Annotated in this window: 51 protein-coding genes and 2 pseudogenes (2 of these 53 running past the window's edge); 31 read left to right on the top strand and 22 right to left on the bottom strand. The window is 68.2% G+C overall.

All coding sequences use genetic code 11. The features are described 5' to 3' along the window. The 7 genes and pseudogenes from PL79_RS15015 to PL79_RS36625 all read left to right on the top strand — a co-directional run. A protein-coding gene (locus PL79_RS15015) for a DUF2889 domain-containing protein (protein WP_044844521.1) crosses the window boundary here: on the top strand, positions 1-511 show its 3' portion. 98 nt of this gene lie to the left of the window's left edge; the window shows 511 of its 609 coding nt (coding positions 99-609); the start codon falls outside the window, past its left edge; its stop codon occupies positions 509-511. Between the two features lie 68 nt (positions 512-579). Further along, a complete protein-coding gene (gene sucC, locus PL79_RS15020) occupies positions 580-1,746 on the top strand; it encodes an ADP-forming succinate--CoA ligase subunit beta (RefSeq protein WP_006755512.1) in 1,167 nt (388 codons plus the stop codon). Between the two features lie 68 nt (positions 1,747-1,814). After that, a complete protein-coding gene (gene sucD, locus PL79_RS15025) occupies positions 1,815-2,696 on the top strand; it encodes a succinate--CoA ligase subunit alpha (protein WP_006477916.1) in 882 nt (293 codons plus the stop codon). Positions 2,697-2,864: 168 nt separating this feature from the next. Next, on the top strand, positions 2,865-3,569 hold the full coding sequence (locus PL79_RS15030; protein WP_044844520.1) for a TerC family protein: 705 nt from the start codon (positions 2,865-2,867) through the stop codon (positions 3,567-3,569). A gap of 97 nt (positions 3,570-3,666) precedes the next feature. Beyond that, positions 3,667-4,259: pseudogene (locus tag PL79_RS15035) on the top strand (pilin). A gap of 167 nt (positions 4,260-4,426) precedes the next feature. Beyond that, positions 4,427-6,205 (top strand): PglL family O-oligosaccharyltransferase, encoded by a 1,779-nt coding sequence (locus PL79_RS15040; RefSeq protein ID WP_044844518.1) that lies wholly within the window; start codon positions 4,427-4,429, stop codon positions 6,203-6,205. A 62-nt stretch (positions 6,206-6,267) separates the two neighbouring features. Then, on the top strand, positions 6,268-6,975 hold the full coding sequence (locus tag PL79_RS36625) for a TonB family protein (RefSeq protein WP_235879273.1): 708 nt from the start codon (positions 6,268-6,270) through the stop codon (positions 6,973-6,975). A gap of 122 nt (positions 6,976-7,097) precedes the next feature. Here the strand turns inward: PL79_RS36625 and PL79_RS15050 are convergent, their stop codons facing one another. From PL79_RS15050 to moaC, 4 genes are all read right to left on the bottom strand, one after another. Then, the gene (locus tag PL79_RS15050; RefSeq protein ID WP_044844516.1) at positions 7,098-8,282 is read right to left on the bottom strand and encodes a WD40/YVTN/BNR-like repeat-containing protein; all 1,185 of its coding nucleotides are present in this window, start codon (positions 8,280-8,282) and stop codon (positions 7,098-7,100) included. 79 nt (positions 8,283-8,361) lie between these two features. Then, positions 8,362-9,342, bottom strand: a complete 981-nt coding sequence (locus PL79_RS15055; RefSeq protein WP_044844515.1) for a hypothetical protein — start codon at positions 9,340-9,342, stop codon at positions 8,362-8,364. Beyond that, on the bottom strand, positions 9,335-12,022 hold the full coding sequence (locus PL79_RS15060; RefSeq protein WP_044844514.1) for a type VI secretion system Vgr family protein: 2,688 nt from the start codon (positions 12,020-12,022) through the stop codon (positions 9,335-9,337). The genes PL79_RS15055 and PL79_RS15060 overlap by 8 nt, the downstream gene beginning before the upstream one ends. Before the next feature lie 215 nt (positions 12,023-12,237). After that, entirely contained in the window at positions 12,238-12,726 is a 489-nt protein-coding gene (gene moaC / locus PL79_RS15065) for a cyclic pyranopterin monophosphate synthase MoaC (protein WP_044844513.1), read from the bottom strand. Between the two features lie 273 nt (positions 12,727-12,999). On the opposite strand from moaC, the pseudogene PL79_RS15070 reads away from it, so the two are divergent. Next, positions 13,000-14,691: pseudogene (locus PL79_RS15070) on the top strand (M48 family metalloprotease). A 30-nt stretch (positions 14,692-14,721) separates the two neighbouring features. On the opposite strand, the gene PL79_RS15075 reads toward PL79_RS15070, so the two are convergent. The 6 genes from PL79_RS15075 to PL79_RS15100 all read right to left on the bottom strand — a co-directional run bounded on the left by PL79_RS15075 (position 14,722) and on the right by PL79_RS15100 (position 19,300). After that, positions 14,722-15,327: a DUF2946 family protein gene (locus tag PL79_RS15075; RefSeq protein WP_044844511.1), complete on the bottom strand. Its 606-nt coding sequence runs from the start codon at positions 15,325-15,327 to the stop codon at positions 14,722-14,724. Next, on the bottom strand, positions 15,320-16,357 hold the full coding sequence (locus PL79_RS15080) for a hydrolase (RefSeq protein WP_044844510.1): 1,038 nt from the start codon (positions 16,355-16,357) through the stop codon (positions 15,320-15,322). The genes PL79_RS15075 and PL79_RS15080 overlap by 8 nt, the downstream gene beginning before the upstream one ends. Positions 16,358-16,390: 33 nt before the next feature. Further along, positions 16,391-16,837, bottom strand: a complete 447-nt coding sequence (locus PL79_RS15085; protein WP_006749968.1) for a nuclear transport factor 2 family protein — start codon at positions 16,835-16,837, stop codon at positions 16,391-16,393. A 115-nt stretch (positions 16,838-16,952) separates the two neighbouring features. Beyond that, a complete protein-coding gene (waaF, locus tag PL79_RS15090; RefSeq protein ID WP_044844509.1) occupies positions 16,953-17,990 on the bottom strand; it encodes a lipopolysaccharide heptosyltransferase II in 1,038 nt (345 codons plus the stop codon). 141 nt (positions 17,991-18,131) lie between these two features. Continuing rightward, on the bottom strand, positions 18,132-18,326 hold the full coding sequence (locus PL79_RS15095; RefSeq protein ID WP_006749970.1) for a zinc-finger domain-containing protein: 195 nt from the start codon (positions 18,324-18,326) through the stop codon (positions 18,132-18,134). Positions 18,327-18,376: 50 nt separating this feature from the next. Beyond that, positions 18,377-19,300, bottom strand: coding sequence for a branched-chain amino acid transaminase (locus tag PL79_RS15100; RefSeq protein ID WP_044844508.1), 924 nt, complete (start codon positions 19,298-19,300; stop codon positions 18,377-18,379). Positions 19,301-19,507: 207 nt separating this feature from the next. Between PL79_RS15100 and PL79_RS15105 the strand changes: the two genes are divergently transcribed. The 3 genes from PL79_RS15105 to PL79_RS15115 all read left to right on the top strand — a co-directional run bounded on the left by PL79_RS15105 (position 19,508) and on the right by PL79_RS15115 (position 22,059). Next, complete coding sequence (locus tag PL79_RS15105) at positions 19,508-20,263, top strand: AzlC family ABC transporter permease (RefSeq protein ID WP_044844507.1); 756 nt, start codon at positions 19,508-19,510, stop codon at positions 20,261-20,263. Then, a complete protein-coding gene (locus PL79_RS15110; RefSeq protein WP_044844506.1) occupies positions 20,260-20,583 on the top strand; it encodes an AzlD domain-containing protein in 324 nt (107 codons plus the stop codon). The genes PL79_RS15105 and PL79_RS15110 overlap by 4 nt, the downstream gene beginning before the upstream one ends. A 279-nt stretch (positions 20,584-20,862) precedes the next feature. Then, a complete protein-coding gene (locus tag PL79_RS15115) occupies positions 20,863-22,059 on the top strand; it encodes a phosphoglycerate kinase (RefSeq protein ID WP_044844505.1) in 1,197 nt (398 codons plus the stop codon). Positions 22,060-22,216: 157 nt separating this feature from the next. Here the strand turns inward: PL79_RS15115 and PL79_RS36895 are convergent, their stop codons facing one another. Further along, positions 22,217-22,345 (bottom strand): hypothetical protein, encoded by a 129-nt coding sequence (locus PL79_RS36895; protein WP_257773798.1) that lies wholly within the window; start codon positions 22,343-22,345, stop codon positions 22,217-22,219. Here PL79_RS36895 and pyk point away from each other — a divergent pair. The 6 genes from pyk (at position 22,344) to PL79_RS15145 (ending at position 29,140) form a co-directional block, all read left to right on the top strand. Next, positions 22,344-23,780, top strand: coding sequence for a pyruvate kinase (gene pyk / locus PL79_RS15120; RefSeq protein ID WP_044844504.1), 1,437 nt, complete (start codon positions 22,344-22,346; stop codon positions 23,778-23,780). The two genes, PL79_RS36895 and pyk, sit on opposite strands and share 2 nt — an antisense overlap. 312 nt (positions 23,781-24,092) lie before the next feature. Continuing rightward, a complete protein-coding gene (fba, locus tag PL79_RS15125; RefSeq protein ID WP_044844503.1) occupies positions 24,093-25,157 on the top strand; it encodes a class II fructose-bisphosphate aldolase in 1,065 nt (354 codons plus the stop codon). A gap of 231 nt (positions 25,158-25,388) precedes the next feature. Then, positions 25,389-26,279, top strand: coding sequence for a phosphoribosylaminoimidazolesuccinocarboxamide synthase (locus tag PL79_RS15130; RefSeq protein WP_044844502.1), 891 nt, complete (start codon positions 25,389-25,391; stop codon positions 26,277-26,279). 17 nt (positions 26,280-26,296) lie between these two features. Next, on the top strand, positions 26,297-26,818 hold the full coding sequence (gene purE / locus PL79_RS15135) for a 5-(carboxyamino)imidazole ribonucleotide mutase (RefSeq protein ID WP_044844501.1): 522 nt from the start codon (positions 26,297-26,299) through the stop codon (positions 26,816-26,818). An 88-nt stretch (positions 26,819-26,906) separates the two neighbouring features. Continuing rightward, positions 26,907-28,100, top strand: a complete 1,194-nt coding sequence (locus PL79_RS15140; protein WP_044844500.1) for a 5-(carboxyamino)imidazole ribonucleotide synthase — start codon at positions 26,907-26,909, stop codon at positions 28,098-28,100. A gap of 11 nt (positions 28,101-28,111) precedes the next feature. Beyond that, positions 28,112-29,140 carry an L-threonylcarbamoyladenylate synthase gene (locus PL79_RS15145; RefSeq protein WP_044844499.1) on the top strand — a complete coding sequence of 343 codons (1,029 nt, stop codon included), beginning with the start codon at positions 28,112-28,114 and terminating at the stop codon, positions 29,138-29,140. A gap of 91 nt (positions 29,141-29,231) precedes the next feature. Here the strand turns inward: PL79_RS15145 and PL79_RS15150 are convergent, their stop codons facing one another. The 3 genes from PL79_RS15150 to dacB all read right to left on the bottom strand — a co-directional run bounded on the left by PL79_RS15150 (position 29,232) and on the right by dacB (position 33,364). Next, the gene (locus PL79_RS15150) at positions 29,232-30,377 is read right to left on the bottom strand and encodes an SGNH/GDSL hydrolase family protein (protein ID WP_044844498.1); all 1,146 of its coding nucleotides are present in this window, start codon (positions 30,375-30,377) and stop codon (positions 29,232-29,234) included. A gap of 95 nt (positions 30,378-30,472) precedes the next feature. Continuing rightward, entirely contained in the window at positions 30,473-31,387 is a 915-nt protein-coding gene (locus PL79_RS15155) for a sterol desaturase family protein (protein WP_044844497.1), read from the bottom strand. 441 nt (positions 31,388-31,828) lie between these two features. Beyond that, positions 31,829-33,364 (bottom strand): D-alanyl-D-alanine carboxypeptidase/D-alanyl-D-alanine endopeptidase, encoded by a 1,536-nt coding sequence (gene dacB, locus PL79_RS15160; RefSeq protein WP_044844496.1) that lies wholly within the window; start codon positions 33,362-33,364, stop codon positions 31,829-31,831. A gap of 183 nt (positions 33,365-33,547) precedes the next feature. On the opposite strand from dacB, the gene PL79_RS15165 reads away from it, so the two are divergent. The 6 genes from PL79_RS15165 to PL79_RS15190 all read left to right on the top strand — a co-directional run bounded on the left by PL79_RS15165 (position 33,548) and on the right by PL79_RS15190 (position 38,930). Further along, positions 33,548-34,210 (top strand): response regulator, encoded by a 663-nt coding sequence (locus tag PL79_RS15165; RefSeq protein ID WP_044844495.1) that lies wholly within the window; start codon positions 33,548-33,550, stop codon positions 34,208-34,210. Positions 34,211-34,213: 3 nt separating this feature from the next. Then, positions 34,214-35,560: an ATP-binding protein gene (locus PL79_RS15170; protein ID WP_044844494.1), complete on the top strand. Its 1,347-nt coding sequence runs from the start codon at positions 34,214-34,216 to the stop codon at positions 35,558-35,560. 120 nt (positions 35,561-35,680) lie between these two features. Then, positions 35,681-37,165, top strand: coding sequence for a DegQ family serine endoprotease (locus PL79_RS15175; protein ID WP_044844493.1), 1,485 nt, complete (start codon positions 35,681-35,683; stop codon positions 37,163-37,165). A gap of 93 nt (positions 37,166-37,258) precedes the next feature. After that, positions 37,259-37,696: a carboxypeptidase-like regulatory domain-containing protein gene (locus PL79_RS15180; protein WP_044844492.1), complete on the top strand. Its 438-nt coding sequence runs from the start codon at positions 37,259-37,261 to the stop codon at positions 37,694-37,696. A gap of 138 nt (positions 37,697-37,834) precedes the next feature. Then, complete coding sequence (locus PL79_RS15185; RefSeq protein ID WP_044844491.1) at positions 37,835-38,194, top strand: DUF427 domain-containing protein; 360 nt, start codon at positions 37,835-37,837, stop codon at positions 38,192-38,194. Between the two features lie 28 nt (positions 38,195-38,222). Continuing rightward, positions 38,223-38,930, top strand: coding sequence for a CoxG family protein (locus tag PL79_RS15190; RefSeq protein WP_044844490.1), 708 nt, complete (start codon positions 38,223-38,225; stop codon positions 38,928-38,930). A gap of 73 nt (positions 38,931-39,003) precedes the next feature. Here the strand turns inward: PL79_RS15190 and PL79_RS15195 are convergent, their stop codons facing one another. After that, on the bottom strand, positions 39,004-40,005 hold the full coding sequence (locus tag PL79_RS15195) for a helix-turn-helix domain-containing protein (RefSeq protein WP_044844489.1): 1,002 nt from the start codon (positions 40,003-40,005) through the stop codon (positions 39,004-39,006). 152 nt (positions 40,006-40,157) lie between these two features. Here PL79_RS15195 and PL79_RS15200 point away from each other — a divergent pair, with 152 nt between their 5' ends. After that, positions 40,158-40,811, top strand: a complete 654-nt coding sequence (locus PL79_RS15200) for a cysteine hydrolase family protein (RefSeq protein ID WP_044844546.1) — start codon at positions 40,158-40,160, stop codon at positions 40,809-40,811. Between the two features lie 5 nt (positions 40,812-40,816). Here the strand turns inward: PL79_RS15200 and PL79_RS15205 are convergent, their stop codons facing one another. Then, entirely contained in the window at positions 40,817-41,458 is a 642-nt protein-coding gene (locus tag PL79_RS15205) for a TetR family transcriptional regulator (protein WP_044844488.1), read from the bottom strand. A 398-nt stretch (positions 41,459-41,856) separates the two neighbouring features. On the opposite strand from PL79_RS15205, the gene PL79_RS15210 reads away from it, so the two are divergent. From PL79_RS15210 to PL79_RS15220, 3 genes are read left to right on the top strand one after another with little or no spacing between them, the layout of a single operon-like run. Then, entirely contained in the window at positions 41,857-43,089 is a 1,233-nt protein-coding gene (locus tag PL79_RS15210; protein WP_044844487.1) for an efflux RND transporter periplasmic adaptor subunit, read from the top strand. 15 nt (positions 43,090-43,104) lie between these two features. Next, complete coding sequence (gene bpeB, locus PL79_RS15215; protein ID WP_044844486.1) at positions 43,105-46,305, top strand: efflux RND transporter permease BpeB; 3,201 nt, start codon at positions 43,105-43,107, stop codon at positions 46,303-46,305. Beyond that, positions 46,305-47,828, top strand: a complete 1,524-nt coding sequence (locus PL79_RS15220; protein WP_044844485.1) for an efflux transporter outer membrane subunit — start codon at positions 46,305-46,307, stop codon at positions 47,826-47,828. The genes bpeB and PL79_RS15220 overlap by 1 nt, the downstream gene beginning before the upstream one ends. 259 nt (positions 47,829-48,087) lie before the next feature. Here the strand turns inward: PL79_RS15220 and PL79_RS15225 are convergent, their stop codons facing one another. Continuing rightward, complete coding sequence (locus tag PL79_RS15225; RefSeq protein WP_044844484.1) at positions 48,088-49,464, bottom strand: nucleobase:cation symporter-2 family protein; 1,377 nt, start codon at positions 49,462-49,464, stop codon at positions 48,088-48,090. Between the two features lie 449 nt (positions 49,465-49,913). Between PL79_RS15225 and PL79_RS15230 the strand changes: the two genes are divergently transcribed. From PL79_RS15230 to fghA, 3 genes are read left to right on the top strand one after another with little or no spacing between them, the layout of a single operon-like run. Beyond that, positions 49,914-51,365: a xylulokinase gene (locus PL79_RS15230; RefSeq protein WP_044844483.1), complete on the top strand. Its 1,452-nt coding sequence runs from the start codon at positions 49,914-49,916 to the stop codon at positions 51,363-51,365. 20 nt (positions 51,366-51,385) lie between these two features. Further along, positions 51,386-51,607: a hypothetical protein gene (locus PL79_RS37170; protein ID WP_044844482.1), complete on the top strand. Its 222-nt coding sequence runs from the start codon at positions 51,386-51,388 to the stop codon at positions 51,605-51,607. A gap of 15 nt (positions 51,608-51,622) precedes the next feature. Then, positions 51,623-52,471, top strand: a complete 849-nt coding sequence (gene fghA, locus PL79_RS15240) for an S-formylglutathione hydrolase (protein ID WP_044844481.1) — start codon at positions 51,623-51,625, stop codon at positions 52,469-52,471. 303 nt (positions 52,472-52,774) lie between these two features. Here the strand turns inward: fghA and PL79_RS15250 are convergent, their stop codons facing one another. From PL79_RS15250 to PL79_RS15270, 5 genes are read right to left on the bottom strand one after another with little or no spacing between them, the layout of a single operon-like run. Beyond that, complete coding sequence (locus PL79_RS15250) at positions 52,775-52,972, bottom strand: hypothetical protein (RefSeq protein WP_082088484.1); 198 nt, start codon at positions 52,970-52,972, stop codon at positions 52,775-52,777. Next, positions 52,969-53,754, bottom strand: coding sequence for a metal ABC transporter permease (locus PL79_RS15255; RefSeq protein WP_044844479.1), 786 nt, complete (start codon positions 53,752-53,754; stop codon positions 52,969-52,971). The genes PL79_RS15250 and PL79_RS15255 overlap by 4 nt, the downstream gene beginning before the upstream one ends. Continuing rightward, positions 53,747-54,640 (bottom strand): ABC transporter ATP-binding protein, encoded by an 894-nt coding sequence (locus PL79_RS15260; protein WP_044844478.1) that lies wholly within the window; start codon positions 54,638-54,640, stop codon positions 53,747-53,749. Before PL79_RS15260 ends, PL79_RS15255 begins: the two co-directional genes overlap by 8 nt. 13 nt (positions 54,641-54,653) lie before the next feature. Further along, positions 54,654-55,568, bottom strand: a complete 915-nt coding sequence (locus tag PL79_RS15265; protein WP_044844477.1) for a metal ABC transporter solute-binding protein, Zn/Mn family — start codon at positions 55,566-55,568, stop codon at positions 54,654-54,656. A 47-nt stretch (positions 55,569-55,615) separates the two neighbouring features. After that, entirely contained in the window at positions 55,616-56,077 is a 462-nt protein-coding gene (locus PL79_RS15270; RefSeq protein WP_014896195.1) for a Fur family transcriptional regulator, read from the bottom strand. Between the two features lie 328 nt (positions 56,078-56,405). Between PL79_RS15270 and PL79_RS15275 the strand changes: the two genes are divergently transcribed. Beyond that, a protein-coding gene (locus PL79_RS15275) for an L-iditol 2-dehydrogenase (protein WP_044844476.1) crosses the window boundary here: on the top strand, positions 56,406-56,650 show its start. 532 nt of this gene lie beyond the right edge of the window; only the first 245 of its 777 coding nucleotides appear in the window; its start codon is at positions 56,406-56,408; its stop codon lies beyond the right edge, outside the window.

Below are 56,650 nucleotides of genomic sequence, written 5' to 3' on the forward strand. Positions count from 1 at the left end.
CTGCCTGACCGACCACAAGCCGCGCGATGTCGCGCTTGCGTCGGGCATCCGGCCCCAGGGCCTGCCGATCCACGAACTCTGGCTGCGCGTGACCATCGATCGTGACCTCAATGTCGTCGACGCCGAAGCGTCTTCGGAGTGGGTTCCCTATCCCGGTCACTGTCAATCCGCCCCTCCCGCCTATCGGGCCCTCATCGGGCTCAACCTCTTCCGCAATTTCCGCCGCAACGCGAACCGGCTGCTCGCCGGCGTCGCGGGCTGTTCCCATCTGACCGAACTGTGCGCCGTGCTGCCGACGGCAGCGATCCAGGCGTTCGCCGGTGACGTGTGGAACGTGCGCGAAGAGGGCGGCGAAGGGCCGGACCATGACGGCGAGCACGTCGAGCCGCCTTTCCAGCTCGGCCGCTGCCGGGCATTGCGGTTCGACGGCGAGGTCGTGCGGCAGTACTACCCGCGGTGGTACGGCCCGCTTCGGCCGGATCTGCCCGGTGAGGGCAGCACGAAGGAATGAACGGAAATCATTCGAAGAAGCGTCTTAAGCGACATTTCATCCAACTCTCAGACTGAAGGGAATCACGCATGAAGATTCACGAGTACCAGGGTAAGGAAATCCTGCGGAAATTCGGAGTCGCGGTACCGCGCGGCAAGCCGGCGTTCTCGGTTGACGAGGCCGTCAAGGTGGCAGAAGAGCTCGGCGGCCCGGTTTGGGTCGTGAAGGCTCAGATTCACGCGGGTGGCCGTGGCAAGGGCGGCGGCGTGAAGGTGGCGAAGTCGATCGAGCAGGTCCGCGAATACGCGAACCAGATCCTCGGCATGCAGCTCGTCACGCACCAGACCGGTCCGGAAGGCCAGAAGGTCAACCGCCTGATGATCGAAGAAGGCGCCGACATCAAGCAGGAACTGTATGTCAGCCTCGTCGTCGACCGCATCTCGCAGAAGATCGTGCTGATGGGTTCGAGCGAAGGCGGCATGGACATCGAGGAAGTCGCCGAAAAGCACCCGGAACTGATCCACAAGGTCATCGTCGAGCCGTCGACGGGCCTGCTCGACGCGCAAGCCGACGACCTCGCCGCGAAGATCGGCGTGCCGGCTGCTTCGATCCCGCAAGCACGCGCGATCCTGCAAGGCCTGTACAAGGCATTCTGGGAAACCGACGCATCGCTGGCTGAAATCAACCCGCTGAACGTCTCCGGCGACGGCAAGGTCATCGCACTCGACGCGAAGTTCAACTTCGACTCGAACGCGCTGTTCCGTCACCCGGAAATCGTCGCGTACCGCGACCTGGACGAAGAAGATCCGGCTGAAATCGAAGCGTCGAAGTTCGACCTCGCGTACATCTCGCTCGACGGCAACATCGGCTGTCTCGTGAACGGCGCAGGCCTCGCGATGGCGACGATGGACACGATCAAGCTGTTCGGCGGCGAGCCGGCGAACTTCCTGGACGTCGGCGGCGGTGCGACGACCGAGAAGGTCACGGAAGCGTTCAAGCTGATGCTGAAGAACCCGGACCTGAAGGCGATCCTCGTGAACATCTTCGGCGGCATCATGCGCTGCGACGTGATCGCGGAAGGCGTGATCGCCGGTTCGAAGGCCGTGAACCTGAACGTGCCGCTCGTCGTGCGCATGAAGGGCACGAACGAAGACCTCGGCAAGAAGATGCTGGCCGATTCGGGCCTGCCGATCATCTCGGCGGACAGCATGGAAGAGGCTGCGCAGAAGGTTGTCGCGGCTGCCGCAGGCAAGTAAGCGCGCTCAATGAATAGGTATGGCGGCGCGGTTTGCACGCGACGCCAATCGAACAGAGGTCAAAATACATGTCGATTCTGATCAACAAGGACACGAAGGTCATCACGCAGGGCATTACCGGCAAGACCGGTCAATTCCACACGCGCGCCTGCCGTGAATACGCAAACGGCCGCGAAGCATTCGTCGCGGGCGTGAACCCGAAGAAGGCCGGCGAAGACTTCGAAGGCATTCCGATCTACGCGAGCGTCAAGGAAGCGAAGGCCGAAACCGGCGCGACCGTGTCGGTCATCTACGTTCCGCCGGCAGGTGCTGCTGCTGCGATCTGGGAAGCGGTCGAAGCCGACCTCGATCTCGCGATCTGCATCACGGAAGGCATCCCCGTGCGCGACATGATCGAAGTGAAGGACCGCATGCGTCGCGAAGGCCGCAAGACGCTGCTGCTCGGGCCGAACTGCCCGGGCACGATCACGCCGGACGAGCTGAAGATCGGCATCATGCCGGGTCACATCCACCGCAAGGGCCGCATCGGCGTCGTGTCGCGTTCGGGCACGCTGACGTATGAAGCGGTTGCGCAGCTGACGGCGCTGGGCCTCGGCCAGTCGTCGGCAGTCGGTATCGGCGGCGACCCGATCAACGGTCTGAAGCACATCGACGTGATGAAGATGTTCAACGACGATCCGGATACGGATGCGGTCGTGATGATCGGCGAAATCGGCGGTCCGGACGAAGCCAATGCCGCCGAGTGGATCAAGGACAACATGAAGAAGCCGGTCGTCGGCTTCATCGCGGGCGTCACGGCGCCTCCGGGCAAGCGCATGGGCCACGCCGGCGCGCTGATCTCGGGCGGTGCGGATACGGCCGAAGCGAAGCTGGAAATCATGGAAGCGTGCGGCATCACCGTCACGCGCAACCCGTCGGAGATGGGCCGTCTGCTGAAGAAGGCGCTGTAATATTTCCCCTGGGTTCGTCCTGCAGAAAACGCCGGCTTCGCCGGCGTTTTTTGTTATGCTCGCGCAATGAATTTGTAAGCCCCGGGGCTGCGCGATGCATGTCCCGGCATTGACCCGGGCCGCCTGTTCGACAGCCGTTGCCCCGCACCCGATCACCCGATACTGCTCATGCTTGAATTCCTGACGTCGCTCCACTGGGGCGCGGTGTTTCAGATCGTCATCATCGACATTCTCCTCGGCGGCGACAACGCGGTCGTGATCGCGCTCGCATGCCGCAACCTGCCCGCCAACCAGCGGCTGCGCGGCGTCGTGTGGGGCACGGCCGGCGCGATCCTGCTGCGGGTCGCGCTGATCGCATTCGCGGTCGTGCTGCTCGACGTGCCGTTCCTGAAGTTCGGCGGCGGCCTGCTGCTGCTGTGGATCGGCGTCAAGCTGATGGCGCCGGACGCCGATGCGCACGACAACGTGAAGCCGGCCGACCGGCTGTGGGACGCGGTGAAGACGATCGTGATCGCCGACGCCGTGATGAGCCTCGACAACGTGATCGCGATCGCCGGCGCGGCCGAGCAGGCCGATCCGTCGCACCGGCTGGCGCTGGTGATCTTCGGGCTCGTCGTCAGCGTGCCGATCATCGTGTGGGGCAGCACGCTCGTGCTGAAGCTGCTCGACCGCTTTCCGGTCGTCGTCGCGCTGGGCGCCGGGCTGCTGGGCTGGATCGCCGGCGGGCTGATGGTGCACGACCCGGTCGGCGACCGCTGGCCGGTACTCGATACGCAGGCCGCGATCTACGGCGCGAGCATCGCCGGCGCGCTGTTCGTCGTCACCGCGGGTTACGCGCTCCGGCGCCGCCGCGGCGTCCCGCGCGCGCATTGACGTTGGCCGTCCGGCCGACTGCCGGGGCCGCGGCCCGCTGGCTACGATCGAAACGCCTGCCTGATCCGGCAGGCGTTTTTCGTTTCCGGAGCCAGTCATGTTCGAAGCCTTTTCCGTTTCCCTGTTCCGTCGCATCGCCGCCGATCTGCGGCGCGCGCGCCGGCCGGCGCCGCGCTGGCGGCCGGCCGGCTTCACGCTGATCGAGCTGATGATCGTGCTCGCGATCGTTGGCGTGATCGCGGCCTATGCGATTCCCGCGTACCAGGATTACCTCGCGCGCTCGCGTGTCGGCGAGGGGCTCGCGCTCGCGTCGTCCGCGCGGCTCGCGGTCGCCGACAATGCCGCGAGCGGCGCGGGCCTCGACGGCGGCTACAGCCCGCCGGCCGCCACCCGCAACGTCGAATCCGTCGTCATCGACGGCGACACGGGCCAGATCACGGTGGCGTTTACCGCCCGCGTCGCCGCGGCCGGCGCGAATACGCTCGTCCTCGTGCCGTCCGCGCCGGACAAGGCCGATACGCCGACCGCGCGCGTACCGCTGAAAAAGGGCACGATGCAGGCCGGGGCGATCGCATGGGAGTGCTTTGCCGCCGGCAAGGCTGCGTCGTCGCTCCCGGCGCCGGGAGCGGGCCCGCTGCCGGAGCCGCGACGTTGCCCGCGAAATATGCGCCGGCGGAATGCCGCGCGTAGGGGCGGGGCATGCCGGCGCGTGCCGGGCCGCCCGCACGGCACGGCGCCCGCCGTGCCGGCGGGTTCCGCCGGTCGCACCGGTCGCGGCCGCGTCGGGTGACGTGCGACGGGCCGCACAGAGCGGGGAAAGTTTTGTATAGTGCCGGTTGCTGACATCCGGTTCGCTCATGCCTTCTACTTTTTCCCGTTCGTTGCCGCTCGTTGCGCTGGCTGTCGCCCTGATCGTGCCGTACTCGATCACGAATCACACGTATCCGATTCCAACCTTCTATTCAGAATTTGCCGCGCTGGTGCTGTATCTGCTGGTGGGGCTCTCCGTCGTCCTGCTCGCGCGCACGGGCCGCCCGGCCGAGCCGTTCGCCGCGCCGGCCGCGTTCGTCGCGCCGCTCGGGTTCGCGGCGGTGCTGATCGCGCAGGTCGCGCTGATGCCGCTGAAGGTGCCGTCGATGAACTGGCTGGCGGTCGGCTATCTGGCCGCCGCGCTGGTCGCGATGCAGGCCGGCTACACGCTCGCGCGCGAGGGGCTCGCCGAAGCCGTCGCGCGAATGATGTCCGGCGCGCTGCTCGTCGGCGGGGTGTTCGCGGTCGCGAGCCAGATCGTTCAGCTGTTCCATCTCGAGTCCGCGGTGTCGCCGTTCGTCGTCGTGTACAACATCACGGTCGATCGCCGCCCGTACGGCAACATGGCGCAGGCGAACCACCTGGCGACCTACATCGCGTTCGCGCTCGCGGGCGCGCTGTATCTGGCGCAGACGCGCCGGCTCGCGGCATGGGCGTGGCTCGCGCTGTCGATCGCGCTGTCGGTCGGGCTCGCGCTGACGGTGTCGCGCGGCCCGTGGCTGCAGGTCGCGGTGCTGGTCGTCGCGGGTTTCTGGATGGCATGGATCGAGTCGCGCCGCGCGCCGGGCAACCGCCGCGCATGGCTGATGCCGGTCGCGCTCGCGGTGATCTTCGTCGCGGTGAACGTCGCGGTTCGCTGGGCCAACGTGCACTTCCACCTGGGGCTCGCCGAGTCGGCGGCCGACCGGATGCGCGACGCGGGGCAGATCGCGCCGCGCCTCGCGCTGTGGAAGTACGGGCTTGCGATGTTCCGCGAGCATCCGTTGCTCGGCGTCGGCTGGGGCGAATTCCCGTCGCATCAGTTCGCGCTCGTGCGTACGCTCGGCGGTGTCGAGATCGCGAACAACTCGCACGACATCTTCATCGACCTGCTCGCGAAGTCCGGCCTCGTCGGCCTCGGCGTGCTCGTCGTCGCGCTCGTTACATGGTTCGTGCGCGCGGTGCGCGCGCCGCAGTCGAGCACGCGCGTGTTTGGCCTCGCGCTGATCGGCATCCTGCTGATGCATGCGCTCGTCGAATATCCGCAGCAATACATGTTCTTCCTGCTGCCGGCGATGTTCGTGATCGGCCTGCTCGACGTGAAGCCGCTGCGTATCCTGCCGGGCCGCGCGGCGTTCGGGCTGTTCGCGGTGCTGTCGGTCGGCGGCGTGCTGGCGGCAGTGCCCGTGCTGCGCGACTACCAGCGCGCGGAAGTGCTGTACTACGGCAGCGATCCGGCCGCGCAGTACCGCGACGCGCCGTCGCTGCTGTTCGGCGCGTGGGGCGATTACGGCGCGGCCACGCTGCTGACGATTTCGCCGGACAACCTGCCGCTCAAGCTCGTCGCGCACGAGCGCGCGATCGCGCTGCTGCCCGGCGAGACGGTGCTGCGCCGCTATGCGGCGCTGCAGGCGCTGGCCGGCCGCGACGCCGACGCGCTCGATACGGTTGCGCGCCTGCATGTGTTCGCGAAGGAGTTGAAGGATTGGCCGCAGCAGCTTGCGTTGCTGTACAAGCTGTGCGACCAGCAGCCGGCGCTGAAGGCGTTCAAGGCGGCGGTGGTCGCGAAGTACGGAGAAGTCCCGGCCGACGCGGACGACGACGACTCGGACGACGATTCGGAGTGACGCCGCGCGGCGCCGGGCGGGGAATCCCGGCGTCGGTCGGATTGCGGTGGAGCAGGGGAGCGATGGCGGCCCGGGACGGTGCGGCGATTGCTTCCCGCGAAGAATGGATGCCCGCCGGATATGGCGCGATTCGCGTCAACCATTGTCAAATCGCCGCCACGCGCGAGGCGGCGCGTGCACAATGCGCGAAAGCGTTCGCGAGCATGGCCGCCCGGAGCGGGCTGCCGGCACGAACGCTGCCCCCGGATTTCCGGGAACCCGCGCAGCAGGATCGCGACCGGGCAACCATCGGTCGTGCGGCCGCAACGGGGCGCCGGTCCGATGGCCGCGGCGCGGGGCGATGCACGCGATGCTGCCGGACGATGTCGGCCGGCGCGGCAATCGTCCGCAACAACAGTACTCAAGAACGATATTCGACCATGGCTCTTCGCTCGACCATCCTGATCCTGCCTGCCGTCGCCATGCTGCTTTCCGGCTGCGCGATGCTGTCGTCGTCGCAGGAAAGCAAGCTGACCTGCCGCATTCCGCGCGCCGTCTACCCGGATGGCGCGAAGCCGCTCACGCGTCCCGTCACCGTGCTCGTGCGCGCGCTGATGACGACCTCGGGCGAAGCCCAGAACGTCACCGTGACGACGAGCAGCCGCAATGCCGCGGCAGACCGCGCGGCCGTCGACGCGATGACACATGCGAGCTGCGCGCAGACCGGCGCCACCGCGAATCCGTTCCTGCTCACGCAACCGTTCGTGTTCGAGCCGCGTCGCGGCGAGTGACGCGAGGCACCTTGGCCCCTGATGCATGTGCGGCCAGGGCCGTCGTACGCGAGGCAGTTCGCTGCGGCTCGCGATCGCGCAGCCGCAGCGAGGGCCGGCCACCGAGGCTTCCGGTGCGCGCTTCAGAAGGTCCGTTTCTTCAGCGTATAGGCATGCAGCCAGTACAGCGTGTTGGTCTGCGCGTCGAAGTAGCCGCCCTGTGCGGTCTTGTCGGTCGTTTTATTCCACGACTTGCCGGCGTCGGTGCTGCTGAACGTCAGGTCGACCGGTGCGCCGCCGCCGGTGCCGCCGCTTCCGGAGTTCGGATCGGTCGCATAGACGAGCAGGAGGCCGTTGCGACCGATGCTCATGCTGTCGAGCGTGAGCTTCTCGTCGAACGTGCGCAGTTGCTGCACGGCCTCGGGATGGTCGTTCGTCCACGTGGAAATGGCGCCCGTCCGGCGGCCGTTGTCGGGACCCTCGCCGTTTTGCGGCTTGTCGAGATGCGACAGCGTGTACAGCGAATAACGTGATCCTGATCCCGGCGTGGGCGGCGTGGTGTCGAGCGCAGTGACGACCTGGCCTGGCAGCACGGTATCCGTCACGAATGCGTGCTGCCCCCAGTCGAGCCGATCGACCACGCTGTGACCCGGCGCTTCGGCAGTCTGTGCGACGTAGTAGGCGATCCGCAGGACCCCGTCCGGGCCGAGGCTGATTGCATTGAAATCCTGGCGCGTGTCGCTGCCGGTGTGGGCATCGGCCGGCACGTCGATCGCCTGCCACGTGTTTCCGCCGTCCGCGGTCCGCCATATGCGGGGGCCCCAGCCCGCCGCGTAGCCACGCTGCGGATCGAGAAAGAGCAGGCGGCCGATGTTCCGGTTTTCGGGCCATTGAAGTTGCGACCATGTCTGGCCGCCATTGCTCGATTTCCACAGCCTGGTAGTTTGCGGCGCGTCGCCGCCGTGCGCCTCGGGAGCTTTGTAGTTCATCCATGACGTGCTGATGAACTGAACGGTCCAGTCCGGCGAGTACCACCAGGCGGCCTCCTGGCCGACCTGCTGGAAATGGCGCTTCATCCCGCCGTCGATCGTGCCGCGGAAGAAGCTGATCGTCATGCGGTTCAGCAACTCGCCGGTGTCGTTCATCCATGCTTCGGTCGGCTCGGGCCGCTGCGGCTCGTTCGATTCGGCCTGCGGCTTGAACGTCACCTCGGGATTGGCGAGCTTGACGCTCATCACGTCGTTGCCCTTGATGCGGAAGTTGCCGCCGCCATACGGCGCGTCGTCCCGCATGAAGCTTGTCGAAATCGTCTCCCAGCCCGTCGTCATATTCACGTACCCGTATGTTGCAATGGCCAGGGCAACGAGGCCACCGGCGATCCATTTCCAGCGCTTGTGTTTTCGCATGTCACTTTTTCAGCAAACGTTCGAGCGCGCGGTTAACTTCGTCGGCCGCATCCGAACCCCACTCGCGTGCCTTGTCGGCGGCGTCCGAGCCCCACTCGCGCGCCTTGTCGGTGGCGTCCGAGCCCCACTCGCGGGCTTTGTCGACCGCGTCCTTGCTCCATTCGCGCGCTTTTGCCTTGGCGACGGGAATGCCCGCGTCGATTGCCTGTTTGCGCGTGCGCCCGTCGGCCCATTCCTCGATGTTCGGCCGCCTGCCGATCTTGATGAGATCCGAGACCGGCAGGCCGGCCAGCCCTCCGTCCAGATACGCCAATGGGTGAGTGACAAAGGCGAAGGTCTTGAACGTATCTCCGCCCTTGTCCAGTTCCAGTTCGTATCGCTTCACCTGCATCGAGAGCTTGCCGTTTCCCGGTTTCGCGCTATTGAATGCGATCTGGTTTCCCTGCATGTTCTGATACAGCCCGATCTCGATGTATTTCTGAAGCCACCAGCGCGCGTTATCCAGCCATTTCTTTCCTTTTATCGTGAGGGCGGGATACAGATTGGCGCCGTAATCCGAGCAATAGTAGTAGCCGTAACTCACATAGTAATCGGGCGGCTTATGCCCGCACCCGATATGACGCATCATGAAATTGCCGTGGCGGGACCAGTCCGAATCGGTGCTTTTCGGTTTGATCAGTTCCTCTCGCCGATGCAGCAGTTCATGGACGACTTTCTTGTCTTTCCACGGATCCCATGACGTTGCGAATTTCTTCACGGTCTCCCATGCGCTCGACACGCTGACCTTCTCTACCGTTTCCCAGTATTCGCCGTGAAGCGGCAGGTAGTAGAACGGGCAAGTACCAACGATGGAATCCGCCGCCGGCGTCACATGCTTGTCGCAGATATTGATCGCCACCTTCGGCCGATCCTTGTACCCCGTCGGCGTCAGCATCCCCGCGCCGGTACCCAGCACGTTGTCCTTCTGTTGCACGTCAGCCATTCGATTTCCCCAAGAACTTGACGACGACGTCGTGCGGCACGTGGCTCTGCGTGAGCCCGGTCTCGCCTGCCGCGTTGGTGACGCCTTCCGAGATCAGCGTGCCGTTCGAGAACATCTGGTATCGCGTATTCGCGACCGGAATGTCGGTGCCGGCCCAGTGCGCGATGAACGCCTGGTCGTAGTTGCCGCTCGAGTTCGGCAGCGTCGGCATGGTTTGCGACAGGTGCGTGGGGCCGTTGAACAGGTGCTGCGCACCCTTGATGTCGATCTTGCCGGGCGCGTGCACCTCGATGTTGCCGTCCGCGATGCGGATGTAGGCGCCGCCGGAAGTCAGCAGGATTTCCTTCGCTGCCGCGCCTTCGATCGACTGCGTGGCCGCCACCAGTTTCAGCGCCTTCTGCGCGGTCAGTTCGATGTTGTCCGCCTGCGCCTGGATTTCCACCTTGCCCTTGCCGGCGAACAGCTTCATGCCTGCGTTCTGCGCGAACAGGCTGATCCGGTCGAGGACGCTCGCGATCAGCGACTTGCCGGCCGCGACGTGCGTGCTTTGTCCGCTGACGAGGTTGACGTGCCGGTCCGCGGCGAACTGCACGGACTGCTGCGTCGACAGCGCGATGCCGGCCGGGCTGCCGAACAGCATCACGGGCTCCGTGAACGCGTTGGCCGTGCCGGTGCCGCCGCCGGCGGTCCTGCCGCCCGCGGTGCTGCCGCTCACGCTGTTTTGCGTCGCATCGCTGAACTGCTTCAGCGCCGTGTGGCCGGGGTCGAGCGACTCCCCCTGATGCTGCGCGCTGACCTCCGACATCGTTTCCATCAGGCCTTCCGCGCGGACGAGCTGCTGTTGCGTTTCCTTCACGTCGAGCGGCTGGCTTGCCGGCTGCTTCGGGTGCGTCGTGACGTACAGCCCGCGGCTCGCGCGCACCGCGCCGTATGCATCCGAGCGCAGGTCGAAGCCGCTGCCGAGATAGCCGCCGCGATCGTTGCCCGTGTGGTCGATCAGGTAGCCCAGGTGCAGGTGCGTGTTGGCCTGGCTGCTGTACAGGTGTACGCGGTTCTGCGACGTCGCGTCGTCGAGCACCAGCTGGTTGTAGCCGGCACCCGCATATTCCTTCGACCGGTAACCGGACAGGATGCCGTTGCTGTGCCATTGCGGGCTCGTCGCACCGTTGTAGACCTTGCCGACGATGATCGGACGATCGCAGTCGCCGCCGAGGAAGTCGACCAGCACTTCCTCGCCGCTGCGATGCGGATGAACGGCACCATAGCCGTTTCCGGAATCCGACGCCGTGGCACGCAGCCAGCACGACGCCTTCTCGTCGCCGTCGTTCAGGCGGTCCCAATGGAATCGAACCTTGACCCGGTTGAGCGCGTCGGTGTGGACTTCTTCGCCCTGCGGTGCGACGACGATCGCGGATTGCAGGTGCATCGGTGGTTTCGCGTGCTCGAACGGGCTGCGGAACGGCACCGTCGTGCGCTGCGCCTCGATGTTGACCTGGAAAATACCCTCGCTGCCGTCCGGATGCCGGACGTACGACAGGTCCGCGACGTCGGCCCGCACGAGCGCGCCGATGTCGGCCTGCAGGCTGTGCGGGAACGCGGCCTGTCGGTCGGCGACGGGCAGGTTGTTGGCGATCAGCCAGGCCGTCTCGATCACCGCGAAGCGGCACTGGCCCGCGTCGTCCTTGTCGTGTTCGGGGTGATCGGCGAGCTCGAACGTGCGTCCCGCATCCATGCGCCGGACGCCGCCGATGCCGTGAAAACGCTTCGCAAGCGACTCCTGCTGCTCCATCCAGAGCTTCGACAGATGGTCGCCGCGAGACTGTTCGGGGTACGTGTAGGCGCCGGTGTATTCGTAGACTTCGAGCTGCTGCGGCAGGTCGCCCTGGTTCGCGATCGTCGGCAGATGAGTCGCCTTCGGATTCGATGCGGTAGGCGGCTGCTTGTAGTCGAACGTGCGCGTCGTACGCTCGACGCTGCGCAGCGTGCGCGTGCCGGAGAACTGGACGAGCGTGTCGGCCTCGTCGCGTGCGCCGGCGTGATGAAAGCGCACGGTCGGCGGCGACAGCGCGGGCAGCGCGTCGATCCGGTCGACGACGACGAGCGTGTGCGACTTGCCGTCTTGCGCCTGCTCCCAGAAACCGTACAGGCCTTCCGATTCCAGCAGGCGGTGCACGAAGTTCCAGTCGTCCTCGTATTGCATGCAGAACGAGCGGGACGGCAGCGGCTGGTAGAGCCTGAAGTCGAAGCAGCCCCTGGCTTGCGGGTGCTGGTTCAGGACGTCGGCGATGATCTCGTCGGCGGCTTTGTCCTGCCAGATGCGCTGGTCGCGGCGGAACTTCAGGAAGTGCAGGAACGACGCGAAGACGATCTGGTAGTGCGTGAGGCCGCTGTCCGACCCGAGCCGGCGGGCAGCGTGCACGTACCCGTGGTGTGGCGCGTACGACTTGTCGGCCTGCTGGATCCGCAGCGTGACGGGCTGCGCGATCAGCTTCTTGAGCTCGATGTCGTCGGACACCGACACGGCGTCGACGGTGAACTCGAAATGACGCCCGAGCCGGGAGCGTCCCTTGACGCGATGGGGCAGCAGGACGTCAGGGCCGAGCGGCGTCTCTAGCTGGACGAGTCGTTCGTCCTGGATCGGCCCGGCCAGCCGCGCGTTTCTCAATGCTTGCGAATTCATCACCCGTGCTCGCTTTTTTTGTGCTGGGTCGCACGCTCTCCCGTGCGGAATCCGCCAATTGTATGAGATAAACGCCAGCTATCTCGAATTTGCCTTTCAACGACATTTCAAATGCGGTCGGCGCGTCGGCCTGACGGGGCAGGGTGCGCACGTCATCCGGTCGGGCAATGATCGGGCGTGGGTGGTTCAGGCCGGATCGACCAGGCCCGGGCCGCTCAGCCCGCGACATCCTCCGCCTTCCAGTCCCCCGACTTCCCGCCGCGCTTTTCCCGCACGCTCACCTCGGTGATCACCATCCCGCGATCCACCGCCTTGCACATGTCGTACACGGTGAGCAACCCGACCTGCACGGCCGTCAGCGCTTCCATCTCGACGCCGGTCCGCCCGAACGTCTCGACCTGCGCGACGCAGTGCACGCCCGGCAGCGCATCGTCGAGTTCGAAGTCGACGGCCACGCGCGTCAGCGCGAGCGGGTGACACAGCGGAATGAGGTCGGCGGTGCGCTTCGCGCCCTGGATCGCGGCGATGCGCGCAACGCCGAGCACGTCGCCTTTCTTCGCCTTGCCGTCGCGGATCAGCGCGAAGGTCGCCGGCAGCATCCGGATCGTGCCGCGCGCGATCGCGATGCGTTGCGTTTCCTGCTTGCCGCCGACGTCGACCATGTGTGCGTGGCCGGCAGCGTCGAAATGGGTCAGTCCTGACATGTCTTGCTCCAGTGGAACGGCGTGCGTGCGCGAGCACGTCACCCGATCCTGCTTCGTGACCGGCCGGGGCGCCGAATCCCACTCTGCACCCCGATCCGATCCAACGTTTCAACGGGCGCCTATCATAGCAGTGGCATACGCAGCACCGGGCGCGCAGATGGCGCGCTTGCCGCACGGGACAGTTGCGATGTCGCCGGTACAATGACCCGAATATTCAGACCACACGCCGCAATGCGCGCCCGGCGCGCGAGGCGGCGTCGCTTTCATCCTGCCATGCGTGTCAAACAGTTGCTTGCCGTGTTGCTGTCGGCGGCGCTCGTGCTGCCGCCGAGCGGCCATGCACAGCGCACCTCCGCGCAGCCGCTCGAGCCGGCGACCGGCGCCTCGCCGTCGATCTCCACGGTGCCGTCGGGCATCGCGACCGGCGTGTTCGGCACCTACGGCGGCGCGGAAAGCCGGTTTGCCGGCGCCGACGGCGCGTCCGCGCCCGGCGCGAGCCTGCGCGCGCCGCTGCGCACGCTGGAGCTGCCCGACCTCGGCGACGGCTCCGGCGGTTCGCTCACGCCGCAGGCCGAACGCCGTCTCGGCGAGCGCGTGATGCGCGAGGTGCGGCGCGATCCGGACTATCTCGACGACTGGCTCGCACGCGATTACCTGAACGCGATCGCGAAGCGGCTCGCGGCGGCTGCGGCGGCGCGCTACATCGGCGGCTACATGCCGGACTTCGAACTGTTCCCGGTGCGCGATCCGCAGATCAACGCGTTCTCGATGCCGGGCGGCTTCATCGGCATCAACAGCGGGCTGGTCGTCACGACGCAGACGGAATCCGAACTCGCATCGGTGGTCGGCCACGAGATGGGCCACGTGCTGCAGCGGCACATCGCGCGGATGATCGGCGCGAACGAGAAGACCGGCTACACCGCGCTCGCGACGATGCTGCTCGGCGTGCTGGCAGGCGTGCTCGCGCGCAGCGGCGATCTCGGCAGCGCGATCGCGATGGGCGGGCAGGCCTATGCGGTCGACAACCAGCTGCGCTTCTCGCGGTCGGCCGAGCGCGAAGCCGACCGCGTCGGATTCCAGCTGCTCGCCGGTGCCGGCTACGACCCGTACGGGATGCCGGGCTTCTTCGAACGGCTCGAGCGCACGTCGATGGGCGACGCGGGCGTGCCGGCCTATGCGCGCACGCACCCGCTGACGGGCGAGCGGATCGCCGACATGGAGGATCGCGCACGCCGCGCGCCGTATCGGCAGCCGCGCCAGTCGGCCGAATATGGCTTCGTGCGCGCGCGGTTGCGCATTCTGCAGAACCGCGCGCCGAACGACATCGCGGCCGAGGCGCGCCGGATGCAGCTCGAGCTCGACGATCGGACGGCACCGAACGTCGCGGCGAACGCGTACGGGATCGCGCTCGCGAACACGCTGCTCGGCCAGTACGATGCGGCCGACAAGGCGCTCGCGTCGGCGCGCGCCGCGTTCGACGCGCGCGAGCGGCGCGCGGACGATCCGGCGACGAGTTCGCCGAGCCTCGACGTGCTTGCGGCCGACATCGCCCGCCGCGCGGGACGGACCGACGACGCGGTGCGGCTCGCGCGCTCGCGCAGCGGCGCTGGCCGGCGTCGCATGCGGCGATCTCGCGCACCTGCAGGCGCTGATCGCCGCGCGCCGCTTCGCCGACGCGCAGGCGCTCGCGCGCACCCAGACGCGGGCGGACCCCGAGCAGCCGGACTGGTGGGATTACCTCGCGAAGGCGAGCGACGGCCGTGGCGACGTGCTCGCGCGCGCCGCGCGCTCGCGGAGAAGCTGGCGCTCGACGGCGCGTGGCCGTCGGCGATTCGCCAGCTGAAGGAGGCGCGCGACGCGAAGGACGTGTCGTTCTACGACCAGTCGATCATCGGCGCGCGGCTGCTGGAATTCGAGGCGCGCTACAAGGAAGAGCGCGAGGACGAGAAGAACGGCCGCGGATGACGGCCGTCAGGCGGGCAGGGCGGTTGCGCTTCAGCTTCCGGTGCTGCCGCCGTTCGGCGCGCCCGACGTATCGTGCGCCCGCTGCGCGGGACTCGCGACGAAGCCGAACGTCGCCGGCACGTCGGCACGGGCGAGACTGCCGAGCGGCAGCGTGCGCCCGTCGCGCCAGCGCAGCACGGGCGGCGTCGCGTCGAAGTCCGCGTGATCGGCGAACAGGCCGAGGTCGTGGTCGTGCAACGCCGCGATGCGCGGCGGCGTGCCGGGCGCGCGCAACAGCACGCCGCCCGCATCGTCGAGCCATGCGGCGTCCGGCTCGAACGGCGCGCCGGTCTGGTCGGCCAGCGTGAGCTGCCCGTCGCGCTCGGCCAGGCGCACGACCCACGGCGTATAGGCGAGCTCGACGTACACGCGTTGCGGCCCGTTCTGGAAGAACCACTGGCCGTGCGCATCGCATTCGTAGTTGCGCCCGATGAACGCGTTCAGCGCCGCATGCCGGACCGGCGAGCCGAGCTCGCCGGCGGCCTGCGCGGCGTCGTCGCGCAGCCGCCATTCGCCGCGCCGGTCGAGCAGCAGCCAGCCGGTGCAGTGCGGCACGTTCGGCCACTTGGCGAGGGCCTGCCTGACGATGTCATCCATGGTCGACGAATTTCGAGCAATAGCCGAACACCCGCGCCGACAGCCAGTCGAGGCGGCCGGGGAACGGCCCGGTCATGAATCCCGCATGGCCGCCGTCCGCCGGCTGGTCGAGCTCGACGGCCGGCGACACGTCGGCGGCGCTCGGCAGCGCGGATTCGGGCAGGAACGGATCGTTGCGGGCGTTGAGGATCAAGGTGGGCACGTCGATCGCGGGCAGCAGCGGGCGCGTCGTGGCCTGGGTCCAGTAGTCGTCGGCGTCGGCGAAGCCGTGCAGCGGTGCGGTCACGACTTCGTCGAAGTCGCGCATCGTCACGGCCCGCAGCATCGCGTCGCGGTCGAACAGCCCCGGATACTGGTCGAGCTTCGCGAGCGCCTTGCGTTTCAGCGTCTTCAGGAAGCTGCGCGTATAGACCATCGCGAAGCCCTGCGACAGCGCGCGGCCGCCCGCGTGCACGTCGATCGGCGTCGAGATCGCGGCGGCCGCGTGCACGATCGACGTGTCGCTGCGGTGCTCGCCGAGCCAGCGCAGCAGCACGTTGCCGCCGAGCGACACGCCGGCCGCGACGATCGGCCCGCGATGCCGCGCGGCGAGCCGGCGCAGGATCCAGTCGACCTCGGCGCTGTCGGCGAGATGGTAGAAGCGCGGCTGCCGGTTGAGCTCGCCGCTGCAGCTGCGAAAGTGCGGGACGACCGCGTGCCAGCCCTTCGCGCGCGCGGCGGCCATCATTGCCAGCGCGTAGTGCGAGCCGGAACTGCCTTCGAGGCCGTGGAACAGCACGAACAGCGGCGCGTCGGGCGGCGGCGCGGCACTGTCGAGATGCGCGACCCAGTCGAGATCGATGAAGTCGTGGTCGGGGGTTTCCCATCGCTCGCGTCGGTACGCGACCGCCGGACGCCGTGCGAACAGCGCGGGCACGATGGTTTGGGCATGGCTGTTCGGCAGCCAGCGCGGTGCGCGATAGCGCAGTGAATCGTCGTCGGGGGCCGGGGCCCCGGTCAGCGGCGAGGTGGGCGGAGAAGCCGTACTCATGATCGCCCCGCTAATGCGTTGCTTCGTTCTTCGTCAGTGCAGCGGACCCTGCCCGTGACGGATCTTCGCGGCGAATTGTCCGGCCGCTTGTTCGGGAATCGGGCTCGCGTGAATATGCGCGATGCGCCACTCGCCGCGTTCGTGAATCATCACGTACGTGGCGAAAACCATGTCGGGTTCGGCCGTCAGGTCGGCCTGCTGATGCGCTTCGGCGATCGTGTAGACGACGGTGCCGAGGCTGTCGTATACGCGGATGTCGAGCGGTTCGATCGTCACGGGGCGCGTCGCGAGCCGGTTGGCCAGCCCGCTGCGGATCTGGTCGAGGCCGTGCAGATGCTCGCCGTCGGCCCAGACGCAGCTGGCGAAGTCCTCGTCGATCCACAACCCCAGCAGCGCGTCGAGATTGGCATCGGCGACGGCCTGGTAGTAGGCGTTCAGCGTATCGGCAGCGGCTTCGAAAAGGCGGGCAAAACGTGGCATCGGGGTTATCTCTCGCGCGCGTCGCGCGCCGTATTCAGCACGGCGGCCCGGATGGAGCCGCCGTACACCGGTGAATCGGATTGCCCGGCGCGTCGTGCGACGCTGCCGGCCAGGGTCAGCGCTGCCCGACGAGCATGCCGCGCAAATCGCCGAATACCTGCTCGGGACCGAGTTCGCGCAGGCACTTCAGATGGCCGAGCGGGCACTCGCGTTCGAAGCAGGGACTGCATTCGAGATGCAGCCATTGTACCTTCGCCAGGTCAGACAGCGGAGGAGTGTGGCGCGGATCGGTCGATCCGTACAGCGCGACGAGCGGCCGGCGCAACGCGGCCGCGACGTGCATCAGCCCCGAATCGTTGGTCACGACCGCGTTCGCGCGCGCGATCAGCGCACATGCCTCGGACAGCGACGTCTGCCCGCACAGGTTGCGCACGTTCGGCGCGTGGTCGGCGATCGCCTGCGCGGCGGCGGCATCCTTCTGCGAGCCGAGCGCGACGATCTGCGTGTACGGGAACGACTGGTGGACGATCGTCGCGAGCGTCGCGAAATGCTCGGGCGGCCAGCGCTTGGCCGGGCCGTATTCCGCGCCGGGGCAGAACACGACGAGCGGCTTGCGCGTATCGAGATTGAAACGCGCGGACACGCGCGCCGTCTCGTTCAGGTCGGCGTCGAGGCGCGGCGCGGGCAGCGTCTTCATCGACTCGGGCAGCTTCGCGCCCGGCGCATACGCGAGCGCCGCGTAGTGGGTCGTCATCGGCGCTCGCTCGGCCGACTTGTCCGGGTTCGCGTGCCGCACGTTCAGCAGGCCGTAGCGGTGCTCGCCCGTGTAGCCGATCCGCAGCGGGATGTTCGCGAGCCACGGGATCACCGCGGACTTCAGCGAATTCGGCAGCACGTACGCCGCGTCGTAGCCGACGTCGCGCAGGTCGCTCGCGAGCTGCCAGCGGCGCAGCAGCTGCAGCTTGCCGTGCGCGAGGTCGGTCGCGTAGACATCGTGGATCTCGGGCATCCGCTCGAGCACGGGCGCGACCCAGGTGGGCGCGACGGCATCGATCGCGATGCGGGGATGGAGCTTCTTCAGCAGCGCAAAAAGCGGCTGCGCCATCAATGCGTCACCGATCCAGTTCGGTGCGATAACCAGCGCTCGACGCATCAGGTCGACTTCCGATGTCGTAATGAAGCACGGTGCACAGGCACCGCGTTCGGGTTGTCAGAACAGGAAAAGGGCGGCGCGCCGGGATTCCGGCTGCGCCGCCTTGCGTGCGGCGGGCCCACGGGCCCGGCCGGCCGGGGCTCAGTGGCCCTTGACCACCTCGCCGTCGCGCAGCTTGTAGCGCGTGCCGCAGTACGGGCAGCGCGCCTCGCCGTGCGACACGTCGATGAACACGCGCGGGTGCGCGCTCCAGCGCGCCATGGCCGGGTTCGGGCAGTAGGCGGGGAGATCCTTGGCCGTCAGCTCGACCAGCGGCATTTCCTTGATTTCGCTCATGAGACTTTCTCTTATCACTCTTTTGTGGGGCGGTCGGTGGCGCAGCGCACTCAGACCTTCGTCAGCCAGTGCGCGTACTTCGCGTTCTTGCCCGACACGATATCGAAAAACGCCGACTGGAGCTTTTCCGTGACCGGGCCGCGCGCGCCGCTGCCGATCGTGCGGTTGTCGAGTTCGCGGATCGGCGTGACTTCGGCGGCCGTGCCCGTGAAGAACGCCTCGTCGGCCGTGTAGACCTCGTCGCGCGTGATGCGCTTCTCGATCACCTCGATGCCGGCGTCCTTCGCGAGCGTGATGACCGTGTCGCGCGTGATGCCGTCGAGGCACGACGACAGGTCGGGCGTGTACAGCTTGCCGTTGTTCACCAGGAAGAAGTTCTCGCCGGAGCCTTCCGACACGTAGCCGTCGACGTCGAGCAGCAGCGCTTCGTCGTAGCCGTCGGCGGTCGCTTCCTGGTTCGCGAGGATCGAGTTCACGTACCAGCCCGACGCCTTCGCGCGCACCATCGACACGTTCACGTGGTGGCGCGTGAACGACGACGTCTTCACGCGGATGCCCTTCGCGAGGCCTTCCTCGCCGAGGTACGCGCCCCACGGCCATGCGGCGATCGCGACGTGGATCGTGTTGCCCTTCGCCGACACGCCGAGCTTTTCCGAGCCGACCCAGATGATCGGGCGCAGGTAGCACGACTCGAGCTTGTTCTCGCGCACGACTTCGAGTTGAGCGGCTTCGAGCGTTTCCCGGTCGAACGGCACGTCCATCTGGAAGATCTTCGCCGAATTCAGCAGACGTTTGGTGTGCTCGCGCAGACGGAAGATCGCGGTGTTGCCGTCGGCCGTCTTGTACGCACGCACGCCCTCGAAGACGCCCATGCCGTAGTGCAGCGTATGGGTCAGGACGTGGATCTTGGCGTCGCGCCAGTCGATCAGCTTGCCGTCCATCCAGATCTTGCCGTCGCGGTCGGCCATTGACATAGGATTCTCCTGGAAGCGGTGAGGTGCTGCGGGTTGTGTGCAGCGTTGAGCCGGAAAGACGCATATTTTAGCGTCATTTGGCGTCGAGCCGGTCGGTCGGCCGAGGGCCGGGGCTATAATCGTCCGGCACCGATTCCAACGACGACGGGCCGTGCCGGCGGGAGACGCCGGAGCCCGGACGAACCGCCCGCTGCGGCCCGCCTTCCCATGCTCGCTCGATTGTCCGCCACCGACCGCTTCGCGCTGATCCAGGGCGCGCGCGACTATTCCCCGACCCTGATGGCGATCCTGTCCTGGGGGCTCGTCACCGGCGTCGCGATGAGCAAGTCGGTGATGACGCTCGGGCAGGCGAGCGCGATGTCGATCTTCGTCTACGCGGGCTCGTCGCAGCTCGCGGTGCTGCCGCTCCTCGTCGCGAAGCTGCCGATCTGGACGATCCTGCTCACGGCCACGATGGTCAACCTGCGCTTCGTGATCTTCAGCGCCGGGCTTGCTCCCCATTTTTCCTACCTGCCGCTGTGGCGGCGCCTCGCGATCGGCTATTTCAACGGCGACGTGATCTACCTGCTGTTCCAGAAACAGGGCTTCGCGAACGGCTACGTGCCGGGCAAGGAGGCGTATTTCTGGGGGATGGCGCTCGCGAGCTGGGCGTCGTGGCAGGCGTCGTCGCTCGCCGGCATCCTGCTCGCGAGCTTCGTTCCCGCGAGCTGGGGGCTGGAGCTGGCCGGCACGCTCGCGCTGATCCCGATCATGGTGTCGGCGGTCGCGAACCGCTCGACGCTCGCGGCCGTCGCGGTCGCCGGCATCGTGTCGCTCGTCGCGTTCGACCTGCCGTACCGGCTCGCGCTGCCGATCGCGGTGCTGGCCGCGCTCGCGGCCGGCAGCATGGCCGATTTCTTCGTCGAACGGGCCGACTGGCGGCGCATCCGTACCGAAACCGTGCACGAGAAGGAGATCGAATGAGCGCGACCGAGATCTGGATCGTGATCGTCGGGATGACGGTCGTCACGGCCGTCACGCGCGCGCTGTTCCTGCTCGGCGGCGAACGCACCGTGCTGCCCGAGCGCGCCCAGCGCGCGCTGCGCTATGCGCCGGCCGCCGCGCTCGTCGCGGTCGTGCTGCCCGACGTGCTCGAAACGCCGGCCGGGCTGTCGTTCGCGCTGTCCAACCATCCGTTCTACGCGGCGCTCGCCGGCCTCGGCTGGTTCTTGTGGCGGCGCAGCATGCTCGGTACGATCATCGTCGGGATGCTCGTCTTCACCGTACTGCGCCTGATCTTCTGACGAATCGCCGCGCCGGCCGGCCGGGGCCGGCCGCTGGCGCGCGCACATTGCTGCGTTGCGGCAATGTGTCGACGGCCACGCGCGATCCCAAATAGGCGGAATTCGCCGCCGCACGGGTCAGTCTGCCGGATGGATCGGCTAGAATGCCCGTTCGAGATTTTTTACCCGTGCGCGTCATGCGAACCGCCAGCCACGGCCGCATCCGGCGCCCTTTCGCGGCAGCCCGCGCACGTCCAGCGTGAACCCCCTTTCCCCATCCACTACTTCAATCTGTTCAACATGAGCCAAGTCAAGCGTCTTACCGACCTGATCGCCGCCGGCCAGCTCGCCGGCAAGCGGGTGTTCATCCGCGCCGACCTGAACGTCCCGCAGGACGATCACGGCAACATCACCGAAGACACGCGCGTGCGCGCGTCCGTGCCGGCCATCCAGGCCGCGCTCGACGCCGGCGCGGCCGTGATGGTCACGTCGCACCTCGGTCGTCCGACCGAAGGCGAATTCAAGCCGGAAGACTCGCTCGCGCCGGTCGCGAAGCGTCTCGCCGAACTGCTCGGCCGCGACGTGCCGCTCGTCTCGAACTGGGTCGAGAACGGCGTGAACGTCGCGCCGGGCCAGGTCGTGCTGCTCGAGAACTGCCGCGTGAACAAGGGCGAGAAGAAGAATTCGGACGAGCTCGCCCAGAAGATGGCGAAGCTCTGCGACGTGTACGTGAACGACGCGTTCGGCACCGCGCACCGCGCGGAAGCGACCACCCACGGGATCGCGAAGTACGCGCCCGTCGCGTGCGCGGGCCCGCTGCTGGCCGCCGAACTCGACGCGCTCGGCAAGGCGCTCGGCAATCCGGCGCGTCCGCTGGTCGCGATCGTCGCCGGTTCCAAGGTGTCGACCAAGCTGACCATTCTCAAGTCGCTGGCCGGCAAGGTCGACCAGCTGATCGTCGGCGGCGGCATCGCGAACACGTTCATGCTCGCGGCCGGCCTGTCGATCGGCAAGTCGCTCGCGGAAGCCGATCTCGTCGCCGAGGCGAAGGCGATCATCGACGAGGCGCGCGAGCGCGGCGCGTCGGTGCCGATCCCGAGCGACGTCGTCACCGCCAAGGAATTCTCGCCGACGGCAGCAGCCACGGTGAAGCAGGTCGCCGACATCGAAGCGGACGACATGATCCTCGACATCGGCCCGGATACGGCCCGCGCGCTCGCCAGCCAGCTCGAGAAGGCCGGCACGATCGTGTGGAACGGCCCGGTCGGCGTGTTTGAGTTCGACCAGTTCGGCAACGGCACCAAGACGCTCGCCGAAGCGATCGCCAAATCGTCCGCGTTCTCGATCGCGGGCGGCGGCGACACGCTCGCGGCCATCGCGAAGTACGGCATCCACGACCAGGTCAGCTACATCTCGACGGGCGGCGGCGCCTTCCTCGAGTTCCTCGAGGGGAAGAAGCTGCCGGCGGTGGAAGTGCTCGAAACGCGGGCGGCCTGAGCGTGGTGGCGCGCGCAGGGGTGACGAAGGCCGCGCGCTCCGCGAAAGCGGAGCAGCCGGCCGGCGCGGGCAAGCGCAAACGCGCGCCCGCGCGGGCGAACTCAACCCCGCGCGCACCGGCGGCCGCCGGCGACGCGGCCATGCAGCACCACGAGATTCAGAACAAAGCGATGCCGGGCGCAAGCACCGGCACGCCCCCCGGAACGGCCGCCGCTGGGCTCGCCGATTCCGGCTCTCGCAGCGTTTCACCCAGCGCATCCACCTTGATCCAGATGAGGAGTTTCATGCAGCGCGCCACCAAGATAGTCGCCACGATCGGCCCGGCTTCCAGTTCGCCGGAGATTCTGCTGCAGATGATGCAGGCGGGCCTCGACGTCGTGCGGCTCAATTTTTCGCACGGCACGGCCGACGATCACCGCCAGCGCGCCGAGATGGTGCGCGAGGCCGCCCGCAGGGTCGGCCGCGAGATCGCGATCATGGCCGACCTCCAGGGCCCGAAGATCCGCGTCGGCAAGTTCGAGAACGGCAAGACGACGCTCGTGCCGGGCCAGGCCTTCATCCTCGACGCGGGCTGCGAGCTCGGCAACGACGAGCGGGTCGGCCTCGACTACAAGGAGCTGCCGCGCGACCTGAAGCCGGGCGACCTGCTGCTGCTGAACGACGGCCTGATCGTGCTGACCGTCGAGCGCGTGCTCGGCGACGAGATTCACACGATCGTCAAGGTGGGCGGCGAGCTGTCGAACAACAAGGGGATCAACCGCCAGGGCGGCGGCCTGTCGGCGCCCGCGCTGACCGCGAAGGACATGGAAGACATCCGCACGGCGATGTCGCTCGGCGCGGATCTCGTCGCGGTGTCGTTCCCGAAGAACGCGACTGACATGGAAATGGCGCGCCAGCTCGCGAACATCGCGGGCGCGCCGTACGGCATCAAGCCGAAGATGATCGCGAAGATCGAGCGCGCGGAGGCGATTCCGGCGCTGCAGAGCATCCTCGACGCGTCCGACGGCATCATGGTCGCGCGCGGCGACCTCGCGGTGGAAGTCGGCAACGCGGCCGTGCCGGCGCTGCAGAAGCGCATGATCCGGATGGCGCGCGAGTCGAACAAGCTCGTGATCACCGCGACGCAGATGATGGAATCGATGATCCACGCGCCCGTGCCGACCCGCGCGGAAGTGTCGGACGTCGCGAACGCGGTGCTCGACGGCACCGACGCGGTGATGCTGTCCGCCGAGACGGCCGCCGGCAAGTACCCGGTCGTCACGATCGAGACGATGGCGGCCGTGTGCGTCGAGGCGGAAAAGTCGGAACACGTCGAACTCGACAAGGATTTCCTCGACCGCACGTTCACGCGGATCGACCAGTCGATCGCGATGGGCGCGTTGTTTACCGCCTATCACCTGGGTGCGAAGGCGATCGTCGCGCTGACCGAATCGGGCGCGACCGCGCTGTGGATGTCGCGTCACTACACGCACGTGCCGATCTTCGCGCTGACGCCGCGCGTCGGCAGCGAGCGCACGATGGCGCTGTACCGGAACGTGACGCCGCTGCACGTCGACTTCAACAGCGACCGCGACTCGGCGCTGCAGGCGGCGCTCGAGATCGTCGTCAAGCAGGGCTACGTGCAGCACGGCGACATGGTCGTGCTGACCGTCGGCGAGCCGATGGGGCAGGCGGGCGGCACCAACACGCTGAAGATCGTGCGGGTCGGCGAACATTATTGAGCGCCGGCGTGCACCGGGCCGGTCCGTCGACCGGTCCGACGGCCGCCCGAACTGATCGGGCACCGTTTATTCGACGAAAGCCGCGCGGGGTTCGATGCCCCGCGCGGCTTTTTTTCTGTTTTTTGGCCGCATTGTGCCGTGCGAAGGTAACAAAATGCGAGTACGCGCCACCGGGCGGTCGGAATCGGAGGCGCTTCGCGATAAAATGCGGCTATTCGACGCTCAGCCGCGCCGTGCCGCCCCGGATTCGACGGGGAGCGAGCGCCGCGCCGGCGTCAGGGCGCACCGGTTTTCATTCCAAGGAGTTCCACAATGCCTCTCGTATCAATGCGTCAATTGCTGGACCACGCGGCAGAGCACGGTTACGGCCTGCCGGCCTTCAACGTGAACAACCTGGAGCAGGTCCAGGCGATCATGGCGGCAGCGGACCAGGTCGGCGCGCCCGTGATCATGCAGGCATCGGCCGGTGCGCGTAAGTACGCGGGCGAGCCGTTCCTGCGCCACCTGATCGAAGCGGCGGTCGAGTCGTATCCGCACATCCCGGTCGTGATGCACCAGGATCACGGCCAGTCGCCGGCGGTCTGCACGGCCGCGATCCGCAGCGGTTTCACCAGCGTGATGATGGACGGTTCGCTCGAAGCCGACGGCAAGACGGTCGCCTCGTACGAATACAACGTCGACGTGTCGCGCAAGGTCGTCGAGATGGCGCACTCGATCGGCGTGACGGTCGAAGCCGAACTCGGCGTGCTCGGCTCGCTCGAGACGATGAAGGGCGACAAGGAAGACGGCCACGGCGCGGAAGGCACGATGACCCGCGAGCAGCTGCTGACCGATCCGGAGCAGGCCGCCGACTTCGTGAAGCTCACGCAGTGCGACGCGCTCGCGATCGCGATCGGTACCTCGCACGGCGCGTACAAGTTCTCGAAGAAGCCGACGGGCGACATCCTGTCGATCCAGCGCATCAAGGAAATCCACGCACGCATCCCGAACACGCACCTGGTGATGCACGGTTCGTCGTCGGTGCCGCAGGAACTGCTGGCCGAGATCCGCGAATTCGGCGGCGACATGAAGGAAACCTACGGCGTGCCGGTCGAGGAAATCCAGGAAGGCATCAAGCACGGCGTGCGCAAGATCAACATCGACACCGACCTGCGTCTCGCGATCACCGGCGCGATCCGCCGCTACCTGTTCGAGAACCCGGGCAAGTTCGATCCGCGCGACTACCTGAAGCCCGCGCGCGAAGCGGCGAAGCAGGTCTGCGTCGACCGCTACCTCGCGTTCGGCTGCGAAGGCCAGGCCGCGAAGATCAAGCCGGTGTCGCTCGACAAGATCGCCGAACAGTACAAGTCCGGCGCGCTCGCGCAGGTCGTGCGCTGAGACTGTAGTACGATTGCCCCGCCCGGTTTCGCGCCGGGCCGGGGCTGACTGCCTTGGGGCCGGATCGGATCCGGCTCCGGCAGCCGTTCCGTCCGGCCGAACAAGGGCCGGCCGGCAACCGACGGGCGTGATCTCCCGGCGGTTCGCCGACGCATTGCAAGACCGCCGTTCCCGCCTGCCGCGGGGAACGGCGTTTCCCTTTTTGTTTGGCTCCTTATCTGCGAAAAGACGATGTCTACCCTTTACGAATCCACGCTCCGCTCGCTGCCGCTCCTCGGTCGCGGCAAGGTCCGCGACAACTACGCGGTCGGCAACGACAAGCTCCTGATCGTCACGACCGACCGCCTGTCGGCATTCGACGTGATCATGGGCGAGCCGATTCCGAACAAGGGCCGCGTGCTGAACCAGATGGCGAATTTCTGGTTCGACAAGCTCGCGCACATCGTGCCGAACCACCTGACGGGCGACGCGCCGGAAGCGGTCGTCGCGGCCGACGAGGTCGAGCAGGTCAAGGGCCGCGCCGTGGTCGTCAAGCGCCTCGAGCCGATCATGATCGAGGCTGTCGTGCGCGGCTACCTGGCCGGCAGCGGCTGGAAGGAATACCAGGCGTCGGGCGCCGTGTGCGGCGTCAAGCTGCCGGAAGGCCTGCAGAACGCGCAGAAGCTGCCCGAGCCGATCTTCACGCCGGCCGCGAAGGCCGAGCTCGGCGAGCATGACGAGAACATCACGTTCGAGGAAACCGAGCGCCGCATCGGCACCGAGCTGGCCGCGACGATCCGCGACATCTCGATCCGCCTGTACAAGGAAGCAGCCGACTACGCGGCGACGCGCGGCATCATCATCGCCGACACGAAGTTCGAATTCGGCCTCGACAACCACGGCAAGCTGTACCTGATGGACGAAGTGCTGACGGCCGATTCGTCGCGCTTCTGGCCGGCCGACCAGTACCAGGTCGGCACCAACCCGCCGTCGTTCGACAAGCAGTTCGTGCGCGACTGGCTCGAGGCGCAGCCGTGGGGCAAGACCGCGCCGGCACCGGCACTGCCGGCCGACGTCGTCGAGAAGACGGCCGCGAAGTACCAGGAAGCGCTCGAGCGCATCACCGGCCAGCCGCTCGCCTGAACGAAGGAACGCACGAAATGAGTGAAGTCCAGACTGCCCACACGCACAGCGCGCCGCTCGTCGGCGTGCTGATGGGTTCGAGTTCCGACTGGGACGTGATGAAGAACGCGGTCGCGATCCTGCAGGAATTCGGCGTGCCGTACGAAGCGAAGGTCGTGTCCGCGCACCGGATGCCCGACGAGATGTTCGACTACGCGGAGAAGGCGCGCGAGCGCGGGCTGCGCGCGATCATCGCGGGCGCCGGCGGTGCCGCGCACCTGCCCGGCATGCTGGCCGCGAAAACCACGGTGCCGGTGCTCGGCGTACCGGTCGCGAGCAAGTACCTGAAGGGCGTCGATTCGCTGCACTCGATCGTGCAGATGCCGAAGGGCGTGCCGGTCGCGACGTTCGCGATCGGCGAGGCCGGCGCCGCGAATGCCGCGCTGTTCGCGGTGTCGATCCTGTCCGGTAACTCGGTCGACTACGCGAACCGGCTCGCCGCGTTCCGCGTGCGCCAGAACGAAGCCGCGCACGCGATGGTGCTGCCGCCGCTCGCGTGACGGCGCACCGGCGGCCGCACTGCGATGCCAGCGGCCGCCTGATCCTCCCCACTGCGGCGGGCGTTGCTCGCCGCGACCGACCACTGACATGACCGCAACTCCTGATTCCGTTTCCCCGATCCTGCCCGGCGCGTGGCTGGGCATGGTCGGCGGCGGCCAGCTCGGCCGCATGTTCTGCTTTGCCGCCCAGTCGATGGGCTATCGCGTCGCCGTGCTCGATCCCGATCCGACGAGCCCCGCCGGCGCGGTCGCCGACCGTCACCTGCGCGCGGCCTACGACGACGAAGCCGCGCTCGCCGAACTCGCCGAACTGTGCGATGCCGTGTCGACGGAATTCGAGAACGTGCCGGCCGCGAGCCTCGATTTCCTCGCGCGCACGACGTTCGTCGCGCCGGCCGGCCGCTGCGTCGCGGTCGCACAGGACCGGATCGCGGAGAAGCGTTTCATCGAGGCGTCGGGCGTGCCGGTCGCGCCGCACGTCGTGATCGAATCGGCGGCGGCGCTCGCCGCGCTCGACGATGCCGCGCTCGACGCGGTGCTGCCGGGCATCCTGAAGACGGCGCGCCTCGGCTATGACGGCAAGGGCCAGGTGCGCGTGAGCACCGCGCGGGAAGCGCGCGACGCGCATGCGTCGCTCGGCGGCGTGCCGTGCGTGCTCGAGAAGCGCCTGCCGCTGAAATACGAAGTGTCCGCGCTGATCGCGCGCGGCGCGGACGGCCGCTCGGCCGCGTTCCCGCTCGCGCAGAACGTGCATCACAACGGCATCCTCGCGCTGACGGTCGTGCCGGCGCCGGCCGCCGATGCCGCGCGCGTCGAGGAGGCGCAGCAGGCAGCCGTGCGGATCGCCGATACGCTCGGCTACGTCGGCGTGCTGTGCGTCGAATTCTTCGTGCTGGAAGACGGCTCGTTCGTCGCGAACGAAATGGCGCCGCGCCCGCACAACTCCGGCCACTACACGGTCGATGCGTGCGCAACGAGCCAGTTCGAGCAGCAGGTGCGCGCGATGACGCGCATGCCGCTCGGCAACCCGCGCCAGCACTCGCCGGCGGCGATGCTGAACATCCTCGGCGACGTGTGGTTCCCGAACGGTGCGGCCGAGGCCGTCACGCCGCCGTGGGACACGGTTGCCGCGATGCCGGCCGCGCACCTGCACCTGTACGGCAAGGAAGAAGCGCGCGTCGGCCGCAAGATGGGTCACGTGAACTTCACGGCCGAGACGCGCGACGACGCGGTTGCCGCGGCCACCGCGTGCGCGCAGCTGCTGCGCGTGCCGCTCGACTGAGGCACCGGCCGATGTCCATCGATCTCCCGAACACCGTGACGCCCGCGCAGATCGACGCGGCTGCCGCGCTGCTCGACGCGGGGCAACTCGTCGCATTCCCGACCGAAACCGTGTACGGGCTCGGCGGCGACGCGGCGAATCCCGAGGCCGTCGCGCGCATCTATGCGGCGAAAGGGCGGCCGGCGAACCACCCGGTGATCGTGCATCTGCCGCCCGGCGGCGACCCGGGCTACTGGGCCGACGACCTGCCGGCCGATGCACAGGCGCTGATCGATGCATTCTGGCCGGGCCCGCTGACGCTGATCCTGAAGCGTCATGCGCGCATTCCGGATGCCGTGAGCGGCGGCCAGGATTCGGTCGGCCTGCGCTGTCCGTCGCATCCGGTCGCGCAGGCGCTGCTGGCCGCGTTCAGCGCGCGGCGCGGCGGCCACGGCGGCGTCGCCGCGCCGTCCGCGAACCGCTTCGGCCACGTGAGCCCGACTACCGCTCAGCATGTGCGCGAAGAATTCGGCGACACCGTGCACGTGCTCGACGGCGGTCCGTCGGAAGTCGGCATCGAATCGACGATCCTCGACCTGTCGCGCGGCTTTCCGGCGCTGCTGCGCCCGGGCCACGTGACGCCGCAGCAGATCGCCGACGTGCTCGGCCGCGCGCCGCGCCTGCCCGACGGCAGCGATGCGACCGCGCCGCGTGCGTCCGGCACGCTGAAGGCGCATTACGCGCCGCGCACGCCGCTCGCGCTGCTGCCGTTCGACGCGCTCGAGCCGCTGCTCGCGGCCGCGCAGACCGACGGCGAACGCGTCGCGCTCGTCGCGCGCGCGTCGCGCGCGGGACGCTGGGCGCAGGCCGACGGCGTGCATTTCGTCGCGGCGCCGGAAGATCCGCAGGCGTATGCGCGCGATCTGTACGGGATGCTGCGCGCGCTCGATCGGGCGCAGGTCGCCCGCATTCTCGTCGAGAAGCTGCCCGAGACCGTCGAGTGGATCGCGGTCAACGATCGTCTCGGTCGTGCGGCCGCGGCGTTCGAAGCGCGCGACTGACGCGGCTTTCCGACGCCGTCCGCTCCGGAATGAAATAACGCCCGACCGGCGAACCGGTCGGGCGTTCTTGTTTGCGCGCGTGGCGGGCGGCTTATTTGCCGACGCCCGAAGCCGCGATCTGCTTCTCCACGAACTGTGCGAACAGCGCGTGCAGGCGCGTCGTCGGGTGGACCATGTCGGCGAACATGTAGGTCTGGTCCGCGTTGGCGGTCGTGTAGGTCTGCGGCGAGCAGAACAGCGACTGGCCGAATGCCGATGGGTTCGCGACGCCGTACTGCGTCGCTGCGGCGACCATCGCCTTCAGGTTGCACGCGGTGTCGGTGTTCGACACGCTGAAGCCGTTCGCCTGGTAGTTGGCCGCGATGCCGTCCTGCCACGTGAACGTGTCGAGCAACGCGACCTTCGTCGTGTCGACCTTCAGCGCAGCCAGCGTGCCGGCGAGCGTCTGGTTGAACAGCCCCGACAGTTGCGTGAACGCGGCCTGCGTCTGCGCGCCGCCCTGCAGCGCGAGCGGCGTGCCGCCGATGTCCGGCACGTTCGACACGTACACGTGCGCCGCGCCCGCCGCGACGATCTGCTGGACGATCCCGCCGAGCTGTTGCGCGGCCAGGCCGATCGCCTGCGCCGCCGCGAGTTGCGCGGCCGGCGTGTTGCCTTGCGCCTGCGCGACCTGCGCCTGGTAGAAGATGTCGTTCGCGCCGCCGTTGACCAGCACGATCTGGCCGGCGTTGAAGCTGCCGTGCTGCGTCAGGTACTGCTTGACCTGATCGGCGATCGGCGTCGTGGTCGCCTGCGCGTAGTCGGCGTTCGGCACGCTCGCGTCCGCGTGGCCGATGCCCGGCTGCAGCGTCACGCGCGAGCCGCCCTGTGCATAGCCGAGGCCGCCCGTCGCCTGCAGCGGAATGCCGAAGCCGCCCTGGTTCGCGGGCTGCAGCGTGTCGCCGTAGTACTGCGCGACGTCCTGGGTCCACACCTGGCCGGGGTTGGTCGTGAAGCGGCCGCCGCCGAAGCCGAGCTTGATCTGCGAGTAGGTGCCGGCGTCCGACAGGCTGTCGCCGAACGACACGATCTGCATTTTCACGCCGGACGGCGGCGTGTTCGACGCGCTGCTGCTGTTGTTGTCGTCACCGCCGCCGCACGCGGCGAGCAGGGCGAGCGCGGCGCCCGCGATCGCGACCTGCGCGGTGCGCAGCAGGCGTTGACGGTTGCGCGACGGGAATTGTCGTTGTGACTGCATCGTTCGATCTCCTCGTAGATATGGCCCGATGTATTTCTCATCTGCCGCGCGTCTCCTCAGGTACTGGCTGCGCGGCGGCCGTTGGCTGAAGCGGTTTATTGGTCGCGCGCGGCCGCGAGCGGCGTGGTGCGCGGATCGTGGTTTGCGGCCTCGGCGATCTGCGCATGATAAGCGCTCGCCCATTCGGGCGGGCCGAAAATCGCGCGCAGCTTGTTGCGCCATCCATGGACGCGCAACGCGTCGGCCGCCATCGACACCCACTCGTGAAACGTCGCGACGAGCGGGTTGTTCGAGCCGAGCGGCTCGACGATTCCGAATTGCGGCGGATCGTCGGTCGACTCCTCGACGTAGCTGCCGAACAGGCGATCCCAGATCACGAGCACACCTGCGTAATTGCGGTCGATGTAGCGCGGGTTGCGTGCATGGTGCGCGCGATGGATCGACGGCGTGTTGAGCACGTATTCGAGCCAGCCGAGCTTGCCGATCGCCTGCGTATGCACGAAGAACTGGAACGCGAGGTTGATCAGCACGACGCCGACGATCTGCTGCGGCGGAAAGCCGAGGAACGCGAGCGGCAGCCAGAACGCCCACATGCCCGCGACGGGATACATCAGGCTCTGCCGGAACGCGGTCGAGAAATTCAACCGCTCGGACGAGTGGTGCACGACGTGCGCGGCCCACAGCCAGCGCACGCGATGGCTCGCGCGATGGAACCCGTAGTAGAGGAGATCCTGGCCGACGAACAGCACGGCGAACGACAGCCAGCCGTCGTGCCACGTGAACAGCCGGAAATGTGCATAGCAGTACGCATAAACGGGGATCACGAACAGCCACGCGAGCTTGTCGGCGGCCTGGTGCATCAGCGCGAGCGCCGCATTGCACAGCGTGTCGCGCCACGCATAGAGATGATCCTGCGCGCGCGTGCGGGCGAGGTGCCAGGCCTCCCACGCGATGCAGAGCAGGAAGACGGGCGCCAGCGCGAGCAGAAGCAATTCGACGTCGAATCGCATGGACGTGTCTCCTCCTTTCCCCTGCAAGCCGTGAGGCCGGGCGTATGGCCCGTTGTAGATATCGGTCAGGCCAACAGCCTACGCAATCGGCACGCGCTAGGCGAGGGGGCAGCGTAGAGGGTTCCCTCTGAGCGGCCCAAACCGGTCGCTTCGCGCCAGGCCGCCGAGGGGGCGTCCTGCGGGGCGGAAAACCTGGGGGCGGCCCGGCGTTTTCTTGAGGACAGGGTTTCTACGGAATCCATGCGGAACGGGGCCGCGCGGTGCGGCCCCGTTTCATGGGCACGGCTGGCGGGCGCTGCGCGGCGCGCCGGCGGCCGGGACCGTTTCAAACCGCGCGGCGAGAACGCCCGGGGTGCGGGGCGCCCCGACATGTGGCGCCGCCCGCGATCGACGCAAGCCGGCAGCGCGGCATGCGTGCGCCGCGTCGCGGCGCGTGCGTCGTCAGTGCGCGCCCGCGTAGATCCATTCGAGCAGCGTGTCGTGCGCGGCACGCGCGCCTTCGGCGCGATCGTCGTTGATGAAGCTGACGACGACGTAGCTCTGGCCGTCGGCGCCCGCGACGTAGCCCGCGATCGCGCGCACGTCGCGCAGCGTGCCGGTCTTGATGTGCGCGTTGCCGAGCACGCCCGCGTTGGTGAGACGGTTCTTCATCGTGCCGTCGATGCCGGCGATCGGCAGCGAATCGATGAACGCCTGCGCGACGGGGCTTGCGTTCGCGGCCTGCAGCAGCGCGGCGAGCGACTGCGCGCTCACCTGTTCTTCGCGCGACAGGCCCGAGCCGTTCTCGAGGTCGAGGTCGGGCATCGCGATCCCGCTCTTCTGCAGGAACGCGCGAATCGCGCGGCTCGACTGCTCGGGCGTCGCGGGCGGCTTGCCGGCGACCGCGCCGATCGTCAGGAACAGGTTGCGCGCCATCACGTTGTTGCTGAACTTGTTGATGTCGTAGACGATGCTGCCGAGCACGGGGCTGTGATGGACCGCGAGCGGCCGTGCGGTGGTCGGCACCTTGCCTTCGCTGACGGGGCCCGCGATCGTGCCGCCGTCCTGCTGCCACAGCGCGAGGAAGCCGCGTGCGAAGAACGTCGTGTGATCGAGGATCGCGAGGTTCGTGGTGTGCGCGCCGCAGCGCAGCGGATAGTCGCCGGCGAACGAGGCGGTCATGATGCCGCCGCCGCCGGCCGACAACGTCGGACGCGCGGCCGCGGCCGCCGCGCCGCACGACCCGGTGCCTTCGACCAGCTGGTTGTCGATCGACAGGTTCGCGAGCGGCGGCAGCACGTCGACGGCGATCTTGCCGTCGTCGCCCGGCGTCACCGTGAACGATACGGCCTTGAACGCATACAGCAGCGGATCGGGGCCGACGTTGTACGGCGCGCTCACGTCGTCGTCGAACGACGGCAGGTCGCGTGTCGACGCGGCGAAATAGCTCTTGTCGAGCACGAGGCCGCCGGCCACGCGCTTGATGCCGGCCTTGCGCAACTTGTCGACGAGGTCGATCAGTTCCTCGGGTACGAGCTTCGGATCGCCGGTGCCCTTGATGTAGAGGTTGCCCTGCAGCGTGCCGTCCGGATCGACCGGGCCGTCCGCATACGCGGTGGTGCGCCAGCGGAAGTCGGGGCCGAGGATCGACAGCCCCGAGAAGGTCGTGACGAGCTTCATCGTCGACGCCGGCATCATCGGCCGGCTCGCGTTCCACGCGATCAGCGGCTCGGGATCGCCGACGCGCTCGACGACGACGCTCATCGCCGAGGCAGGCACCTTCGCGCGCTGCAGTGCGACGAGCACGGACGCCGGCAGGCCGGCCGCCCGCGCGGCGGGCGACACCACGGCGGTCTTGCGCGCTTCCTTGTGGGACTTCTTGCGGGCCTGGGCGGACGGTGCGAACGCAAGGGCCGTGCAGGTGGCGACGACGGCGGCCGCCCGCAGGAAGGGGCGGGCGCGGGGGGCGAACCGGGCGGAAAAATCGGAAATCGGCATGGGCGAATACGGGAAAAGCATCGGGCTCGGGCAGGGCGCGCGCGGCGCCGGAGCGCACATTGTAGAGACAAGTGCGCACACGCCCCTTGCAATCCGCCTTTCTGTTGCATTGCAGGCGGCGCACGCGATTCGCGGCGCTACAATGGTCGCCATGTCTTACTCGTCAGATGGGTTCCGGTTCCGATGCGGATTCTGCTTGTTGAAGACGATCGAATGATCGCCGAGGGCGTACGCAAGGCGTTGCGCGCCGACGGCTTCGCGGTCGACTGGGTGCAGGACGGCGACGCCGCGCTCACGGCGCTCGGCGGCGAGACGTACGACCTGCTGCTGCTCGACCTCGGCCTGCCGAAGCGCGACGGCATCGACGTGCTGCGCACGCTGCGTGCGCGCGGGCAGTCGCTGCCGGTGCTGATCGTCACCGCGCGCGATGCGGTGGCCGATCGCGTGAAGGGGCTCGACGCGGGCGCCGACGACTACCTCGTCAAGCCGTTCGACCTCGACGAACTGGGCGCGCGGATGCGCGCGCTGATCCGCCGCCAGGCGGGGCGCAGCGAGTCGCTGATCCGCCACGGCGCGCTGACGCTCGATCCCGCGTCGCATCAGGTGACGCTCGACGGCGCGCCCGTCGCGCTGTCCGCGCGCGAGTTCGCGCTGCTCGAGGCGCTGCTCGCGCGGCCCGGCGCGGTGCTGTCGAAAAGCCAGCTCGAGGAAAAGATGTACGGCTGGGGCGAGGAGATCGGCAGCAACACGGTCGAGGTCTACATCCACGCGCTGCGCAAGAAGCTCGGCTCGGACCTGATCCGCAACGTGCGCGGGCTCGGCTACATGGTCGTCAAGGAAAGCTGACGCGTGCGGTCGATTCGTCATCAACTACTGATCTGGCTGCTCGCGATCGTCGTCGCGGGCGTGGGCGCCGCGGGCTGGCTGATCTACCGGCAGGCGCTCGCCGAAGCGAACGAGCTGTTCGACTACCAGCTGCAGGAAATCGCCGCGGCGCTGCCGTCCGAGCCGTTTTCACAGGTGTTCGGTTCGCGCACCAACGGCGACGAAGGCATCGTGATCCAGATCTGGAACCGCAACGGCGTGCTGATGTACTTCTCGCATCCGCGCGCGCCGATCGCGCCGCGCGCGGAACTCGGCTTCTCGACCGAGCGCACCGATCGCGGCGAATGGCGCGTGTACGGCGCGATCGTCGGCGACAACGTCGTGCAGCTCGCGCAGCCGCTGTCGGTGCGCAACCGGCTCGCGGCGAACGTCGCGCTGCGCACGCTGTGGCCGCTGATCGTGCTGCTGCCGTTTCTCGGCGCGGCGGTCTGGATGATCGTCGGGCAAGGGCTCGCGCCGCTCGAGCGCCTCACGCGCGCGGTCGAGGCGCGCCGGCCGGAAGCGCTCGATCCGTTGCCCGATGCGCGCCTGCCGCTCGAGGTGCAGCCGCTCGTGCGCGCGCTGAACGGGCTGCTCGCGCGGCTCGCGGCCGCGCTCGACACGCAGAAAGCCTTCGTCGCCGACGCCGCGCACGAGCTGCGCACGCCGCTCGCGGCCGTGCAGATCCAGGCGCAGCTCGTCGCGCGCGCGAAGGACGACACGTCGCGCCGCGAGGCGCTCGCCGATCTGCAGGACGGCGTCACGCGCGCGACGCGCCTCGCCGAGCAATTGCTCGCGCTGGCGCGCGCCGAACCGGACGGCGCGACGATGCGCGAGCCGGTCGACCTGCAGGCGCTGCTGGTCGAATGCGTGGCCGCGCATGCACCGCTCGCGCAACGGCACAGCATCGATCTCGGCTTCGAGGAGACGCGCGCGGCGACCGTCGTCGCGGACGTCGGCGCGCTGCGCGTGATGTTCGGCAACCTGCTCGACAACGCGGTGAAGTACACGCCGGACGGCGGCCGCATCGACGTGTCGCTGACGCGCGACGCGGCAGGCCGCGCGTGCGTGCAGATCGGCGACAGCGGCCCCGGCATCCCGGCCGAAGAGCGCGAGCGCGTGTTCGACCGCTTCTACCGCGACAGCTCCGCGCGGGCGCGGGCCGACGTGTCGGGCAGCGGGCTGGGGCTCGCGATCGTCAAGCGCGTGGCGGCTCAGCAGGGCGCGACCGTGACGCTCGGCGACGCGGCCGCGGGCGGCCTGCTCGTGAGCGTCGTGTTCCGTGATGCCGGGCTGCCGCAGCCGGCGCCGCAGGCGTCCGAATCCGTATGACGAACGGCACACCGCGCGGGCGCCGCGCGGTAGCGGCGGCCTAAGCCCCGCTTAAGGTCGATTAAGCCTCCTTTAAGTCAGCGTCGTTACGCTGCGTCCTAACAACGAGGAGGTCCTACGATGAACACCCGATTCCTTGCGCGCGGCGCCGTCGCGGTCGCCGTGGCGGCCGCCCTGTCCGCCGGCTATGTCGCGGGCACCCGCCGCGCCGATCCGCAGATCATCACGCCCGCGCAGGCCGCCGCGCTGATGCCGGCCGAGGCCGCGGCGAAGACCGGCATTCCCGATTTCTCCGGGCTGGTCGAAACCTACGGCCCGGCGGTCGTGAACATCAGCGCGAAGCACGTCGTGAAGCAGGTGTCGCGGCGCGTGCCGCAGCCGCAGCTGCCGATGGATCCGAGCGATCCGTTCTACCAGTTCTTCAAGCACTTCTACGGCCAGGTGCCGGGCATGGGCGGCGACACGCAGCCGGACGACCAGCCGAGCGCGAGCCTCGGGTCGGGATTCATCGTCAGCTCGGACGGGTACATCCTCACCAATGCGCACGTGATCGACGGCGCGAATGTCGTCACGGTCAAGCTGACCGACAAGCGCGAGTACAAGGCGAAGGTCGTCGGCGCCGACAAGCAGTCCGACGTGGCGGTGCTGAAGATCGACGCGAGCGGCCTGCCGACCGTGAAGATCGGCGACCCGGCACAGAGCAAGGTCGGCCAGTGGGTCGTCGCGATCGGTTCGCCGTATGGCTTCGACAATACGGTCACGTCCGGCATCATCAGCGCGAAATCGCGTGCGCTGCCCGACGAGAACTACACGCCGTTCATCCAGACCGACGTGCCGGTGAACCCCGGCAACTCGGGCGGCCCGCTGTTCAACCTGCAGGGCGAGGTGATCGGCATCAACTCGATGATCTACTCGCAGACGGGCGGCTTCCAGGGCCTGTCGTTCGCGATCCCGATCAACGAGGCGATCAAGGTCAAGGACGAGCTCGTGAAGACCGGCCACGTGAGCCGCGGCCGCCTCGGCGTCGCCGTGCAGGGGCTGAACCAGACGCTCGCGAGCTCGTTCGGGCTGCAGAAGCCGGACGGCGCGCTCGTCAGCTCGGTCGACCCGAATGGCCCGGCCGCGAAGGCCGGCCTGCAGCCGGGCGACGTGATCCTCGCGGTCAACGGCTCGCCGGTGGCCGACTCCACGTCGCTGCCCGCGCAGATCGCGAACCTGAAGCCGGGCTCGAAGGCCGACCTGCAGGTGTGGCGCGACAAGTCGACGAAGTCGATCAGCGTGACGCTCGGCGCGATGACCGACGCGAAGCTGGCATCGAACGACGGCGGCCCGGTCGAGCAGGGGCGCCTCGGCGTCGCGGTGCGCCCGCTCACGCCGCAGGAGCGCAGTGCCGCCAACCTGTCGCACGGGCTCATCGTGCAGCAGGCCGGCGGCCCGGCAGCCAGCGCGGGCATCCAGCCCGGCGACGTGATCCTCGCGGTCAACGGCCGCCCGGTCACGAGCCCCGAGCAGTTGCGCGACGCGGTCAAGGGAGCAGGCAACAGTCTTGCTCTCCTGATCCAGCGGGATAATGCACAGATCTTCGTGCCGGTCGACCTGAGCTGACCGGCGGCCGTTGCGGGCCGGCGTGGCCGGCCCCGGCGGGCGTCGCCGGCGTTCGGCCCGTGGTGCTGTGTTCCGACCCGAAAGGAGGGAGCCATGCAATATCTACGCAACGTGTCCCGATTTGCCGTCGCGGCGGCGCTGGCCGCCGGCTTCGCCGCCGCCGCGCCCGGCGCGTACGCGCAATCGGACGGCTTGCCCGCGGCGAGCCAGCAGGGCGATGTCAGCTACGTGTCGGGCGGCATCGGCAAGGATCAATCGACGGCATTCGAGAGCAACGAGGCGGCGTGGCCGCTGGCGCTGCGGTTCACCGGCAAGGGCGGCGAATACCTGGCCGACGTCCATGTGCGGATCGTCGACGGCAAGGGCACCGAGCTGCTGACGACGGACGCGCGCGGGCCCTACATGCTCGTGAAGCTGCCGCCGGGGCGCTACACCGTGCACGCGTCGTACCAGGGCAGCGACGAATCGCGCGCGGTCACGGTCGGCGCGAAGGGCGGCGCGAAGGTCGCGTTCCAGTGGAGTGCGCAGTAGCGCGTCGCGCGCAGGCCCGGCCGGGCCGCGCAATCGGGCCCAGTTTCGCCCATAATGAAGGCCACGGCACTTGTGCCGTGGCTTTTTCGTTTCCGGCCCGCGGCTTGCGCGCCGGGACCGCCGCCCGGAGGAGAAACGATGTCCGATGCCGCCGACCCTCGCCTCGAAATCGTGCCGAACCGCCATCGCGTGCGCGTGATCCATCGCGGCATCACGTATGCCGATTCGCACGGCGCGCTGACCGTGCGCGAAACGGGCCTGCCGGATATCCATTACCTGCCGCGCGGCGACGTGAACATGCACCGGCTCGTGAAGTCGAGCGTCACGACGGACTGTCCGCTGAGGGGCCGGGCCGTGTATTTCGACCTGCAGACCGAAGACGGCGTGATCGAGAACGCCGCATGGAGTTACGAGGAACCGGGGGCGACTGCGTCCGCGCTTGCGCACTACGTCGCCTTCGACGTCGCACGGGTCGACAGTCTCGTCGAGACGTCCTGATGCGGCGCGTGTTCATCGGGGAGGCATCATGGAACTGAACGACACGTTACGCGTACCGCTCGCGCCGGCCGTCGTGCGGGCGGCGCTCGAGGATCTCGCGCTGCTGCGGGCGAGCTTCGATCATTGCGAATCGTTCGTGAAGCTCGCGCGCGGCGAGTTCGCGCTGACCATCACGGTGCCGCTCGGCCCGCTGCGCGCGCGCTACGACGTGCGTGCGCATTCGGCGAGCGAGCAGGGCGACGCGGAAGGGCAGCCGTGCCGCGTGCTCAACTTCAAGGCGCGGGCCGACGGCCTCGGCGCGCTGCGCGGGCAGGTCGAGCTGGTGCTGCGGCCGGACGATGACGACACGGCCGCGACGTGCATCGAATACGTGGTGTGGGCGACGGCGAGCGGGCCGCTCGCCGAACTGCCGGCGCGGCAGATCGAGAACGCGCTGCACGAGTGGACGGACGATTTCTTCCGCGAATTCTGCGCGGTCGTGCAGGCGAAGCACGGTCTCGTGCCGAACCGCGCGCGCTCGAGCCCGCAGCGTCGCCAGCACGTGTTCCTGCGGCCGGCGTCGCTGATGGCCGCGGCGAAGCGTCCGCTGCCGCACCTCGGCGGCGCGCTCGGCGGCCGCGCCGCGAGCGCCGTGCATCATCGCGAATCGGGCCCGCTGCCCGTCTGGGCGTGGGCCGCGATCGTCGTGTTCGTGGCGCTGCTGCTGTACGCGGCGCGCTGGATCAACGGCACCTGAGCGCCTGCGCGCGCCGCCGCGCTGCCTCATTGTCCGGCCGATCGCCGGCCGTTCGTCGGCGGCGCGGCCGCCGCTAGCGTCGGGCGTCGGGCCCGGCGCCCCGAAATTCCTTCCGATATGCCGACGGCGACGTGCCGAGCGCGCCCGCGAAATGCTGGCGCAGCGACACGCTCGAGCCGTAGCCGGCCGCCTGCGCGATCGCGTCGATCGATTGTCCGGTGGTTTCCAGCAGATGCTGCGCACGCGTGAGCCGCTCGGCCTGCAGCCACGCGGTGACGGTCGTACCCGTCGCCTGGCGGAAGTGGCGCGTGAAGGTGCGCCGGCTCATCAGCACGCGTTCGGCGAGCGAATCCACACTGTGCGCGACGTCGAGATGCGCGCGCACCCAGTCGAGCAGGCCCGCGAGGCGCGCGTCGCGCGGATGCGCGGCGACCGGCTGCGGCACGTATTGCGCCTGGCCGCCCTGGCGGTGCGGCGGGATCACGAGACGCCGCGCGATCCGGTTCGCGGCGTCCGAGCCGAAGCGCCGCCGCACGACGTGCAGGCAGCAGTCGAGCCCCGCGGCCGTGCCGGCCGACGTCATCAGGTTGCCGTCGTCGACGTACAGCACGTCGGGGTCGAGCTTCACGTGCGGAAAGCGCTGCGCGAAGTCGTCGGCCCACGCCCAGTGTGTCGTGGCGGGGCGCCCGTCGAGCAGCCCGGCCGCGGCGAGCACGTACGCGCCGAGGCACAGGCCGACCACCTGCGCGCCGCGCGCGGCGGCCGCGCGTACCGCATCGACCAGCACGTCCGGCGGCGCTTCGTCGGGATCGCGCCATGCCGGCACGATGACGATGTCCGCGTCGTCGAGCGCGTCGAGCCCGTACGGCGCGGTGATCGTGAAGCCGCCCGTCGTCGACAGCGGGCCGCGCTCGGCCGAGCACACGCGGCACTCGAACGCGGGCATCGCGGCCGCATCGCGCTCCTTGCCGAACACGACGGACGGCACCGACAGGTGGAACGGGCTGATGCCGTCGTACGCGATCACGGCGACGACGGTCGGGGCGGGGGCAACGAACGACGCAGCGGCGCGCATGACGGGCTCCGGGGTGGCGATGGCCCGATTCTATCGAAGAATGGCTATCGGGCCACTGTCCGCCGGCGCGATGCAATCCGACAATGCATCGCATCGCGCTGCTGTCCGCCCCGTTCCGGAGCGGGGCGGCGCGGCCGAACCCGGAGCCTGCCATGTCGAACGCCGTATCGTCTTCCGCTTCCCGCCGTGCCCTGATCGTGATCGATGTCCAGAACGAATACGTGACGGGCAACCTGCCGATCGAATATCCGCCCGTCGACGCGTCGCTGGCGAACATCGGCCGCGCGATCGACGCCGCGCACGCGGCCGGCGTGCCGGTGATCGTCGTCCAGCACGTCGCGCCGGCGGGCGCGCCGATCTTCGCACCGGGCACCGACGGTGTCGCGCTGCATCCGGTCGTCGCCGACCGGCCGTATGCGCACCTCATCGTGAAGGCGCAGGCCAGTTCGTTCGCCGGCACCGATCTCGCCGCGTGGCTCGACGCGCACGGCATCGATACGCTCGCGGTCGTCGGCTACATGACGCACAACTGCAATGCGTCGACGGTCTATCACGCGGCCCACGCGGGGCTCGCCGTCGAATACCTGGCGGACGCGACCGGCGCGTTGCCGTACGAGAACGAAGCGGGCGCGGCGAGCGCCGAAGAGATTCACCGCGCGTACACGGTGGTGTTCCAGTCGAATTTCGCGGCCGTGATGTCGACCGACGCATGGATCGCGGGACTCGGCGGCGCGGCGATGCCGACGCGCGATTCGGTGGCCGCGTCGAACCGGCGGGCCCGCGCGCAACGCGCGAAGGCGGCCTGAGCCGGTCAGTCGCCCGTCTTCAGCATCGCCGGGCTGTAACGCATCATGTCGAAGCAGCCGTCGACGAGCTGTTCCGCATGCTGCTCGGCGTCGATCTCGTCGGGCAGCATCAGCATGTCGCGCACGAAACCGCTGACGAGCGTGTGCAGCATCAGCGTCGCGCGCCATGTGTCGAGCCGCTCGGGCAGCAGCTTGAGCCGCACGGCGCCCGCGAGATCGGCATCGATCGCGTGCAGCGCCTCGCTCATCCCCGCGCGGTTGCGCTGCAGCAGCGGTTCCATGTCCGCGACGTACTCGCACTTCATGAACAGGATGCTGAACACGCGCCGCAACTGCGAGTCGCGCTGCACGCCGAGCAGGCACCAGATCAGGATCTTGCGGATCTTATCCAGCGGATTGCCGCCGGGCGCATCGAGCGGCATCCGCTTGAGTTCGTCGATCGGCAGGAACACGCGGTCGAACATCGCGTCGAACAGCTCGCTCTTGTTCGCGAAATGCCAGTAGATCGCGCCGCGCGTCACGCCGGCGTGATGGGCGATGTCCGCGAGCGACGTGTGCGACACGCCCTTCTCGAAGAACACATGTTCGGCGGCGTCGAGAATGCGGTTGCGCGTCTCGAGCGCCTCCTCCTTGGTGCGTCTGACCATGTGCAGGCCTGAATGGATCGATCGTAGGTGAATATAGGGTCCGTAACCCTCGTCGCGGCTGTGCGGACGGGCTATGCTTGCGACTGGTAATAATTCGTAAGACTTGGCGGTTGGCGACGGACGAGCGGGCTTTTTACATACATTCGTGAATGTATATACAATACCACCCTACGATCGAATGACCAAAGTGGCAATCAGTTAATATCCCACTCTGCTGATTCCCGCCAAAGTACCAGTCCGCAGTTCGCGGCATCTCGTCGGCATGGAGGTCTCGTGCCGACTTGCTGTATCCAGTAGTCCAGTAATTCAGGTGTTCGATCTGCGCCGCGAGGCGCATCCGTGTGGCGCTCCGTCCGTGCGCCGCACTCATTCCATTGGTTACACACAGAGGTCGCTCCATGCGCGTCGAACGGGTTCCATACCGCTTGATCACTGTCGCGGCAGCCGCGGTTTTCCTGGCTGCATGCGGAAAAAAAGAATCGGCACCGCCGCCGCAAACGCCGGAAGTCGGCGTCGTCACCGTCCAGCCGCAAGCCGTGCCGGTCTACAGCGAACTGCCGGGCCGTACCAGCGCATTCCTCGTCGCGCAGGTCCGCGCGCGGGTCGACGGCATCGTGCTGCGCCGTGAATTCACCGAAGGCACCGACGTCAAGGCCGGCCAGCGTCTGTACAAGATCGATCCGGCGCCGTACCTCGCTGCATTGAACAGCGCGAAGGCGACGCTCGCGAAGGCGCAGGCGAACCTCGTCACGCAGAACGCGCTGGTCGCGCGCTACAAGGTGCTGGTGGCCGCGAACGCGGTCAGCAAGCAGGACTACGACAACGCGGTGGCCACCCAAGGGCAGGCCGCGGCGGACGTCGCGGCCGGCAAGGCGGCGGTCGACACCGCGCAGATCAATCTCGGCTACACGGATGTGGTCTCGCCGATCACCGGCCGCGTCGGCATTTCGCAGGTGACGCCGGGCGCGTACGTGCAGGCGAGCCAGGCGACGCTGATGTCGACGGTGCAGCAGCTCGATCCGGTCTATGTCGACCTGACGCAGTCGAGCCTCGACGGGCTGAAGCTGCGCCAGGACGTGCAGAGCGGCCGCCTGAAGACGAGCGGCCCGGGCGCGGCGAAGGTGTCGCTGATCCTGGAAGACGGCAAGACGTACTCCGAAGCCGGCAAGCTGCAGTTCTCCGACGTGACGGTCGACCAGGCCACCGGCTCGGTGACGATCCGCGCGGTCTTCCCGAACCCGGGCCGCGTGCTGCTGCCGGGGATGTTCGTGCGCGCACGGATCGAGGAAGGTGTGAACGAGAACGCGTTCCTGGTGCCGCAGATCGGCGTCACGCATGACCAGAAGGGCCAGGCGATCGCGATGGTGGTGAACGCGAGCAACAAGGTCGAGCCGCGTCCGCTGAAGACGGCGGGCATGCGCGGCCAGGACTGGATCGTCGAAGGCGGTCTGCAGGCGGGCGACCACGTGATCGTGCAGGGGGGCGAGAAGGTGCGTCCGGGCGCGACCGTGAAGTCGGTGGAGGCACAACTCGCACCGGCGGCCGGTGCCGCATCGGGTGTCGCCGCTGCCACCGCCGCGCCGGCTGCCGCCGGTTCCGGCGCCGCCGCCGCTGCTTCGAGCGCGCAATAACAGGGAGCCTGTTTCATGGCAAAGTTTTTTATCGATCGCCCGATCTTCGCGTGGGTGATCGCCATCATCCTGATGCTGGCCGGGGTCGCGGCGATCTTCACGCTGCCGATCGCGCAGTATCCGACGATCGCGCCGCCATCGATCCAGATCACCGCGAACTACCCGGGCGCTTCCGCGAAGACGGTGGAAGACACGGTGACGCAGGTGATCGAGCAGCAGATGAGCGGTCTCGACAACTTCCTGTACATGTCGTCGACGAGTGACGACTCGGGCAACGCCACGATCACGCTGACGTTCGCGCCGGGCACCAACGCCGACATCGCACAGGTCCAGGTGCAGAACAAGCTGTCGCTCGCGACGCCGGTTCTGCCGCAGGTCGTGCAGCAGCTCGGTCTGTCGGTCACGAAGTCGAGCAGCAGCTTCCTGCTGGTGCTCGCCTTCAACTCCGAAGACGGCAGCATGAACAAGTACGACCTCGCGAACTTCGTGGCGTCGCACGTGAAGGATCCGATCAGCCGGTTGAACGGCGTCGGTACCGTCACGCTGTTCGGCTCGCAGTACGCGATGCGGATCTGGCTCGACCCGACCCGCCTGACGAACTACGGCCTCACGCCGGTCGACGTGACGAGCGCGATCACCGCGCAGAACGTGCAGATCGCGGGCGGCCAGATCGGCGGCACGCCGGCCAAGCCGGGCACCGTGCTGCAGGCGACGATCACCGAATCGACGCTGCTGCAGACGCCCGAGCAGTTCGGCAACATCCTGCTGAAGGTCAACCAGGACGGCTCGCAGGTGCGCCTGAAGGACGTCGCACAGATCGGCCTCGGCGGCGAAAACTACAACTTCGACACGAAGTACAACGGTCAGCCGACCGCGGCACTCGGTATCCAGCTCGCGACCAACGCAAACGCGCTCGCGACCGCGAAGGCCGTGCGCGCGAAGATCGACGAGCTCGCACCGTTCTTCCCGCACGGTCTCGTCGTGAAGTATCCGTACGACACGACGCCGTTCGTGAAGCTGTCGATCGAGGAAGTGGTCAAGACGCTGCTCGAAGGTATCGTGCTCGTGTTCCTCGTGATGTATCTGTTCCTGCAGAACCTGCGGGCGACGATCATCCCGACGATCGCGGTGCCGGTCGTGCTGCTCGGCACGTTCGCGATCATGTCGCTGGTGGGCTTCTCGATCAACACGCTGTCGATGTTCGGCCTCGTGCTCGCGATCGGCCTGCTGGTGGACGATGCGATCGTGGTGGTCGAGAACGTCGAGCGCGTGATGGCGGAAGAGGGGCTGTCGCCGAAGGAGGCGACCCGCAAGGCGATGGGCCAGATCACCGGCGCACTCGTCGGCGTCGCGCTCGTGCTGTCGGCGGTGTTCGTGCCGGTCGCGTTCTCCGGCGGGTCGGTCGGCGCGATCTATCGTCAGTTCTCGCTGACGATCGTGTCGGCGATGGTGCTGTCGGTGCTGGTCGCGTTGATTCTGACGCCGGCCCTGTGCGCGACGATCCTCAAGCCGATCCCGCAGGGCCATCACGAAGAGAAGAAGGGCTTCTTCGGCTGGTTCAACCGCACGTTCAACAACAGCCGCGACAAGTACCACGTCGGCGTGCACCACGTGATCAAGCGCTCGGGTCGCTGGCTCATCATCTACCTGGTCGTGATCGTCGCGGTCGGCCTGCTGTTCGTGCGCCTGCCGAAGTCGTTCCTGCCCGATGAAGACCAGGGCCTGATGTTCGTGATCGTGCAGACCCCGTCGGGCTCGACGCAGGAAACGACCGCGAAGACGCTCGCGAACATTTCCGACTACCTGCTGAAGGACGAGAAGGAAATCGTCGAATCGGCGTTCACGGTCAACGGCTTCAGCTTCGCCGGCCGCGGCCAGAACTCGGGTCTCGTGTTCGTGCGCCTGAAGGACTACTCGCAGCGCCAGCACGCGAACCAGAAGGTCCAGGCGCTGATCGGCCGGATGTTCGGGCGCTATTCGGGCTACAAGGACGCGATCGTGATCCCGTTCAACCCGCCGTCGATTCCGGAACTCGGCACCGCCGCCGGCTTCGACTTCGAGCTGACGGACAACGCCGGTCTCGGCCACGACGCGCTGATGGCCGCACGTAACCAGCTGCTCGGGATGGCCTCGAAGGATCCGACGCTGCAGGGCGTGCGTCCGAACGGGCTGAACGATACGCCGCAGTACAAGGTCGACATCGATCGCGAGAAGGCGAATGCGCTCGGCGTGACGGCGGATGCGATCGACCAGACGTTCTCGATCGCGTGGGCGTCGAAGTACGTGAACAACTTCCTCGACACCGACGGCCGGATCAAGAAGGTGTACGTGCAGTCGGATGCGCCGTTCCGGATGACGCCGGAGGACATGAACATCTGGTACGTGCGCAACGGTTCGGGCGGGATGGTGCCGTTCAGCGCGTTCGCGACCGGTCACTGGACGTACGGTTCGCCGAAGCTCGAGCGTTACAACGGCGTGTCGGCGATGGAAATCCAGGGTCAGGCCGCACCGGGCAAGTCGACCGGTCAGGCGATGACCGCGATGGAAGGGCTCGCGAAGAAGCTGCCGGTCGGTATCGGCTATTCGTGGACCGGCCTGTCGTTCCAGGAAATCCAGTCCGGCTCGCAGGCGCCGATCCTGTATGCGATCTCGATCCTCGTCGTGTTCCTGTGTCTCGCGGCACTGTATGAAAGCTGGTCGATCCCGTTCTCGGTGATCATGGTGGTGCCGCTCGGCGTGGTCGGCGCACTGCTCGCGGCGACGATGCGCGGCCTCGAGAACGACGTGTTCTTCCAGGTCGGCCTGCTGACCACGGTGGGCTTGTCCGCGAAGAACGCGATCCTGATCGTCGAGTTCGCGCGCGAACTGCAGATGACGGAGAAGATGGGCCCGATCGAGGCCGCGCTGGAAGCGGCGCGCCTGCGGCTGCGTCCGATCCTGATGACATCGCTCGCGTTCATTCTCGGCGTGATGCCGCTCGCGATCAGCAACGGCGCGGGTTCGGCGAGCCAGCACGCGATCGGTACCGGCGTGATCGGCGGGATGATCACGGCGACGTTCCTCGCGATCTTCATGATCCCGATGTTCTTCGTGAAGATCCGCGCGATCTTCAGCGGCGAGAAGGAAGACGTCGACCAGGCGCTGCGTCTGGCTCAGGAGCACTCGCACCACGAAGAGAAGCCGGGCAACGGCGACGAAGGCAACAAGGGACAGTGATGATGCAAAAACACGCTTTGACTGCAATCGCGGTCGCGCTGCTGGCCACGGGCTGCACGATGGCGCCGCATTACACGCGGCCCGACGCGCCCGTCGCGCAGGCGTACCCGGCCGGCGGCGTCTATGCGACGCAGCCGGGTGCTGCCGGCGCGCGCAGCGCGAACGGCCAGGCGGCGACCGCCATCGGCTGGCGCGAATTCTTCGTCGATCCGCGCCTGCAGCGGCTGATCGAGATCGCGCTGAAGAACAACCGCGACCTGCGCGTGTCGGTGCTGAACATCGAGGCGGCGCGCGCGCAGTACCAGATCACGCGCGCGGGCCTGTTCCCGACGCTCGACGGCACGGGCACGGGCAGCATCCAGCGCGTGCCGCAGGGCCTGTCGCAGACGGGGGCGCCGTATATCTCGCGGGCCTACAACGTCGGCGTTTCCGCATCGTGGGAACTCGACCTGTTCGGTCGCGTGCAGAGCCTGAAGGACCAGGCGCTCGCGCAGTACCTGTCGACGTCGTACGCACGGCAGGCTGCCGAGATCTCGCTGGTGTCGCAGGTGGCGGATCAGTACCTGACGCTGCTGTCGACCGACGACCTGCTGCAGGTCACGGAAAACACGCTGAAGTCGGCCCAGGCGTCGTACGACCTGACCAAGCTGCAGTTCGACAACGGCACGGGCTCCGAGCTCGAGCTGCGTCAGGCGCAGACGGTCGTCGAGACGGCGCTCGCGAACCAGCAGGCGCAGGCGCGCGCGCGTGCACAGGCACTGAACGCGCTGGTGCTGCTGATCGGCGAGCCGCTGCCGGACGATCTGCCGGCGGGCATGCCGCTCGACGCGCAGAACCTGCTGACGGACGTGCCGGCCGGTCTGCCGTCCGACCTGCTGACGCGTCGTCCGGACGTGATGCAGGCCGAGCAGACGCTGCTGGCCGCGAACGCGAACATCGGCGCGGCACGCGCGGCGTTCTTCCCGCGCATCTCGCTGACGGGCGCGTTCGGCACCGGCAGCCCGACGCTCGGCGGCCTGTTCAAGGCCGGCACCGCGGCGTGGTCGTTCGCGCCGCAGATCACGATGCCGATCTTCGAAGGCGGGCAGAACATCGCGAACCTGAACCTCGCGAACGTGCAGAAGCGCATCGAGATCGCCAACTACGAGAAGGCGATCCAGTCGGCGTTCCGCGAAGTGTCGGACGGGCTGGCCGCACGCGGCACGTACGACCAGCAGATCGCCGCGCTCGAGCGCAACGAGCACGCGCAGCAGCGTCGCTTCGACCTGTCGGACCTGCGCTACAAGAACGGTGTCGACAGCTACCTGTCGGTGCTGACCGCGCAAACCGACCTGTACTCGGCTCAGCAGTCGCTGATCAGCGCGCGCCTGGCACGCTGGACGAACCTCGTCACGCTGTACCGCGCACTGGGCGGCGGCTGGATCCAGCACGCGGGCGAGACGCCGCGCGCACCGGACGAGACGGTCGACTACGACAAGGCGGCCGCTCCGGCTGCTGCGTCGGCGGCAGCGACGAACGGGTAAGCACGACGGCGGGCAGGGGCGGGCGACCGCGCCGGTTCGCCGAAGTCGCGGTCCCCGGGATGAGACAACGCCACGGACGAAGGTCCGTGGCGTTTTTTTATGTGCGGCCGGTTCGATTGGCCGCGACCGCGGATCGTCATCACCGGCACCTCCGCTATCGTCGCTCAATCACTCGCCGCAAAGCAAAACGCCACGGCAAGCCGTGGCGTTTTTCCTTTACCGTATCGCACCGTCCTTCGGCGCGTCCGGGGCGGACCGATCAGTGATGCACGTCGGCCGGGCGTCCGTCGAAGTCGTGTCCTGCGCGGCGGATGTCGCAACGCGCGTCCTTCTCGCCCTTCACGCCGTTGAACACGATGTTCAGGATCACGGCGGTGGCCGACGCGAGCAGGATGCCGCTGTGCAGGATCGGCGCGAGCGCGGGCGGCAGCTTCGAGAAGAAGTGCGGCGACACGACCGGCACGAGGCCCATGCCGACGCTCACGGCGACGATGAACAGGTTGTGCGAGTTGTTCACGAAGTCGACCTTCGACAGCACCTTGATGCCGTTCGCGGCCACCATCCCGAACATCACGATGCCCGCGCCGCCGAGCACGAACGGCGGCACCGACGCGACGACCTGCGCCATCTTCGGGAACAGGCCGAGCAGCACCAGGATCACGCCGCCCGTCGCGCAGACGAACCGGCTCTTCACGCCCGTCACGCCGATCAGGCCGACGTTCTGCGAGAACGACGTATGCGGAAACGAGTTGAAGATGCCGCCGATCAGCGTGCCGAGGCCGTCGACGCGCAGGCCGCGCACGAGGCGCTCCTGGTTGACCGGACGATCGACCATGTCGCCGACCGCGAGGAACATGCCGGTCGATTCGATGAACGTGACGAACATCACCGTGACCATCGTCACGATCGACAGCGGGTCGAAGTGCGGCATGCCGAAGTGGAACGGCATCACGATGCCGACCCACGGTGCGTGCGCGACGCCGTCGGTATTCACGCGGCCGATCGCGAACGCGATCGCGAAGCCGGCGACGATGCCGAGCAGCACCGAGATGTTCGCGATGAAGCCGCGGCCGAACTTGTTGATCATCAGGATCAGCGTGAGCACGAGCAGCGACAGGCCGAGATAGACGGGGCTGCCGTACTCGGGGTTGCCGACGCCGCCGGCCGCCCAGTTGATGCCGACTTCCATCAGCGACAGCCCGATCACCGCGATCACGGTGCCGACGACCACCGGCGGGAAGAACCGCAACAGCTTGCCGATCATCGGCGCGAGCACGATGCCGATGATGCCGGCCGCGATCGTCGAACCGAAGATGTCGAGAATGCCGAGGCCGGGGTTGGTGCCGATCGCGATCATCGGGCCGACGGCCGCGAACGTGCAGCCCATGATGACGGGCAGGCGGATCCCGAAGATCCACAGGCCCAGCGTCTGGATCAGCGTGGCGATGCCGCACGAAAACAGATCGGCGCTGATCAGGAACGCGATCTGGTCTTTCGGCAGCTTGAGTGCGGCGCCAACGATAAGCGGCACGGCGACAGCGCCGGCGTACATGACGAGGACGTGTTGCAGGCCAAGCGTTACCAGCTTGCCGGTCGGCAGCACCTCATCGCACGGATGGACCGTGTTCGATTGCATCTGTCTCACTCCATGATCTTGTTTTCGGGGTGATACGAAGTTATGCGGAATGCCACATCGCAACAAGAGCGCTGGGTTCTATTCCGTTCTTTGCTGGTTCGATATGCCAGGTCGGCATGAAACAGGGTGTCGATCATCGGGAAACTGCCGCTGGAGTGAGGTTCCCCGGTTTTATAGCCCTCCAAAATAGCGCGGACCCCCGTGTCAAATATCGGTCGCTTTATGGTGTGTATCGCGACCGCGGCATAGTGGCAAAAACGACCGGCGAAAAATCGTGCCGGGTTAACCCGCGAGCGGCTGTTCTGGCGGGCAAGGTGCAGCCCGGCGAAGCCGGTCGTGCACGGCCGGGTTTTTGCGTCGCCGCGCGGCCGAAAGCGCCGCAAAAATCGGGGCGCATGGCGCGATCCCGCTATCATCGATATCCGTTCACTCGACTACGCCACTCCGTCATGCGCCTGCTCGGAATCGACCTCGGCACCGGCTCCGTCAAACTCGTCACGCTCGATGCCGATGGCGTCGAGCGCGCGGTGGCGAGCGAACCCTATGCGTTGTCGTCGCCGCAGCCCGGCTGGGCCGAAATCGCGCCCGACGTCTGGTGGCAGGCGCTCGTGCGCGCTGCCGCGCGGCTGCCGGCCGGCGAGCGCGCGCAGGTCGCCGCGATCGGCTTCTCCGGCCAGATGCACGGCGTCGTGCCGATCGACGCGGCCGGGCAGCCGGTGCGGCCCGCGCTGTTGTGGCCCGATACGCGCGCGGTGCGCGAAGCGGACGCGGCCGATTGGGCAGGCGCCGGTTTGCCCGTCGCACCGAATCCCGTCGCGCCCGGCATGGCGGGCCCGCTGTTGCGCTGGCTGGCCGCACACGAACCGCAGGCGCTGCGGGCCGCCCGCTGGGCCGTCCAGCCGAAGGACTGGCTGCGCGTCGCGCTGGGCGGTGAGGTCGCGGCCGATCCGAGCGACGCGTGCGCGACCGCGCTCGCGACGCCGGACGGCGCATGGGATGCGGCGCTGATCGAGTCGCTGGGCCTGCCGCTCGACCGGTTCGCGCCGGTGCGGGCGTCGGGCGCGCGCTGCGGCGTGCTCGATGCGAAGGCCGCGGCGGCACTCGGGCTGCCGGCCGGCGTGCCGCTGGCGACGGGGGCGGCCGATACCGCGTGCGCGGCGCTGGGCAGCGGGCTCGTCGCGGCCGGCGATGCGCTGCTGACCACCGGCAGCGGCGGCCAGATCGTCGTGCTCGCGGATGCGCTGCCGCCCGCGCGGCTTGGGCTGCACCGCTATCGCGCGGCGGCCGGCGACGGTTATTACACGATGGCCGCGATGCAGAACGTCGGGCTCGCGCTCGAAGCCGTGCGCGGCTGGCTCGGCTATCCGGGCTGGGCGGATGCGTACGACGACGCGTTCGCGCAGCCGGCGTCCGGGCGGCTCTGCTTCCTGCCGTACCTGACGGGCGAGCGCTCGCCGTGGATGAATCCCGATGCGCGCGGCGGCTGGCTCGGGCTCGGGCTCGGCGACACGCGCGGCGCGATGATGCGCGCCGCCTTCGAAGGTGTCGCGTTCGCGCTGCGCGCGGGGCTCGATGCGATCCGCGCTGCGAACCCGGCCGATCCGGTGACGACGCTGCGCCTCGCCGGCGGCGGCTCGGTCGATCCGCGCTGGCGCCAGTTGCTCGCGGATGCGCTCGTCGCGTCGCTGGACGCGGTCGATTGCCCGAATGCCGCGACGCGCGGTGCCGCGCTGCTCGCCGGCGTCGCGATCGGACACTGGCGCGACGACGCGCTGCGCACGCTGGCGCCGGCTGCGTCGCCCGTCGCCGCGCCGCGCGACGATCGCGCGCTGGCCGCCCGCCATGCGCGTTTCATCGATCTGTATGCGCGAACGGATGCGTGGTTCACAAGCGGCGTTTAAACTCGGGCACTTGTCCTGGATTGTCCTGTTGCGACAGCGGTGACGCCTCGCGGCAAGCCGGCGACCGTTTCCCGCGCGCGACGGGCGGCGGGATCGGGGATCATGCCGGGCGCGATACGGCTTCGCCGTGTCGCGCGGTACGGCTCGACCTGATCACGCACGCGCTGCCGCGCGAGATGCTCGACGACGGCGTCGACCCGATGAAGAAGGGCGAATCGATTCGCCCGATCGTGCTGTATTGAACGGAAGGGAACCCCATGCTCGAACTCGTTTCTTCGCATGCTTGCCACGGTGGCGAGCAACGCTTCTATCGCCACGATTCGAAGGCGATCGGCCTGCCGATGAAGTTCTCGGTGTACCTGCCGCCGCAGGCGGCGCACGGCCGCGTGCCGGCGCTGTTCTATCTCGCGGGGCTCACCTGCACCGAGGAGACGTTCGCGATCAAGGGCGGCGCGCAGCAGTACGCGGCACAGCACGGCCTCGCGCTCGTGATGCCCGATACGAGCCCGCGCGGCGCGGGTGTGGCGGGCGAGTCGGAGGCGTGGGATTTCGGCGTCGGCGCGGGTTTCTATGTCGACGCGACGCAAGCGCCGTGGTCGACGCATTACCGGATGGAGTCGTACGTGACGGGCGAGCTGCGCGAACTCGTCGCGGCCGAACTGCCGATCGACGGCGCGCGGCTCGGGATCTTCGGCCACTCGATGGGCGGGCACGGCGCGCTGACGCTCGCGCTGCGTCACCCCGACCTGTACCGGTCGGTGTCGGCGTTCGCGCCGATCGCCGCGCCGACGCGCTGCCCGTGGGGCGAGAAGGCGTTCTCGGGTTATCTGGGCGACGATCGCGAAGCGTGGAAACAGCACGACGCAAGCGAGCTCGTCGCGCGCGCGGATGCGCCGAAGTTCGCGGACGGCATTCTCGTCGACCAGGGCCTCGCCGACCAGTTCCTCGCGAACCAGCTGAACCCCGACGTGTTCGAAGCCGCGTGCGAGAAGGCCGGCCAGCCGCTGACGCTGCGCCGCCATGCGGGCTACGACCACGGTTACTACTTCATCTCGACGTTCATCGCCGATCACGTCGCGCATCATGCGCGGGTGCTGGCACGTTAGTGCGGTAAACCGGCCGCGCCATCCCGCATCAGCGAGTGGCGTGGCGCTTCCGCTTTCGCAGCATGCGCAAGGCGAGCCAGGTCACCGGTATCACGACCGCAAGCGCTATCAGCAAATGCATGACGATGACGAGATCATCTCCCGCCTCGCCATCCCAGAACCCGGGAACATGCGTGACGAGCCAAGCCCACGCGCGCTCGGGTATCGGTAGTGCGAACGATTCGTGAGTGAGGCACAGCCGTGCAAGCGACACGGATGCCACGAGTACCCACGCGGTCACCGCGGCTCGGTACGCGACTCGCTTCATTTGACGGTAATCGTGCCGTACGCGCGCACGGAGGAGCCGGGGATCTGAACCGGCTTCTGCGCGATCAGCAAGTTTCTCAGTCGCGCGTAATCGATCGTCGATTCGATGGTCACGCATTCCCCGCTGATTCCATGCACGCCTTTGGAGTGCGTGCGACATGCGCGGCGCCCTGTCGAGCGCCGGCTGAACGTCATGTGCGTCGCCGCAACAGGCTCGCCCCATACACGAGCGCGGACAGCGCGGTGATCCAGAAACTCGTCGGCCAGTCCGTGTGATACGCAAGCGCGATCCCGGCCCACGCTTCGAACAGCGCGAACAGCGCGGCGAGCAGCACGCCGGTCGACAGCCGCGTCGACACGTTCTGCGCGGCCGCGGCCGGCCCGACCAGCAGCGTGAACACGAGCAGCACGCCGACGATCTGCGTCGCCGCGGCCACCGCGAGCGCGCACACCGCGAGGAACAGCATCGACACCGTGCGCAGCGACACGCCCTTGGCTTCGGCCAGCTCGGGCTGCAGCGACGCGAACAGCAGCGGCCGCGCGATCAGCGCGAGCGCGACGAGGCTCACCGCGCCGATGCCGGCCAGCACCGCGAGCGTATCGTGGCTGACCGCGAGCACGTTGCCGAACAGCAGCGCGGTGACCTGCGTCGCGAACGACGTGTAGAAGTGCAGGAACAGCAGCCCGAAGCCGAGCGCGCCCGACAGGATCACGCCGATCGCGACGTCGCGGCCCGCGAGCCGTTCGCCGAGCGCGCCCATCCCGATCCCGGCCGCGAGCGTGAAGCCGACCATCCCCCAGATCGGCGAGATGCCGAGCAGCACCGCGCCGGTCGCGCCGGTGAAGCCGACGTGCGACAGCGCGTGGCCGGCGAAGGTTTGTCCGCGCAGCACCAGGAAGTAGCCGACGATGCCAGCGAGCACCGCGACGATCCCCGACGCGGCGAACGCGTTGATCATGAAGTCGTATTCAAACATCGTGCGAATGCCCGGGATGAGCGTGTCCGTGGTGGTGGTGACCGTGATCGTGACCGCCGCCGCCGTGCGAGTGGCCGTCGTCGTCCTCGTGTTCGTGATCGTGCTTCTCGATTTCGACGTCGCCCGACATCACGAAGATCCTGCCGTTCACGCGCATCACGTCGATCGGCGAGCCGTACAGGCGCGACAGTACGGGTTTCGTGATCACCTCGTCGACGGTGCCGAGCGCCGCGACGCCGTTGCCGAGATACAGCACGCGGTCGAGCGCGTTCAGCAGCGGATTCAGTTCGTGCGCGGAAAACAGCACGGTGATGCCGAGCTCGCGCTGGACGTTGCGCACGAGTTCGACGACGCCGCGCTGGTGGTTCGGGTCGAGGCTGATCAGCGGCTCGTCGAGCAGCAGCAGCTTCGGGCTGCCGAGCAGGCACTGCGCGAGCAACAGGCGCTGCCGCTCGCCGCCCGACAGTTCCGACAGCGGCCGGCGCGCAAGCGTCGGGCCGCCGACGAGGTCGAGCACGCGGTCGACGTCGCGCCGCGTCGCGGCGTTCGTGTGCGGCAGCCCCCAGCGGTGGCCGTCGGCGGCCATCGCGACGAAGTCGTAGCCGCGCATCCGGCGATTCGCGAGGCCGCTTCTGATCTGCGGCATGTAGCCGATCGACGCGTTGCCGCGCACGACCGGCACGCCGCCGACCGACAGCGTGCCGCCCGTGACGGGCACGAGGCCGAGCACCGCGCGCATCAGCGTCGTCTTGCCCGCGCCGTTCGGCCCGAGCACGCCGACGAATTCGCCGGGTTCGATCGAGAAGCTCACGTCGCGCAGGATCGTGCGTCCGCCCAGTTCGAGCGTGACGCGATCGAGTGCGAGTGCGTGGGGAGTGGCGGTCATGTCGTAGCGTGAATCATTTCTTGCTGGCGGAAAGCGCGGCCGCGAGCGCGTCGAGCTGGCCGGCCATCCATTGCTGGAAGGTCTTGCCGGCCGGCTGCGTCTCGGTGACGCTGACGCTCGGCACGCCGCCGTCGCGCGCGACCTTCAGCAGGCGCTTGGTCATCGGCGCTTCGGCCTGGCTGTTGTAGATCAGCACGCGCACCTGCTTCTTGCGCAGGTCGTTCTCGAACGCGGCGACGTCCTGCGCGCTGGCTTCGGTGTCGTTCATCGTCGCGAGCTGGAAGCGCTGGTTGCGCATGTCGAGGCCGATCGCATCCGACATGTAGCCGAACACCGGCTCGGTGGCCGTCACCGGCACGCCCTTGTACTGCGCGCGCAGCGCGGCGACCTTGTCGTCGATCGGCTTCAGCGACGCGACGAACTTCTGCAGGTTCGCGTCGTAGTCGGCCTTGTTCGCCGGGTCGGCCCGGCCGAGCTCGGCCGCGATCGCGCGTGCCGCGGCCGGCATGGTCGCCGGGTCGTACCACAGGTGCGGGTTGTCGCCGGCCTTCTTGCCGACGAGATCCGCGACGACGATCGTCGCGCGCTTCGCCTGCTTCGAAGCGGACAGCAGCTTGGCCATCCACGGGTCGTAGTTCGCCCCGTTGTAGATCACGACCTGCGCGTGCTGCAGCGCGCGCGCGGTCTTCGGGCTCGCTTCGAACAGGTGCGGATCCTGGTCGGGACTGCTGAGGATGCTGGTTACCGCGACATGGCGGCCGCCGATCTGCGACGCGACGTCGCCATAGAAATTCTCGGCGGCGACCACGTTGACGGTCGCGGCCTGCGCGAACGCGGGCGCCGCGATCGACAGCGCGGCAGCAGCGGCGGCCAGCAGGCGGGCAAGCGGCAGGGCGCGCCGCGGCGCGCGCTTCAGGGCAATGGACATGAAACTCCTCGTTGGAAGGGGCGGCGGGTGCGCCGCGCGGTGCGGTGTCAGCGTTGCGCGGGCTTGCCCTTGCAGTGCCCGCACAGGCCGTTCAGCTCGACGACCTGATGGTGGACTTCGAACCCGTGCGCGGGCTCGCTCGCGGACAACTGTTTCGCGAGGTCGCTGCCCGGGATCTCGACGGTCTCGCCGCACGAGTCGCAGATCAGGAACTGGCCTTCGTGCGGCACGCCGATCTCGCAGCACGCGAAGAATGCGTTCTTCGATTCGATCCGGTGGATGAAGCCGTGCTCGACGAGGAAATCCAGCGCGCGATAGACGGTCGTGGGCGGCACGCGGCCGCGTTGCGGCTCGAGCTCGGCGAGCAGGTCGTACGCGCCGATCGGGCGCTGCGCGGCCAGCACGCGTTCGTAGACCTGGCGGCGCAGCGGCGTCCACGCGAGCCCGTGCTCGGCGGCGAATGCGTCGGCCCGGGACAGCCGGGCGTCGATGGGCGATGAGGTGGCCATGGCGTGAAGCAGGCAATGAAACGAAGTATCGCGATGATATAACGTATCTCCATGCCGTGCAGCCCGAATTCCTGCCGATGCGCGCGCTCCGTCCCCTTCAGCGCCGTTTCAGCCGCGCCGCACCCAGCCCGCCGCGCCTTGCCGGGCGCGGGTCGCCGGCCGGCGCACGGCGCGGCCGTGCCGCAGCGCATCATCGAAAGCCGCCGTGTCGCCTTGACAGCATGAATCGCGTATCCGATCATTCGATCAACAACAGAGCAATTGATCGGCCAGCGAGCGTTCGCTCACCTCGCGGCCTTCGTGCAGCAGAACGAACCGGAGACAACCAGTGAGACTGGCAGACAAGGTCGCGATCCTGACGGGCGCGGCAAGCGGTATCGGCGAAGCGGTCGCGCAACGCTATCTGGACGAGGGCGCGCGCTGCGTGCTGGTCGACGTGAAGCCGCCGAGCGGCTCGCTTGCGCAGCTGATCGAGCAAAATCCCGGCCGGGCGGTGGCCGTTACCGCGGACGTCACGCGCCGCGACGACATCGCGCGCATCGTCGCGACCGCGGTCGAGCGCTTCGGCGGCGT

The organism is Burkholderia sp. USMB20 (genome assembly GCF_000949135.2).
Classification (GTDB): Bacteria; Pseudomonadota; Gammaproteobacteria; order Burkholderiales; family Burkholderiaceae; genus Burkholderia.

Bases quoted from the DNA above. Each gene is read 5' to 3' on its own strand.
- PL79_RS15230 (WP_044844483.1), top strand. From the start codon at position 49,914: ATGCGCCTGCTCGGAATCGACCTCGGCACCGGCTCCGTCAAACTCGTC.
- PL79_RS15075 (WP_044844511.1), bottom strand. From the start codon at position 15,327: ATGGATGACATCGTCAGGCAGGCCCTCGCCAAGTGGCCGAACGTGCCG.
- sucC (WP_006755512.1), top strand. From the start codon at position 580: ATGAAGATTCACGAGTACCAGGGTAAGGAAATCCTGCGGAAATTCGGA.
- PL79_RS15175 (WP_044844493.1), top strand. From the start codon at position 35,681: ATGAACACCCGATTCCTTGCGCGCGGCGCCGTCGCGGTCGCCGTGGCG.
- PL79_RS15095 (WP_006749970.1), bottom strand. From the start codon at position 18,326: ATGAGCGAAATCAAGGAAATGCCGCTGGTCGAGCTGACGGCCAAGGAT.
- sucD (WP_006477916.1), top strand. From the start codon at position 1,815: ATGTCGATTCTGATCAACAAGGACACGAAGGTCATCACGCAGGGCATT.
- PL79_RS15195 (WP_044844489.1), bottom strand. From the start codon at position 40,005: ATGCGCGCCGCTGCGTCGTTCGTTGCCCCCGCCCCGACCGTCGTCGCC.
- PL79_RS15180 (WP_044844492.1), top strand. From the start codon at position 37,259: ATGCAATATCTACGCAACGTGTCCCGATTTGCCGTCGCGGCGGCGCTG.
- dacB (WP_044844496.1), bottom strand. From the start codon at position 33,364: ATGCCGATTTCCGATTTTTCCGCCCGGTTCGCCCCCCGCGCCCGCCCC.
- PL79_RS15225 (WP_044844484.1), bottom strand. From the start codon at position 49,464: ATGCAATCGAACACGGTCCATCCGTGCGATGAGGTGCTGCCGACCGGC.
- PL79_RS15085 (WP_006749968.1), bottom strand. From the start codon at position 16,837: ATGCCACGTTTTGCCCGCCTTTTCGAAGCCGCTGCCGATACGCTGAAC.
- PL79_RS15190 (WP_044844490.1), top strand. From the start codon at position 38,223: ATGGAACTGAACGACACGTTACGCGTACCGCTCGCGCCGGCCGTCGTG.
- PL79_RS15220 (WP_044844485.1), top strand. From the start codon at position 46,305: ATGATGCAAAAACACGCTTTGACTGCAATCGCGGTCGCGCTGCTGGCC.
- purE (WP_044844501.1), top strand. From the start codon at position 26,297: ATGAGTGAAGTCCAGACTGCCCACACGCACAGCGCGCCGCTCGTCGGC.
- PL79_RS15205 (WP_044844488.1), bottom strand. From the start codon at position 41,458: ATGGTCAGACGCACCAAGGAGGAGGCGCTCGAGACGCGCAACCGCATT.
- PL79_RS36895 (WP_257773798.1), bottom strand. From the start codon at position 22,345: ATGAAACTCCTCATCTGGATCAAGGTGGATGCGCTGGGTGAAACGCTG.
- PL79_RS15110 (WP_044844506.1), top strand. From the start codon at position 20,260: ATGAGCGCGACCGAGATCTGGATCGTGATCGTCGGGATGACGGTCGTC.
- PL79_RS15130 (WP_044844502.1), top strand. From the start codon at position 25,389: ATGTCTACCCTTTACGAATCCACGCTCCGCTCGCTGCCGCTCCTCGGT.
- PL79_RS15210 (WP_044844487.1), top strand. From the start codon at position 41,857: ATGCGCGTCGAACGGGTTCCATACCGCTTGATCACTGTCGCGGCAGCC.
- pyk (WP_044844504.1), top strand. From the start codon at position 22,344: ATGCAGCGCGCCACCAAGATAGTCGCCACGATCGGCCCGGCTTCCAGT.
- PL79_RS15055 (WP_044844515.1), bottom strand. From the start codon at position 9,342: ATGGCTGACGTGCAACAGAAGGACAACGTGCTGGGTACCGGCGCGGGG.
- PL79_RS15155 (WP_044844497.1), bottom strand. From the start codon at position 31,387: ATGCGATTCGACGTCGAATTGCTTCTGCTCGCGCTGGCGCCCGTCTTC.
- fba (WP_044844503.1), top strand. From the start codon at position 24,093: ATGCCTCTCGTATCAATGCGTCAATTGCTGGACCACGCGGCAGAGCAC.
- PL79_RS15200 (WP_044844546.1), top strand. From the start codon at position 40,158: ATGTCGAACGCCGTATCGTCTTCCGCTTCCCGCCGTGCCCTGATCGTG.
- PL79_RS15185 (WP_044844491.1), top strand. From the start codon at position 37,835: ATGTCCGATGCCGCCGACCCTCGCCTCGAAATCGTGCCGAACCGCCAT.
- PL79_RS15270 (WP_014896195.1), bottom strand. From the start codon at position 56,077: ATGGCCACCTCATCGCCCATCGACGCCCGGCTGTCCCGGGCCGACGCA.
- PL79_RS15105 (WP_044844507.1), top strand. From the start codon at position 19,508: ATGCTCGCTCGATTGTCCGCCACCGACCGCTTCGCGCTGATCCAGGGC.
- bpeB (WP_044844486.1), top strand. From the start codon at position 43,105: ATGGCAAAGTTTTTTATCGATCGCCCGATCTTCGCGTGGGTGATCGCC.
- PL79_RS15250 (WP_082088484.1), bottom strand. From the start codon at position 52,972: ATGACGTTCAGCCGGCGCTCGACAGGGCGCCGCGCATGTCGCACGCAC.
- PL79_RS15040 (WP_044844518.1), top strand. From the start codon at position 4,427: ATGCCTTCTACTTTTTCCCGTTCGTTGCCGCTCGTTGCGCTGGCTGTC.
- PL79_RS15030 (WP_044844520.1), top strand. From the start codon at position 2,865: ATGCTTGAATTCCTGACGTCGCTCCACTGGGGCGCGGTGTTTCAGATC.
- PL79_RS15150 (WP_044844498.1), bottom strand. From the start codon at position 30,377: ATGCAGTCACAACGACAATTCCCGTCGCGCAACCGTCAACGCCTGCTG.
- waaF (WP_044844509.1), bottom strand. From the start codon at position 17,990: ATGCGTCGAGCGCTGGTTATCGCACCGAACTGGATCGGTGACGCATTG.
- PL79_RS15115 (WP_044844505.1), top strand. From the start codon at position 20,863: ATGAGCCAAGTCAAGCGTCTTACCGACCTGATCGCCGCCGGCCAGCTC.
- PL79_RS15265 (WP_044844477.1), bottom strand. From the start codon at position 55,568: ATGTCCATTGCCCTGAAGCGCGCGCCGCGGCGCGCCCTGCCGCTTGCC.
- PL79_RS15255 (WP_044844479.1), bottom strand. From the start codon at position 53,754: ATGTTTGAATACGACTTCATGATCAACGCGTTCGCCGCGTCGGGGATC.
- PL79_RS36625 (WP_235879273.1), top strand. From the start codon at position 6,268: ATGGCGGCCCGGGACGGTGCGGCGATTGCTTCCCGCGAAGAATGGATG.
- PL79_RS15080 (WP_044844510.1), bottom strand. From the start codon at position 16,357: ATGAGTACGGCTTCTCCGCCCACCTCGCCGCTGACCGGGGCCCCGGCC.
- PL79_RS15165 (WP_044844495.1), top strand. From the start codon at position 33,548: ATGCGGATTCTGCTTGTTGAAGACGATCGAATGATCGCCGAGGGCGTA.
- PL79_RS15100 (WP_044844508.1), bottom strand. From the start codon at position 19,300: ATGTCAATGGCCGACCGCGACGGCAAGATCTGGATGGACGGCAAGCTG.
- PL79_RS15050 (WP_044844516.1), bottom strand. From the start codon at position 8,282: ATGACGACGGGCTGGGAGACGATTTCGACAAGCTTCATGCGGGACGAC.
- PL79_RS15140 (WP_044844500.1), top strand. From the start codon at position 26,907: ATGACCGCAACTCCTGATTCCGTTTCCCCGATCCTGCCCGGCGCGTGG.
- fghA (WP_044844481.1), top strand. From the start codon at position 51,623: ATGCTCGAACTCGTTTCTTCGCATGCTTGCCACGGTGGCGAGCAACGC.
- PL79_RS15260 (WP_044844478.1), bottom strand. From the start codon at position 54,640: ATGACCGCCACTCCCCACGCACTCGCACTCGATCGCGTCACGCTCGAA.
- PL79_RS15060 (WP_044844514.1), bottom strand. From the start codon at position 12,022: ATGAATTCGCAAGCATTGAGAAACGCGCGGCTGGCCGGGCCGATCCAG.
- PL79_RS15145 (WP_044844499.1), top strand. From the start codon at position 28,112: ATGTCCATCGATCTCCCGAACACCGTGACGCCCGCGCAGATCGACGCG.
- moaC (WP_044844513.1), bottom strand. From the start codon at position 12,726: ATGTCAGGACTGACCCATTTCGACGCTGCCGGCCACGCACACATGGTC.